This is a genomic window from Arthrobacter sp. CG_A4, from assembly GCF_035985125.1.
In the GTDB taxonomy this organism is placed as follows: domain Bacteria; phylum Actinomycetota; class Actinomycetes; order Actinomycetales; family Micrococcaceae; genus Arthrobacter.
Genome location: NZ_JAXCID010000004.1, coordinates 57,672 through 114,952, shown reverse-complemented (window position 1 = coordinate 114,952; position 57,281 = coordinate 57,672). Strand labels below are relative to the sequence as shown.

At 67.8% G+C, this 57,281-nt stretch carries 49 protein-coding genes and 1 pseudogene (2 of these 50 cut by a window edge); 33 read left to right on the top strand and 17 right to left on the bottom strand.

Features of this window, described 5'->3' with window-relative positions; translation table 11 throughout:
• Together paaZ and RCH07_RS03225 are read left to right on the top strand one after the other, a co-directional pair.
• Nucleotides 1–1,978: the 3' portion of a phenylacetic acid degradation bifunctional protein PaaZ gene (gene paaZ / locus RCH07_RS03230; RefSeq protein ID WP_326966026.1), read on the top strand. Its footprint begins 134 nt before the window's first position; only the last 1,978 of its 2,112 coding nucleotides appear in the window; its start codon lies beyond the left edge, outside the window; it ends in the stop codon at nt 1,976–1,978.
• Nucleotides 1,979–2,120: 142 nt separating this feature from the next.
• Nucleotides 2,121–2,528: a VOC family protein gene (locus RCH07_RS03225; RefSeq protein ID WP_326966025.1), complete on the top strand. Its 408-nt coding sequence runs from the start codon at nt 2,121–2,123 to the stop codon at nt 2,526–2,528.
• A gap of 71 nt (nt 2,529–2,599) precedes the next feature.
• Here RCH07_RS03225 and RCH07_RS03220 read toward each other — a convergent pair whose 3' ends face one another.
• The 4 genes from RCH07_RS03220 to RCH07_RS03205 all read right to left on the bottom strand — a co-directional run bounded on the left by RCH07_RS03220 (nt 2,600) and on the right by RCH07_RS03205 (nt 6,140).
• Complete coding sequence (locus RCH07_RS03220; RefSeq protein WP_326966024.1) at nt 2,600–3,445, bottom strand: DUF427 domain-containing protein; 846 nt, start codon at nt 3,443–3,445, stop codon at nt 2,600–2,602.
• Nucleotides 3,446–3,509: 64 nt separating this feature from the next.
• Nucleotides 3,510–4,115 (bottom strand): TetR/AcrR family transcriptional regulator, encoded by a 606-nt coding sequence (locus RCH07_RS03215; RefSeq protein WP_326966023.1) that lies wholly within the window; start codon nt 4,113–4,115, stop codon nt 3,510–3,512.
• 101 nt (nt 4,116–4,216) lie between these two features.
• On the bottom strand, nt 4,217–5,557 hold the full coding sequence (paaK, locus tag RCH07_RS03210; protein ID WP_326966022.1) for a phenylacetate--CoA ligase PaaK: 1,341 nt from the start codon (nt 5,555–5,557) through the stop codon (nt 4,217–4,219).
• 16 nt (nt 5,558–5,573) lie between these two features.
• A complete protein-coding gene (locus RCH07_RS03205) occupies nt 5,574–6,140 on the bottom strand; it encodes a hotdog fold thioesterase (RefSeq protein WP_326966021.1) in 567 nt (188 codons plus the stop codon).
• A gap of 220 nt (nt 6,141–6,360) precedes the next feature.
• Between RCH07_RS03205 and pta the strand changes: the two genes are divergently transcribed.
• Complete coding sequence (pta, locus tag RCH07_RS03200) at nt 6,361–8,490, top strand: phosphate acetyltransferase (protein WP_326966020.1); 2,130 nt, start codon at nt 6,361–6,363, stop codon at nt 8,488–8,490.
• A gap of 51 nt (nt 8,491–8,541) precedes the next feature.
• On the opposite strand, the gene RCH07_RS03195 is transcribed toward pta, so the two are convergent.
• Nucleotides 8,542–8,790, bottom strand: coding sequence for a hypothetical protein (locus RCH07_RS03195; RefSeq protein WP_326966019.1), 249 nt, complete (start codon nt 8,788–8,790; stop codon nt 8,542–8,544).
• A gap of 194 nt (nt 8,791–8,984) precedes the next feature.
• On the opposite strand from RCH07_RS03195, the gene RCH07_RS03190 reads away from it, so the two are divergent.
• Both RCH07_RS03190 and RCH07_RS03185 read left to right on the top strand, forming a co-directional pair.
• The gene (locus RCH07_RS03190) at nt 8,985–10,157 is read left to right on the top strand and encodes an acetate kinase (protein ID WP_326966018.1); all 1,173 of its coding nucleotides are present in this window, start codon (nt 8,985–8,987) and stop codon (nt 10,155–10,157) included.
• Nucleotides 10,158–10,217: 60 nt separating this feature from the next.
• Nucleotides 10,218–10,790, top strand: coding sequence for a GNAT family N-acetyltransferase (locus RCH07_RS03185; protein ID WP_326966017.1), 573 nt, complete (start codon nt 10,218–10,220; stop codon nt 10,788–10,790).
• A 769-nt stretch (nt 10,791–11,559) separates the two neighbouring features.
• On the opposite strand, the gene RCH07_RS03180 is transcribed toward RCH07_RS03185, so the two are convergent.
• The 5 genes from RCH07_RS03180 to RCH07_RS03160 all read right to left on the bottom strand — a co-directional run bounded on the left by RCH07_RS03180 (nt 11,560) and on the right by RCH07_RS03160 (nt 17,452).
• Nucleotides 11,560–11,775 carry a helix-turn-helix domain-containing protein gene (locus RCH07_RS03180; protein WP_326966052.1) on the bottom strand — a complete coding sequence of 72 codons (216 nt, stop codon included), beginning with the start codon at nt 11,773–11,775 and terminating at the stop codon, nt 11,560–11,562.
• Nucleotides 11,776–12,193: 418 nt separating this feature from the next.
• The gene (locus tag RCH07_RS03175; RefSeq protein ID WP_326966016.1) at nt 12,194–14,458 is read right to left on the bottom strand and encodes a S9 family peptidase; all 2,265 of its coding nucleotides are present in this window, start codon (nt 14,456–14,458) and stop codon (nt 12,194–12,196) included.
• A 137-nt stretch (nt 14,459–14,595) separates the two neighbouring features.
• The gene (locus RCH07_RS03170; RefSeq protein ID WP_326966015.1) at nt 14,596–15,678 is read right to left on the bottom strand and encodes an LCP family protein; all 1,083 of its coding nucleotides are present in this window, start codon (nt 15,676–15,678) and stop codon (nt 14,596–14,598) included.
• A 52-nt stretch (nt 15,679–15,730) separates the two neighbouring features.
• Nucleotides 15,731–16,324, bottom strand: a complete 594-nt coding sequence (locus RCH07_RS03165; RefSeq protein WP_326966014.1) for an arsenate reductase/protein-tyrosine-phosphatase family protein — start codon at nt 16,322–16,324, stop codon at nt 15,731–15,733.
• Nucleotides 16,325–16,330: 6 nt separating this feature from the next.
• The gene (locus RCH07_RS03160) at nt 16,331–17,452 is read right to left on the bottom strand and encodes an LCP family protein (protein ID WP_326966013.1); all 1,122 of its coding nucleotides are present in this window, start codon (nt 17,450–17,452) and stop codon (nt 16,331–16,333) included.
• Nucleotides 17,453–17,669: 217 nt separating this feature from the next.
• On the opposite strand from RCH07_RS03160, the gene paaA reads away from it, so the two are divergent.
• The 7 genes from paaA to galU all read left to right on the top strand — a co-directional run bounded on the left by paaA (nt 17,670) and on the right by galU (nt 23,720).
• Nucleotides 17,670–18,701 carry a 1,2-phenylacetyl-CoA epoxidase subunit PaaA gene (gene paaA, locus RCH07_RS03155; protein WP_326966012.1) on the top strand — a complete coding sequence of 344 codons (1,032 nt, stop codon included), beginning with the start codon at nt 17,670–17,672 and terminating at the stop codon, nt 18,699–18,701.
• Complete coding sequence (gene paaB / locus RCH07_RS03150) at nt 18,698–19,183, top strand: 1,2-phenylacetyl-CoA epoxidase subunit PaaB (RefSeq protein WP_442784764.1); 486 nt, start codon at nt 18,698–18,700, stop codon at nt 19,181–19,183. Before paaA ends, paaB begins: the two co-directional genes overlap by 4 nt.
• Nucleotides 19,180–20,115, top strand: coding sequence for a 1,2-phenylacetyl-CoA epoxidase subunit PaaC (paaC, locus tag RCH07_RS03145; RefSeq protein ID WP_326966010.1), 936 nt, complete (start codon nt 19,180–19,182; stop codon nt 20,113–20,115). The genes paaB and paaC overlap by 4 nt, the downstream gene beginning before the upstream one ends.
• Before the next feature lie 2 nt (nt 20,116–20,117).
• On the top strand, nt 20,118–20,672 hold the full coding sequence (gene paaD, locus RCH07_RS03140) for a 1,2-phenylacetyl-CoA epoxidase subunit PaaD (RefSeq protein WP_326966009.1): 555 nt from the start codon (nt 20,118–20,120) through the stop codon (nt 20,670–20,672).
• Between the two features lie 10 nt (nt 20,673–20,682).
• Complete coding sequence (paaE, locus tag RCH07_RS03135; protein WP_326966008.1) at nt 20,683–21,915, top strand: 1,2-phenylacetyl-CoA epoxidase subunit PaaE; 1,233 nt, start codon at nt 20,683–20,685, stop codon at nt 21,913–21,915.
• A gap of 37 nt (nt 21,916–21,952) precedes the next feature.
• The gene (locus RCH07_RS03130; RefSeq protein ID WP_326966007.1) at nt 21,953–22,732 is read left to right on the top strand and encodes an enoyl-CoA hydratase/isomerase family protein; all 780 of its coding nucleotides are present in this window, start codon (nt 21,953–21,955) and stop codon (nt 22,730–22,732) included.
• 97 nt (nt 22,733–22,829) lie between these two features.
• Nucleotides 22,830–23,720, top strand: a complete 891-nt coding sequence (galU, locus tag RCH07_RS03125) for a UTP--glucose-1-phosphate uridylyltransferase GalU (RefSeq protein WP_326966006.1) — start codon at nt 22,830–22,832, stop codon at nt 23,718–23,720.
• A gap of 63 nt (nt 23,721–23,783) precedes the next feature.
• Here galU and RCH07_RS03120 read toward each other — a convergent pair whose 3' ends face one another.
• Nucleotides 23,784–24,248, bottom strand: a complete 465-nt coding sequence (locus tag RCH07_RS03120) for an Lrp/AsnC family transcriptional regulator (protein ID WP_326966005.1) — start codon at nt 24,246–24,248, stop codon at nt 23,784–23,786.
• A 159-nt stretch (nt 24,249–24,407) separates the two neighbouring features.
• On the opposite strand from RCH07_RS03120, the gene RCH07_RS03115 reads away from it, so the two are divergent.
• From RCH07_RS03115 to RCH07_RS03090, 6 genes are all read left to right on the top strand, one after another.
• On the top strand, nt 24,408–25,643 hold the full coding sequence (locus tag RCH07_RS03115) for a thiamine pyrophosphate-dependent dehydrogenase E1 component subunit alpha (protein ID WP_326966004.1): 1,236 nt from the start codon (nt 24,408–24,410) through the stop codon (nt 25,641–25,643).
• Nucleotides 25,640–26,752, top strand: coding sequence for an alpha-ketoacid dehydrogenase subunit beta (locus tag RCH07_RS03110; protein ID WP_326966003.1), 1,113 nt, complete (start codon nt 25,640–25,642; stop codon nt 26,750–26,752). Before RCH07_RS03115 ends, RCH07_RS03110 begins: the two co-directional genes overlap by 4 nt.
• 2 nt (nt 26,753–26,754) lie before the next feature.
• Nucleotides 26,755–28,227, top strand: coding sequence for a dihydrolipoamide acetyltransferase family protein (locus tag RCH07_RS03105; RefSeq protein WP_326966002.1), 1,473 nt, complete (start codon nt 26,755–26,757; stop codon nt 28,225–28,227).
• Between the two features lie 137 nt (nt 28,228–28,364).
• A complete protein-coding gene (locus RCH07_RS03100) occupies nt 28,365–29,180 on the top strand; it encodes an MBL fold metallo-hydrolase (protein ID WP_326966001.1) in 816 nt (271 codons plus the stop codon).
• Nucleotides 29,181–29,310: 130 nt separating this feature from the next.
• Nucleotides 29,311–29,478: a hypothetical protein gene (locus tag RCH07_RS03095; RefSeq protein WP_326966000.1), complete on the top strand. Its 168-nt coding sequence runs from the start codon at nt 29,311–29,313 to the stop codon at nt 29,476–29,478.
• Nucleotides 29,475–29,834, top strand: a complete 360-nt coding sequence (locus RCH07_RS03090) for a ribbon-helix-helix protein, CopG family (protein WP_326965999.1) — start codon at nt 29,475–29,477, stop codon at nt 29,832–29,834. The genes RCH07_RS03095 and RCH07_RS03090 overlap by 4 nt, the downstream gene beginning before the upstream one ends.
• Before the next feature lie 111 nt (nt 29,835–29,945).
• Here the strand turns inward: RCH07_RS03090 and RCH07_RS03085 are convergent, their stop codons facing one another.
• Nucleotides 29,946–31,400: an APC family permease gene (locus RCH07_RS03085; RefSeq protein ID WP_326965998.1), complete on the bottom strand. Its 1,455-nt coding sequence runs from the start codon at nt 31,398–31,400 to the stop codon at nt 29,946–29,948.
• A 165-nt stretch (nt 31,401–31,565) separates the two neighbouring features.
• Between RCH07_RS03085 and RCH07_RS03080 the strand changes: the two genes are divergently transcribed.
• The 4 genes from RCH07_RS03080 to RCH07_RS03065 all read left to right on the top strand — a co-directional run bounded on the left by RCH07_RS03080 (nt 31,566) and on the right by RCH07_RS03065 (nt 36,860).
• Nucleotides 31,566–33,272: an alkaline phosphatase D family protein gene (locus tag RCH07_RS03080; protein WP_326965997.1), complete on the top strand. Its 1,707-nt coding sequence runs from the start codon at nt 31,566–31,568 to the stop codon at nt 33,270–33,272.
• A gap of 193 nt (nt 33,273–33,465) precedes the next feature.
• Entirely contained in the window at nt 33,466–34,806 is a 1,341-nt protein-coding gene (locus RCH07_RS03075; protein WP_326965996.1) for a MinD/ParA family ATP-binding protein, read from the top strand.
• Between the two features lie 66 nt (nt 34,807–34,872).
• Nucleotides 34,873–35,610, top strand: a complete 738-nt coding sequence (locus RCH07_RS03070; RefSeq protein ID WP_326965995.1) for a GAF and ANTAR domain-containing protein — start codon at nt 34,873–34,875, stop codon at nt 35,608–35,610.
• Between the two features lie 35 nt (nt 35,611–35,645).
• Entirely contained in the window at nt 35,646–36,860 is a 1,215-nt protein-coding gene (locus RCH07_RS03065; protein ID WP_326965994.1) for an MFS transporter, read from the top strand.
• Between the two features lie 64 nt (nt 36,861–36,924).
• On the opposite strand, the gene RCH07_RS03060 is transcribed toward RCH07_RS03065, so the two are convergent.
• The gene (locus tag RCH07_RS03060; RefSeq protein WP_326965993.1) at nt 36,925–37,923 is read right to left on the bottom strand and encodes a phosphatase PAP2 family protein; all 999 of its coding nucleotides are present in this window, start codon (nt 37,921–37,923) and stop codon (nt 36,925–36,927) included.
• Nucleotides 37,924–38,474: 551 nt separating this feature from the next.
• On the opposite strand from RCH07_RS03060, the gene RCH07_RS03055 reads away from it, so the two are divergent.
• The 9 genes from RCH07_RS03055 (at nt 38,475) to RCH07_RS03020 (ending at nt 51,122) form a co-directional block, all read left to right on the top strand.
• Nucleotides 38,475–39,488 carry an o-succinylbenzoate synthase gene (locus tag RCH07_RS03055; RefSeq protein ID WP_326966051.1) on the top strand — a complete coding sequence of 338 codons (1,014 nt, stop codon included), beginning with the start codon at nt 38,475–38,477 and terminating at the stop codon, nt 39,486–39,488.
• Nucleotides 39,489–39,519: 31 nt separating this feature from the next.
• Complete coding sequence (locus tag RCH07_RS19245) at nt 39,520–40,128, top strand: DUF6993 domain-containing protein (protein ID WP_442784763.1); 609 nt, start codon at nt 39,520–39,522, stop codon at nt 40,126–40,128.
• Nucleotides 40,129–40,162: 34 nt separating this feature from the next.
• Nucleotides 40,163–40,933, top strand: coding sequence for a class E sortase (locus RCH07_RS03050; RefSeq protein WP_326966050.1), 771 nt, complete (start codon nt 40,163–40,165; stop codon nt 40,931–40,933).
• The gene (locus tag RCH07_RS03045) at nt 40,934–41,089 is read left to right on the top strand and encodes a hypothetical protein (protein WP_326965992.1); all 156 of its coding nucleotides are present in this window, start codon (nt 40,934–40,936) and stop codon (nt 41,087–41,089) included.
• 171 nt (nt 41,090–41,260) lie between these two features.
• Nucleotides 41,261–43,357: a PhoX family protein gene (locus RCH07_RS03040; RefSeq protein ID WP_326965991.1), complete on the top strand. Its 2,097-nt coding sequence runs from the start codon at nt 41,261–41,263 to the stop codon at nt 43,355–43,357.
• 408 nt (nt 43,358–43,765) lie between these two features.
• On the top strand, nt 43,766–46,108 hold the full coding sequence (locus RCH07_RS03035; RefSeq protein ID WP_326965990.1) for a heavy metal translocating P-type ATPase: 2,343 nt from the start codon (nt 43,766–43,768) through the stop codon (nt 46,106–46,108).
• Nucleotides 46,109–46,332: 224 nt separating this feature from the next.
• Nucleotides 46,333–48,225, top strand: a complete 1,893-nt coding sequence (argS, locus tag RCH07_RS03030; RefSeq protein ID WP_326965989.1) for an arginine--tRNA ligase — start codon at nt 46,333–46,335, stop codon at nt 48,223–48,225.
• Nucleotides 48,222–49,940 carry a 2-succinyl-5-enolpyruvyl-6-hydroxy-3-cyclohexene-1-carboxylic-acid synthase gene (gene menD, locus RCH07_RS03025; RefSeq protein ID WP_326965988.1) on the top strand — a complete coding sequence of 573 codons (1,719 nt, stop codon included), beginning with the start codon at nt 48,222–48,224 and terminating at the stop codon, nt 49,938–49,940. Before argS ends, menD begins: the two co-directional genes overlap by 4 nt.
• A 228-nt stretch (nt 49,941–50,168) precedes the next feature.
• Complete coding sequence (locus RCH07_RS03020; protein ID WP_326965987.1) at nt 50,169–51,122, top strand: hypothetical protein; 954 nt, start codon at nt 50,169–50,171, stop codon at nt 51,120–51,122.
• Nucleotides 51,123–51,260: 138 nt separating this feature from the next.
• Here RCH07_RS03020 and RCH07_RS03015 read toward each other — a convergent pair whose 3' ends face one another.
• The 4 genes from RCH07_RS03015 to RCH07_RS03000 all read right to left on the bottom strand — a co-directional run bounded on the left by RCH07_RS03015 (nt 51,261) and on the right by RCH07_RS03000 (nt 55,658).
• The gene (locus RCH07_RS03015; RefSeq protein ID WP_326965986.1) at nt 51,261–52,037 is read right to left on the bottom strand and encodes an amino acid ABC transporter ATP-binding protein; all 777 of its coding nucleotides are present in this window, start codon (nt 52,035–52,037) and stop codon (nt 51,261–51,263) included.
• Nucleotides 52,034–53,005, bottom strand: a complete 972-nt coding sequence (locus tag RCH07_RS03010) for an amino acid ABC transporter permease (RefSeq protein WP_326965985.1) — start codon at nt 53,003–53,005, stop codon at nt 52,034–52,036. Before RCH07_RS03010 ends, RCH07_RS03015 begins: the two co-directional genes overlap by 4 nt.
• A gap of 35 nt (nt 53,006–53,040) precedes the next feature.
• Nucleotides 53,041–53,994 carry an ABC transporter substrate-binding protein gene (locus tag RCH07_RS03005; protein ID WP_326965984.1) on the bottom strand — a complete coding sequence of 318 codons (954 nt, stop codon included), beginning with the start codon at nt 53,992–53,994 and terminating at the stop codon, nt 53,041–53,043.
• 221 nt (nt 53,995–54,215) lie between these two features.
• Nucleotides 54,216–55,658, bottom strand: coding sequence for an isochorismate synthase (locus RCH07_RS03000; RefSeq protein ID WP_326965983.1), 1,443 nt, complete (start codon nt 55,656–55,658; stop codon nt 54,216–54,218).
• A gap of 108 nt (nt 55,659–55,766) precedes the next feature.
• Between RCH07_RS03000 and RCH07_RS02995 the strand changes: the two genes are divergently transcribed.
• Together RCH07_RS02995 and RCH07_RS02990 are read left to right on the top strand one after the other, a co-directional pair.
• Entirely contained in the window at nt 55,767–56,561 is a 795-nt protein-coding gene (locus tag RCH07_RS02995) for a demethylmenaquinone methyltransferase (protein WP_326965982.1), read from the top strand.
• A gap of 12 nt (nt 56,562–56,573) precedes the next feature.
• Nucleotides 56,574–57,281, top strand: a pseudogene (locus RCH07_RS02990) (geranylgeranyl reductase family protein) (its annotated part continues 648 nt past the right edge of the window); the annotation flags it as partial.

The following is a 57,281-nucleotide window of genomic DNA, read 5'->3' as shown; positions in this document are numbered from 1 at the left end:
CGGCGAGCTCCTTGCCAGGGTGAGCACCGCGGGACTGGACCTTGCCTCCGTCGTGGACTACGGACGCAGCACCGGCCAGGCGGAACTCGGCAAGCTGACGTTCCACCAGCGCGCGCTCAAGCTCAAGGAGCTGGCGCAGTACCTCAATGGCCGGCGCGACGAGTTCTACGCACTCTCGGCCCAGACCGGTGCCACCAGGATCGATTCGATGGTGGACATCGACGGCGGGATCGGCGTGCTCTTCACCTTCGGCTCCAAGGGCCGGCGCGAACTCCCCAACGCCCAGGTGATCGTGGACGGCCCCATGGAGGTGCTGTCCAAGGACGGTTCGTTCGCCGGCGAGCATATCTACACCCGCATTCCCGGCGTCGCCGTGCAGATCAACGCCTTCAACTTCCCGGTCTGGGGCATGCTGGAGAAACTGGCCCCCGCGTTCATCGCCGGTGTGCCCACCATCGTCAAACCCGCCACCCCCACCGGCTACGTCGCCGCGGCCGTGGTCAAGGCCATTATCGAATCCGGCATCCTGCCCAAGGGCTCGCTGCAGCTGATCTCCGGTTCCGTCCGCACCATGCTGGACCACCTCGACTACCGCGACATCGTGGCGTTCACCGGTTCCGCCTCCACCGCCAACACGCTCAAGTCCCACGTCAACGTGGTCAGGGGCGGGGTCCGCTTCACCTCGGAAACCGACTCCCTCAATGCCTCGATCCTGGGCCCGGACGCCGTCAAAGGCACCCCGGAGTTCGACGCCTTCATCAAGTCCCTCGTCACCGAAATGACCGCCAAGGCCGGCCAGAAGTGCACCTCGATCCGCCGGGCCATCGTGCCGCAGGAGCTGGTGCCGGACGTCATTGCCGCCGTCGGGGACCGGATCCGGGAACGCGTTGTCCTGGGTGACCCGCGCGCCGACGGCGTCACTATGGGCGCCCTCGCCTCCCTGGAGCAGCTCGCCGATGTGCGCGCGGCCGTCCAGTCAATGCTCGACGCCGGCGGCGAACTCGCGTACGGAACGCTCGATTCGCCGAAGGTCACCAGCGCGGACGGGACAGCCGGCGTCGTCGAAGGCGGCGCCTTTATGTCCCCGGTACTGCTCAGCTGGGCGGACCCGGAAGCCGACGAGGTCCACTCGCTGGAGGCCTTCGGGCCGGTGTCCTCGGTGATCGGTTACACGGACCTGCCCGACGCCGTCCGTCTCGCCGCCCGCGGCGGCGGCTCGCTGGTCGCCTCGGTCTGCACCAACGACCCCTCGGTGGCCCGCGAACTCGTCACCGGCATCGCGGCCCACCACGGCCGCGTGCACATGCTCAACCGTGAGGACGCCCGCAGCTCCACCGGCCACGGCTCCCCGGTCCCGCACCTGGTCCACGGCGGACCGGGCCGCGCCGGCGGCGGCGAGGAGCTCGGTGGCATCCGCTCGGTCCTGCACCACATGCAGCGCACCGCCATCCAGGGATCTCCCAACATGCTGACCGCCGTCACCGGCGTCTGGCACACGGGCGCAGACCGGAACTTCACGCTGGAGACCGAATCCCGGCACCCGTTCCGGAAGTCCCTGGCTACCCTGCACATCGGTGACGCCATCCGCTCCGGGCTGCGCGAAGTGACCCTGGACGAGATCACCAAGTTCGCCAACTCCACCGGCGACACCTTCTACGCCCACACCAACCAGGAGGCCGCCGCGGCCAACCCGTTCTTCCCGGGCATCGTGGCGCACGGCTACCTGCTGCTGGCCTGGGGCGCCGGGCTGTTCGTGGAGCCCGCCCCGGGTCCCGTCCTGGCGAACTACGGCCTGGAAAACCTGCGCTTCGTCACCCCGGTGGCCGCGGGCGACTCCATCCGCGTCACCCTCACCGCCAAGAAGATCACCCCGCGCGAGACCGACGGGTACGGCGAGGTGGCCTGGGATGCCGTCCTGACCAACCAGGACGACGACATCGTGGCGACCTACGACGTCCTCACCCTCGTGGAGAAGTAACCCGCCCCTTCCCTCCTGTTGCTCTATCACTTGTGGCTGCCAAAAGGCCGAAATGGCAACCACAAGTGATAGGGCAACCGTGGATAGGTAGGCTCTTTCTGGTTGGTTCCGGCGTAAAATCGTCATCGTAGGAGGTGGCGAAATGACCCTAGTACTCAACAAAGCCACAACGGTCCTGCCAGTCGATGATGCGGAGCGTGCCCGGCATTTTTATGCCGACACCTTGGGGCTCCCGCACCGTGGAGTGACGGAAGATGGAAGTGAACTATTCGGCAGCGACGGCGGCCCTCTGCTGCAGCTGATGCCTGTCAGGGATGGAAAGCATTCCGAGCACACCACCCTGAGTTTTGAAGTCAGCGAGATCGAGCGCACGGTCAGGGAGATGGAAGCCCGGGGCGTCATGTTCCAGGACTACGATCTCCCGGATCTCAAGACCGAGAACCACATCTGCACAACGGATTCGGAGAGGTGCGCCTGGTTCATGGACTCGGAGCACAATATCCTCTGCGTCCACGAGAACATCGCCGCGCCGGCGGACTACCAGCTTTAACCGGCAGTTAACGGCACCCTGCCCGAGCAACAGCGTCCCGGCCAGCCGGGGCGCTGTTCTGTGCTGAACGGTCACCCAGCCGGGCGGGACCACGGCGACACGGGGCGCGGCTGGAGGACACCGCCCACCGTCAGGTCCACCCGTTCGTTGAAGAAACATATCAGGCCATGGATCTGGGCGGCGTCCACGAAGCGCCTGTCGTAGCTCCAGGCGACGTCTAGGCCGCCCTCAGAGCCGGGATAGGTCCAGTAGCCGGCCTGGCCCTTGTATGGGCAGACACTCCGCTTCGGGCTCTCCTTCATAAGATCCAGCCGCACGTCCGCCGGCGGCAGGTAGTAGCGGACCGGGAGCATCGTCTCGTACAGGAGCTGTGCGCCGTTCGTGCGGGCCAGCGTGACGCCGTCGAGCGCCACCTCCACCTCCACGGAAGAGGCCCGGATATCGACGCGGTGGAAAGGGTCGCGGGGGTGGCCGATGATCTCCTCGTCATCCTCAAGCCAGCCGAAGGCGCCAAAATCCAGGACCACATAGCCGGCAAGGTCCGGGTCTTCGGGGCGGAAGGCGGCCCGTGACGCGGTAGCCCCAGCCATTACGACGTCGAGCTCCTCGCCGGCGGTGGTGTGCTTTCCAAAGCCGGTGCCGGGGTCGAACGACGTCGGCGCGGCGCCCTGCCGCACGGCGAAGGGATGCGCCTCGACGGGCGCCGCCGGGCGTTCCGGAACGGCGAGGTGCGCCTGCAGTTCCTGCTCCGGCACGGCGAAGATCGGGGTGATCCGGTGCGGTTCCCAGATGAGGTAGGCGTGCAGGGTGTCGACGACGGTGTTCCCGCCGAGGCTCGCACGGATTCGCTTGGCGGTGGGTTCGTAGCGGAGTCGGGGAAAAGTCCCGAGGATTACCTCGGATAGTCTCGTAGCCATGTTCCAAGAGTGGACGCGGGCCCGAGCGACGTCAATGCGGGCCCGCGGGACGTGGGGGAGCGCGTCAGCCGGGGACGTGGAGGCCGTTGAACGCCATCGTGATGATGTCGTCCGCCAGCTTCTCCGGAGACAGTGAGCCGCCGGGCTTGTACCACTCGACGATCGAGTTGATGGTGCCGAAGAGAAGCCGGGTAACGGTGCGGGGGTCGATGTCCTGGCGGAGTGAGCCCTCGTCGCGGGCGGCGGAAATCAGGGCAGCGACCTTGTGGTCGAAGGTCCGCCGGCGGGCCATCGCGTCCCGCTCGATCTCGGTGTTGCCGCGCAGGCGCAGCAGCAGCGTGACGAAAGGGAGCCGATCCACGAGGACCGAAATGGTCTCCCGGAGGACGAACTCCAGCCGGGCCTCGGCGGTGCAGGACAGTGCGCGGGGCTGATCCAGGATGGCCTCGAGGCCGCCCAGGGCATGGTCCAGTGCGAGCTTCAGGAGATCGCCCTTGGACGGCACATGGTGGTAGATCGCGGACTTGGAGATGCCCAGGTTCTCGGCAAGGATGCCCATGGACGTGGCGTCGTAACCGTGGCGGTTGAAAACGTCGACGGCGATCAGCAGTACCGACTGCTGGTCATAGCCGGGACGGCCGCGCTTGGTGGTGGTTGCTGGGGTGGGCATACTCGCTAGTTTCTCACGATCAGGAGGTTGGCCGGCCCCGGACAGCCGGCCCCGGGGGGAGAACGGCCCGGCCCCGGCCGGCCGGCCCGGACGAAACGCGGCTAGGCCCTGGGCCGCAGGTCGTAGATCCTGCGGAGCTTGCCGTTGGAGCGCTCCAGGGTGCCGGGCTCCACAACATCCACGGCGCAGGACGACCCCACCTGGATCTTGATCTGCTGCTGCAGCACCTTCGCAGCCGCCGTGGCGCCGTCGATGGTGACGGACTCCCGGCGTTCGATCTTCACGGTGAGCTGGTCCATGCGCTGGCCCTCGGGGCGGGTGAGTTCCAGCTGGAAGTGCGGGCTCAGTTCCGGGATCCGCAAGGCAATTTCCTCGATCTGCGACGGAAACAGGTTCACCCCGCGCAGGATGATCATGTCGTCGCTGCGGCCGGTGATGCGGCCCATGCGGCGGTGCGCCGGGCGGGCGGTGCCGGGCAGCAGGCGGGTGAGGTCCTTGGTGCGGTACCGGATGATCGGCAGCGCTTCCTTGGTGAGCGAGGTGAAGACCAGTTCGCCGGGTTCGCCGTCGCGCAGGACTGAGTCCACGCCGATGGCGGGGTTGAAGGCATCGATGATTTCCGGCCGGAAGTGGTCCTCCCAGATGTGGCTGCCGTCCTGCGTCTCTACGGCTTCGCCGGCAACGCCGGGGCCCATGACCTCGGACAGGCCGTAGATGTCGCAGGCCTTGATGTTCATCATGACCTCGAGCTCGTGGCGCATTTCCTCGGTCCACGGCTCGGCGCCCAGGACGGCGTACTTGAGCGAGGTGGAGGCCGGGTCGATGCCCTGCTTGACCATAGCGTCGGCGATGGTCAGGAGGTAGGTGGGGGTGGCCAGGATGGCGTCCGGCTTGAAGTCCTGGATGAGGGTGATCTGGCGTTCGGTCTGGCCGCCGGAGATCGGGATGACGGTGCAGCCCAGCGCCTCGGCGCCGGCGTGGGCGCCCATGCCGCCGGTGAACAGGCCGTAGCCGTAGGCGTTGTGGACCTTCATTCCCGGGCGGACACCGGAGGCGCGCAGCGAGCGGGCCACGAGCTTGGCCCAATCGGCGAGGTCCTTCTTGGTGTAGCCCACCACTGTGGCGCGGCCTGTGGTGCCGGAGCTGGCGTGGATCCGGGCGACCTCGTTCTGCGGCACCGCGAACATGCCGAAGGGGTATTCCAGCCGGAGGTCTTCCTTGGTGGTGAAGGGAAACCTGGCCAGGTCGGAGAGCTCGCGGAGGTCCGTGGGGTGGACGCCGGCGTCGTCGAATTTGCGCTTGTACAGGGGAACACGGTCATAGGCGTAGGCGACGGTGTGCTGCAGGCGGCTGAGCTGCAGCACCTCGAGCTCGTCGCGGGAGATGGTTTCTTCGCGGTCCAGGACGGCATCACTGGTGGCTGCGACGGTTTCTTGGGTCATCTGGGGTTCCCTGTTTCTATTTCTTGGAGATGGTGCGGCTGCGGCCGCGGAACTCGGCGATGAGTTCGCCCGGGAGGGTGTCGGCGGGGAGTTCGCCCGGGAGGGTGTCGGCGGGGAGTTCACCCGGGAGGGTGGTTGGGGGAGTCGCGGCTGCTGTCGCCTTGCCGACGCCGGACGACGCCGGGGCGGACGGGGTGCCGGGATCGGCGGCATAGATCTGAACGTCGTACAGGCCGCTTCGCCCGGAGCTGGCGCGGCGGTTGGCGACGGCGGTGAGGACCTGGCCCCGGAACGCCGGCCCGATGAAGTTGATATCCACGCCGGATGCGACGGTGATGGTGCCTGTGGTGAACCCGGGTTCTGGGGTGGCAGGGTTGCAGGCCAGCGCGAAGGCGGTGTCGCCGAAGGCGAAGATCATTCCGCCGTGCGCCATGCCGAAGCCGTTGAGCATTTCCTGCCGGAGCGCCATGCGGATGGTGGCGTGTCCGTCGTCGAGCGCCACTACTTCGATACCCATCCACTCCGAGGCGTAGTCGCCTTTGAGGATGGGGTGGGTGTCACCGGAAACCGTCAGTTCAGCCATGCGTCATTGCCTCCAGCTTTATTTACCGAATGTTCATTAGGTAATCCCATTTGGGTGCCTTCTGTCAAGGGCCGGTGGGCTGATGAAGCTGCGCCCGGACCCGGGGAAGCCGCCGGAAAACAGCCGAAAAGCGGGCGAAAACCACGCCGGAAGCGGGCTGCTCCGGAAGAGAAAGTAGGCTGGGAGTGAAGCAGCACCACTTCACAGCAAAGGGCGGGTCATGGCCAAAGGAATCTACGTCAGCGCGACTACACCGGGCTCCGGCAAGTCACTCATAGCCCTGGGCCTGGCGGACACCCTGCACCGGCATGCGGACCGGATCGGCTTCTTCAAACCGGTGGTCAACGGCCATGACGTCTCCTCGGATCCGATGGTGGCGCTGATGAAGGCCCGCTTCGACCTGGACGATGACCGCTGCCGCGGCGGCCTGACCTTCGCCGAAGTCCGCAGCCTGCTTGCTGAGGGAAAACGCGGGGAGGTCGACTCCCGCTGTGTGGAGATCTTCGCGGAGATGGCCCGGCACTGCGACGTGGTGATCGTGGAGGGGACCGATCTGACCGGCCAGGATGCCGCCGTCGAATTCGATCTCAATGCCCGGCTGGCGAACAACCTTGCCGCCCCGGTGGTCGCCGTCGTCGGCGCGAAGGGCCGCACCGTCGCGGAGACCGCCGACGCCGTCGAGGTGGCCCGCAAGGAACTGCTCGCCGAGCGCTGCACGCTGCTGGCCATCATGGTCAACCGCGTTGATCCGGACGATCTGGCGGCGATCGCTGCGGCGGTCCGGCCCGGCGCCTCCGGCCGCCCCGTGTACGTTCTGCCGGAGCTGGAGGCGATCGCCCGGCCCACCACCGGCGAAGTGGCCGCCGCCCTGGGCATCGGCCAGGTGGCCGGGCTGCCGGACCTGGAGCGCGATGTGCACTCGGTCAAGGTGGCTGCCATGAATGTGGCCAACTTCCTGCATGTGCTCGACGACGGCGCCCTGGTGATCGTTCCGGGCGACCGGGCCGACGTGCTGGTGGCGTGCCTCGCCTCGTCGTTCTCGCCTGAATTCCCGGTTCCGTCCGCGCTGATCCTGACCGGCGGCCTGGCCCCGGATCCCACCATCTATTCCCTGCTGGCACAGGCGCCGTTCCCGATCTTCGCCGCCCCGGAGGACACCTACATCACCGCCAAGCGGGTCTCCGAGGTTCGCAGCGAGATCTGGTCCGGGCACCGCCGGAAGGTGGCTTCCGCCCTGGGCCTGTGGGCCAAGCGGGTGGACGAGGCGGAGCTGCTGGAACGCCTGCATCTGCCGCTGCCGGAGCGGATGACGCCGCTGCGTTTCCTGCACGAGCTGATCGAGCGGGCCAGGTCCGACCGCCGGCACATCGTCCTGCCGGAGGGCACGGACGTGCGGATCCTGCGCGCCGCCGAGATCCTGCACCGCCGGGACGTCTGCGAACTCACCGTGCTGGGCCGCGAGGCCGATGTCCGCGAACTCGCAGCCACGCAGGGCATCGACCTCAACGGCATCAGGATCGTGGACCCGGCCACCTCGGAGCTGCGGCAGGGCTTTGCCCAAAAGTACGCGGAGCTACGGGCACACAAGGGCGTGGACCTGGCCAAGGCTCTCGAGGTCATGCAGGACGAGAGCTACTTCGGCACCATGATGGTCCAGCTGGGGGTGGTGGACGGCATGGTCTCCGGCGCCGCGCACACCACGGCCCACACCATCCGGCCGGCGCTGGAATTCGTCAAGACCCGCGAGGGCGCCAAGATCGTCTCCTCGGTGTTCCTGATGCTCATGCCGGACCGGGTGCTGGTCTACGGCGACTGCGCGGTGAATCCTGAGCCCAATGTGGAGCAGCTCGCGGACATTGCGCTGGCCTCGGCGGAAACCGCCGCCCAGTTCGGCGTCGAGCCGCGGGTCGCGATGCTCTCCTACTCCACCGGCGGCTCAGGCGCCGGGCAGGCCGTGGACGCGGTCCGCCAGGCAACCGAGCTGGTGCGGCACCGGCGCCCGGACCTGGCGGTGGAAGGCCCCATCCAGTACGACGCCGCCGTCGACGCCGCGATCGCCGAGTCCAAGATGCCGGGCTCCTCCGTGGCCGGGCAGGCGACGGTGTTCATCTTCCCGGACCTGAACACCGGCAACAACACCTACAAGGCGGTCCAGCAGTCCTCCGGTGCGGTGGCCGTCGGGCCCGTGCTGCAAGGGCTGCGCAAACCGGTGAACGACCTCTCCCGCGGCTGCACCGTGGAGGACATCGTGAACACCGTGGCCATCACCGCGATCCAGGCCCAGTCCACCGAGCCCGCCGCCGAGCCGGCGCCTGGCACCGAGCCGGCGCCTGCGGCGGCCCATGCATAGTCAGCCGCCGCCCAGTCCGCGGCTGCCCATGCCTAGTCAGCCGTTTTCCGGTCAGCTGTTTTCCGGCTTCGCCGGGCTCTCGGGATCTTCCTGCTGGGCGGGCTCATCGGCTAGGCCCTCCGGTGTGAGATCCAGGTCCTCCAGATTCGCGGGGGCCTCGGCGGCCTCTCCGGTCTCGGCAGCCTTGAGGTCCCCGGTGTCGTCCAAGGCCGGGTTGGCGCCCTCGACGCCGGTGGGATCCGGCTTCCCGGACCCGCTGGCCGGCTCGGTGCCCTCTGGCTGCGTTGCGTTGTCTGTCATGGAAATCCCTATGTGAGTTGTCCAGCTGGTCCGCTGACTCTATGCGCCCGCCGCGGCTTTCGCAACGGATTAGCGGCCTTGTCGGCCCGACTATTTATAGTGGTTCCCAGGGAGCGCTCCGCCAGGCTCCGGCGTGATTCCAGTCCCGACGCACCCTCAGGGGTCAGCGCAGAAGCCAAGGCGTAGGAGGCCCCATGCTCGTGCTCGTTATCAACTCAGGCTCGTCCTCGCTCAAGTACCAGGTCCGCGACGTCGAGGCCGGCAGCGTGCTCGCCGAAGGGCTGGTCGAGAAGATCGGGACGGGAAGCGGCGGCGGCGGCCGCGACGGTGAAATCGAGGGCCCGCGGGACCATGCGGAGGCATTGGAACAGATCGACGAAGCCATCCACGCGGCGCTGGGAGGGCGCGCCCTCGACGCCGTCGGGCATCGTGTGGTGCACGGCGGGGAGCGCTTCGCCGAGCCGGTGCTGGTCAACAACGAGATCATCCGCGCGATCGAGCGGCTGAACCCGCTGGCGCCGCTGCACAACCCGGCCGCCGTGCTGGGCCTGCGCGCGATCGCGAAGAAGTGGCCGGAACTGCCGCAAGTGGCCGTCTTCGACACCGCCTTCCACCGCACGCTGCCCGAGTATGCCTGGCGCTACGCGATCCCGGACGAGCTCTACGCCAACCACGGGATCCGCCGCTACGGCTTCCACGGCACCTCGCACGAGTACGTCGCACACCGGGCCGCGGCCCTGCTGGATATTCCGTTGGCGGAGTTCGACGCCGTCATCGCCCACCTGGGCAACGGTGCCTCCGTCACGGCAATCCGCGGTGGGGAATCCGTGGACACCTCGATGGGCTTCACCCCGCTGGAGGGCCTGGTCATGGGCACCCGCTCGGGCGATCTGGACCCGTCCATCCTCGTCTTCCTCGGCCGGGCAGGCTGGTCACCGGAGGACCTTGATTCGATGCTCAACCGCCGGTCCGGACTCAAGGGCCTCGCCGGGAACAACGACATGCGCTCGGTGGTGGAGGCCGCGGAGGCCGGCGACGCCAAGGCGGGCATGGCCCTGGCCGTGGCCTCCTACCGGCTCGCGAAGTACATCGGCGGCTACCACGTGGCTGTCGGCGGGGCGAAGGCACTCGTGTTCACCGCCGGGATCGGCGAGAACTCGCACCAGTTCCGCACCCTCGTGGCGGAGCGGCTGGGCGCCCTGGGCGTGCAGCTCGACGCCGGGCTGAACCGTGAGCGGTCCAAGGAACCCCGGGTGGTGTCCGGCCCGTCGTCGGCCATCCCCGTGCTCGTGGTGCCCACTGACGAGGAACGCGCGATCGCCGAGGCGACGGCCGCCGTCGTGAATCACCCGTCGATTGCTCCGTAACCGCCCTTTTGACGGCTCAAAAGGGCGTCTACGGAGCAGTCGATGGGTAGCGTTGGGGCCATGACGGAATCCAAGCCCTTCCCGCCGCTCCCCCTTCGCACCGAGCGGCTGGTCCTGCGCCGTTTCGAGGCCGCGGACCTGGACACTTTCCACGCCTACCATTCGCTGCCGGAGACCGCCCGCTTCCTGCCGGGAGAGGCGAAGAGCTACACCAAGTCCATGGAGTCCGTGGGCAAGTACGCCAACTTCGTCTTCGAGAAGGAGGGTGACTGGGTCTGCCTGGCCATCGAGGCCGCGGATGCCCCTGGGCTGCTCGGCGAGGTGGTGCTTAAATGGCTGCCCGGCCCCGGACAGGGCGAGATCGGCTGGAGTCTTGCCCCGGCAGCGCGCGGGCGGGGCATCGGCACCGAAGCGGCCGGGGCCCTGCTGAAGCTTGGGTTCGAGGAGCTGGGCTTCCACCGGATCAACGCCAAGCTCGACGCGCTGAATACCGCCTCCGCGGCTCTGTGCGAACGCCTCGGCATGCGGCAAGAGTCCAACCAGGTGGACAAGTGGCATTACAAGGGCCGGTGGGCCACCGAAGTGGTCTACGCACTCCTCGCGGGGGAATGGAGGTCCCGGCAGCCTGATTAGCGGCCCGGCAGCCCAGCGGTTCGGCAAAGATGGCCGGATCGGGGGGCATTCCGGCCATCTTTGGCGAACGGGCGTGCTCACCCGGCGACCAGCCCAGCGGCGGCGGCTACCTGTTCCTGGGGTTGGCCATCCCCTGGGCTCCGGCATGACGCTCCCGCCCACTTGTTCCCGCACGCACCGCACCGGCCCGGCCCATCGGTTGCTCCGTAGCGGCCCTTTTGAGCCCTCACAAGGTCCGTTACGGAGCAGTCGATCGCCCAGCCCGGTTCGGGCACCGAATAACTGGGCAGGGGCGTCGTCACCCGGGGAGCAGGGACGCTCGCAGCGACCCCGCCGCCACTGAGCATGCTCAGTGGCGGGGCTTTGTGGAGGCGGGCAGCGGGAGTCGTCCACATCATCCGCAAGGACGGATGGGCGTCCCGGCAGCCCTCATTGGACTCAACGATTCGCCAAAGATGGCCGCTATGGGAGGTGCCATGGCGGCCATTTTGGGCGAATGAGCGCACGCAGACGGCACCAGGCCAGCTCTCCCCGGACGATTAGCCACGGGATGCGTCCGGAACAGGACCAAGTGCGACCAGTGACGGGTGGGCGCCGCCGACGCCGGCGGCTTTACCGTCCAGCAGGTTGCGGGTGCCATGGCCAAAGTACCGGGCCACCCGCTCTCCGACGGCGGCTGCCGTCGTCGGAGGATTGGAAGGCGACGGTGGTCGGGCCGGCCCGGATCATGCGGCCGATGACCGTTCCGTAGAGGTAAACATCCTGGGCCTCAGGCACGGTCCTTGCCTTCCCGGAAGCCGAGCTCGATGCCGAGCTTCTCCATGACGCCGAAGAACTGGTCGTTGAGGACCTTGGGCTTGCCGGTCTCAAGTTCAGAGAGGTAGCGCTGGCTAACGCCGAGCCGGCTGGCCAGTTCGCGTTGGGACAGCCCAATGCGGTGGCGGATGCCGTAGACCATCAGGCCCAGATCGGACATAGAGTTCATCACGCCGTGCAAAAGACCCTCCTGATGAGCTATTCGTAATAGCCGCGGTCTGACTACCCTTTCGTAATCTTACCAGCGTGATTACGAATACGTAATGGCGCATTTGGTTGCCGCGGAACCCGCCCGCCCGCCCGCCCGCCACGGAGCATGCTCAGCGGTGGGGTTGATGGTTGGGCATGGACAGATCCTTCGGGCCATGGAGACCGGTGATGCGGCCACGATGTCAATGATTCGCCAAGAATGGCCGCCATGGAGCGCTCATAGCGGCCATCTGCGGCGAACGGGTGAACCGGCGATCCACCCGTTCCCGGGCGCGGGGCGAACCAGCGGGGACCATCGATTGCTCCGTATCGGCCCTAATGAGGGTCCAAAAGGGCGGTTGTGGAGCAATCGATCGAGGAGGCGCCCTACTTGCGCCCTACTTGACCCCGGCCCCCGGCAGCAGCTCCGTCGCGCCCAGGGAGTCGGCGACGAAGGCGTAGTCCCAGGCCCGTTCCTTCCACTGCACGTACCGGCCGGAGGCGCCGCCGTGGCCGCCTTCCATCTCGATTTTCATCACTATTGGCTCGCTGCCGGTATTCAGTTCGCGCAGCTGCTGCACCCATTTGGCGGGCTCCACGTAGAGGACCCGCGTGTCATTCAACGAGGTCACCGCGGCAATCCTGGGGTAGGCCACCTCGCGAACGTTTTCGTACGGGGTGTAGGACTTCATGTATGCGTAGACCTCCGGGTCGGTGATGGGGTTGCCCCATTCCTCCCACTCCAGCGCAGAGAGCGGCAGCTCGGGATCCAGGATGGTGGTCAGGGCATCCACGAACGGGACGGCCGCGACAATCGCCGCGTACTTCTCGGGCGCGAGGTTGGCGACGACGCCCATCAGCAGGCCGCCGGCGGAACCGCCCATCGCCGCGATCCGCGCCGGGTCCACCCAGCCGGACTGCGCCAGCCAGTCGGTGGCCGCGATGAAGTCCGTGAAGGTGTTCTTCTTGTGCAGCTTCTTTCCGGTGTCATACCAGTGCCGGCCGAGCTCGCCGCCGCCGCGGATATGGGCGATCACGAACACGATGCCCCGGTCCAGCAGGGACAGCCGGGGGATACCGAAGCCCGGATCCATGCTGAGCTCGTAGGAGCCGTAGCCGTATACCAGGCCCGCCGACGCCGAGTCGCGCACCACCGAGGCATGCCGCAGCACGGACAGCGGGATCCGGGTCCCGTCCGCGGCCACGGCCCATTCGCGGGTGGCCACGTAGTCCGACGGCGAGTAGCCGCCCAGCACGGGGCTTTCCTTGCGCAGCAGCAGTTCGCCGGCAGGCTGCTCCGCCGTCGGCAGCACAAAGTCGTACACCCGCGACGGCGTGAAGTAGGAGGTGTAGCCCATCCGGATCACGGGGGCCCCGTAGTCGGATCCGGCGACGCCCGCGGTGTAGAGCTCCTCGTCGAACGCCGGTTCCACGGCGGCGGCCTGCAAAGAGGTGCCGAGTCCGGCCAGCGGCAGGAACTGGACGCGTTCGATCGTGTCCTTGCGCACAGAGACCACCAGATGCGTGGACGTGACGCCGGCGCCGTTGACCCGCACCTCGTCGGAGTGCTCGACGACGGTGGTCCAGTGCTGCTCGGCCAGCGGCCTGGTGAGCTCGGCCGGGTCCACCAGCGAGACCATGGAGTTGATGGCGTCCTTGTTGTGGCTTAGCAGGATGCGTTCTTTGGGGGTTCCGGAGCCGTCATCAAGCAGGAACGGCTCGGCCTCGTAGAGGATGCGTTCCGCCCGGGAGATCACAGTGCTCAGCCCGGCGTCGGGCGCGTCGAAACGCAGCAGTCGGGTCTCGCTGAACTCCGAGCAGCCGATGCCCAGGACCAGGTGGCGCCGGTCGGCGGAGAGCTCGAAGCCTAGCCACATGGCGACGTCGTCCTCCTGATAGATGACCTCGTCCGCGCTGACCGGGGTGCCCAGCACGTGGGATTTCACCTGGTACGGGCGCCAGGAATCGTCCACCACGGTGTAGAAGATCCGGCTGCCGTCGGGGGAGAAGGAGATGCCGTAGAAGACGTTCTCGATCACGTCCGGCAGCAGTTCGCCTGTGCGCGTATCCTTGATACGCAGCGTGAACCGCTCGTCTCCGGCGTTGTCCACGGCGTAGGCGTAGAGCGTCCCGTCGATGGTCACGGCGCCGCCGCCGATGGCGAAGAATGGCTTGCCCGCTGCCTCGACGTTCCCGTCCAGCAGGATTTCCTCACCCGGAATTGCGACGCCGGAGTCGACGCCGGTGTCGACGGCGGGGGGCGTCCAGTCCGCCACGCGGTCCCCGGTGTCCCGGGCGCGGAGGCGGCACTGGATGCCGTATTCCTGGCCCTCCACCGAGCGGGTGTAGTACCACCAGCCGTCCTTGCGGTTGGGGACGGAGAGGTCCGTCTCCTGGGTGCGGCCCTTGATTTCCTGGAAGATGGCCTCGCGCAGCGGCTCCTGATGGGCGGTCACCGCCTCCTGGTAGGCGTTTTCGGCCGTGAGCAGGTCCACCACTTCCGCCGATTCCTTGTTGCGCAGCCACTCGTAGTTGTCCTCGAACGAGTCGCCGTGGTGCGCGCGGATGGTGGGAATCTTTTTGGCCACGGGCGGCTGTACGGGCGGCTGGGCGGGAGGCTGCGCGGAAGAGTGCAGGGAAGGCTGCGCGGGAATCTGGGTCATGGACCCAATCTACCGGCAGGCGCGCGGGCGCACGGTTCCCGTTCCGCGGCAGGCGCGCCGGCGCGGGGTTCCGCGGCAGGCCCGCGGCCGGGACCGCCGACCGCCGCGCCCCGTTCCGCGGCTGGGACCGCCGGGCCTCAGTTCCCGTTCTGCAGGTTGTTGGCCGCCACATAGTCGCCAAGTGTGCCCGAGGCGAGCGCGGCGGCCACCGCGGCGGTGGCGCCCGGGTCCTGCAGGACGATCGACTGGCCGTCGCGGCTGGTGCCGGTGCCGGCCGTGGGAAGCGTGAAGAACACGCCGCTGCCGGGAGCGGTGGTGCGCAGGCTGAAGGCGAGCCGCTCCAGGGTTTCCAGGGTAAGCCCGGGATCCACGGTGACGTGCGGCAGGACCGTCGTGACCAGTTGCCGGGCCGTGGTGCGGTCCGCCAGTACGCCCTCGGAGGCGACCTTGGCCAGCACGGACTTCAGGAAGATCTGCTGGTTCCGGACGCGCTGGTAGTCGCCGTCGGCAAAGGCTTTGCGCTCGCGGACGAAGTCCAGGGCCAGGGCGCCGTTGAGCCGGTTCACACCCGGCGGGAAGTAGTGCAGGGACTCAATGGTGCCCGTGAACGGCCGCGTCACATCGACGTCGATTCCGCCGACGGCGTCCGTCAGGGCGGCAAAGCCCTCGAAATCGACCACGACGGTGTGGTCGATCCGGGTGCCGAACAGGGCCTCCACCGCCCGGGTCTGCAGCGGGACCCCGCCCTCCTCGAGTCCGGCGTTGACCTTGGCCGGGCCGCGCCCCGGGACGTCCACCCACAGGTCCCGCATGATGGAGATGCCGTAGAGGCTCTGCCGGTCCGCCGGGAGATGGATGAGGACCAGCGCGTCGCCGCGTTGGTCAGAGACATTGCCGGCGGCCGCGTCCGCCCGCGCGTTCACGCGGCTGTCGCTGCCCACCAGCAGGATGTTGAGAGCGACGGCGGGGGGATCCGGCGTCGGCGTCGGCGTGGGGGGCGGTGCGGCCGGCGTCGTGGCCGGTGCGGGGACGGACGTCTCGACCGGAGCTGCGGTCTCGGCCTTCGGACGGGACGCGATGTATGCTGCGGCCGCGACGGCGATCAGCAGCAAAGCAGCCACCACCGCCGCGATCACGGTACGACGGCGGCGCTCGCCAACCGGCCCGCCGGGCCGCGGGGCTGGTGAATGTGGTCCTGCTGAATCCGGCGTCGTTCCCATGGGCGGACGCTATCACCCCACAGCGCGGACGGCGGGTAGGCGCAAAGTGGGATCAGCTGTGGCGGCGGGCGAAGCGCAGGATGGTGAGGATGGCGGGCGCCAGCTCATCCTCCATCCGGTGGTATATTTCCTCGCCGCGGCGGTAGGGATCCACCACGTCGTTGTCGGCCGCGTCCTGCGCCAGTGCTAGGTGCCGGACGGAGGCCGCCCGGGCCGGGAGGGCCCGCCAGAAAGCGGGGACGTCGGGCGCGGCTGGACTGTCGCCGTCCCGCTGTTCAAGGGCTTCGATCATCCGGGCAAACTCGCGGATGGTGAAGGTCCGCTTCAGCAAGGAGGCATCCATCTGCATGACTTCCCCGCGGTGCGTAGCGGCCATGGTCAGGACCAGATCGGCCTCGCGCAGGATCTTCGGGGTCAGCTGGCGCGCGGCAAAACCGTCGGAGCTTCCGCCGTAGGTCCTGATGATGTCTGCCGAGATAGGTTGGGCCGGGTCGCCCACCATGGCCCGGGTGCCGGCGCTCCGCACCTGGAAAACGTCCGGCCTGATCTGGTCCAGCCCGGCCTGAAGGAGACGTTCGGCCACCGGCGAGCGGCAAATGTTTCCGGTGCAGACGGTCAGAATACGAATGGTTGACGACGAGTCCAAAAGCCCCTAATTTCCTCTGCCGAGTTTCCTGGCGGCCACGTAGCCTCCGAGTCTATCCTCGGTGAGCGCTGCCTTGATCTCCTCGATGGCGCCCACGTCCGGCAGGACGATTGACTGTCCGTCCGCGGACCTTCCGACGCCGGCGGTGGGCAGGGTGAAGAAGATGGTATCGCGGCTGCGGAGGTCCCGGAGGCTGAAGGCCAGGCGGCCCACCTCGATGGAGTCCAGGCCCGGGGCAACGCTGAGGAACGGGGAGACGGCGCGGAGTACCCTGGCGAGCGTTACCGGGTTTCCCAGGGTGCCGCCGTCGAAAGTCTTGGCCATGATCGCCCGAAGGTAGCTCTGCTGGTTGCGGACCCGCTGATAGTCGCCGTCGGGGAACGCATAGCGTTCACGCACAAACGCGAGCCCCTGGGCGCCGTTCAGCGTGTTCAGCCCCTTGTTGAAGACGTACGTTTTGTCGCCGCGGACCGAGCTGAAAGGGACCTTGACGTCCACCTCCACCCCGCCCAGGGCATCGGTGAGTCCCTTGAAACCGGCGAAGTCCAGGCTGACCACATGGTCGATCCGCTGCTGGAGCAGGGATTCCACCGTCTGGACCATCAGCGGGACGCCGCCGAACGCGAGGGCGGCGTTGATCTTGGCCTCGCCCCGGCCCGGAATGTCCACCCACAGGTCCCGCATCAGCGAAATGCTGTAGATATGGTCGCGGTCCGACGGGATGTGGAGCAGCATCAGGGTATCGGCCCGCTGGTCCGACGACGCTCCGGCCGCGGCCTTGGCGGACGCCTTACGCTCGGCCTTGTCGCGGCTGTCGCTGCCCATTACCAGGATGTTCATCGGCTTCGGTACACCGGCGGGCGTTGCAGGGGATTGGACCCGGGCTGCCTCCGGGGGGAAGGCTTCCTCGATTTTGGTGGTCTGGGTATCGTAAATGGTGGCCAGGGAGAACAGGTACGCCCCCATGGAGCCGGGCACCAGCAGGACCATGATCAGCACGGCAACCAGCAGGACCCGCCTGGACCGCGTCCTGCGGCGCGGCTCGGCCCCAGTGTCCAGCTGCGCGGGCGCCTGTGCGGTCCCGTGCTCCGGTGCAGGTTCGCGGTCTACTTCGAAACGATTCGACATGCGGATCCTTGGGGTCGGTGCAGCTCCCGGCGCCGAACAGCGGAAATGGGAGCTCACTGCCGTGGGTGGCGTGATCCAGACGATACCACCCTGGACCCCGGCATAACTGGAATTTTGCTGTGACCGTTGGCGGCGCCGTGCTTGACGCATCTCCCGGCTTCCGCATATCCTGAACGAACGGTCGGTAATTACTTGTTGGATATGCATAGGAGCAACCATGGCAGCGCAGACCCTGCAGTCAGTGCCCCCGGAGTCGACGCCGGCACGGCACCAGATGAGCCTCGAAGATGCGGCCCGGCATGACGCTGAGGGCCAGGCATACTTTGACAAAGTCATGGCGGATGACTCGCGGATCGAGCCCCGCGACTGGATGCCGCCAGCCTACCGCAAGACCCTCCTGCGCCAGGTCTCGCAGCACGCGCACTCGGAGATCATCGGCATGCAGCCGGAGGCGAACTGGATTTCCCGCGCCCCGAGCCTGAAGCGCAAGGCCATCCTGATGGCGAAGGTCCAGGACGAGGCCGGCCACGGCCTGTACCTGTACTCCGCTGCCGAGACCCTGGGCCAGCCGCGCGATGAGATGATGCAGGCCCTGATGGACGGCAAGGCCAAGTACTCCTCCATCTTCAACTATCCGGCCCGGACCTGGGCGGACATGGGCGCCATCGGCTGGATGGTCGACGGCGCCGCTATCGCCAACCAGGTGCCGCTGTGCCGCGCCTCCTTCGGCCCCTACGGCCGTGCCATGGTCCGCGTCTGCAAGGAAGAATCCTTCCACCAGCGCCAGGGCTTCGAGATCCTGCTGGAACTCTCGCACGGCACCCCGGAGCAGAAGCAGATGGCCCAGGACGCGGTCAACCGCTGGTACGCCCCTTCCCTGATGATGTTCGGCCCGCCGGATGACGATTCACCCAACTCCAAGCAGTCCATGGCCTGGAACATCAAGCGTTTCAGCAACGACGAACTGCGCAACCGCTTCGTCGGCATGATGATGGAGCAGGTCAAGGTCCTGGAGCTCACGCTGCCGGACAAGGACATCCGTTTCAACGAGGAAACCAAAAAATGGGAGCACGGCCCCCTGGACTGGGATGAATTCCACGAAGTCCTCGCCGGCCGCGGACCCTGCAACGCCCAGCGCCTGGAACGGCGCCGCGAAGCCCACGCCGACGGCGCCTGGGTGCGCGAAGCGGCCGCCGCGTACGCGGCAAAGCAGAGCCGCGAGCAAGCAGCAAAGGAATCCGCAGCATGATCCTCAACGACTCCCCAACCTCGCAAGTCCCCAGCCGCCCCTTAGACTCGCAAGCTCGCCCAGGGAACCCTGCGGCCGTGGGCCCCCGGCCGGGGACCCCTGTCGTCGTGGCCCCAGCCAACGACTCCCCAACCTCGCACGCCCGGCCGGGGACCCCTGTCGTCGTGGCCCCACCCAACGACTCCCCAACCTCGCACGCAGGTAACGTCTGGCCCATCTGGGAAGTGTTCGTCCGCTCCAGCCGTGGCCTGTCGCACGTCCACGCCGGATCCCTGCACGCGCCGGACGCCGCCATGGCCCTGCGCAACGCCCGCGATCTGTACACCCGCCGCAACGAGGGCGTATCCATCTGGGTTGTCCCGGCGGACGCGATTGCCGCCAGCGATCCCGACGCCAAGGGCTCCTTCTTCGAGTCGCCCCAGGGCAAGGACTACCGGCACGCCACGTATTACACCAAGAGCGAAGGCGTGAAGCACCTGTGAGCACCACACCTGAGACTGCGGTGACGGCAGAAGAAGCGGAAACCGGCGGGCACGGGGACATCTCCGTCGGCGCCAGCGGTGCAGGCAACATTGGCGAGGCCACCGCCAGCGCCACCCGCATCACGCCCGGCAACGCCCTCCGCCCCGAGGACATCGCCCTGGCCGTCAGCCGCGGCACCGCGAAGCCGAGCGAAGACGCCGCCGAGTTTGCCCTGCGCCTGGGCGATGACGCCCTGATCCTGGCGCAGCGCCTGGGTCACTGGATCTCCCGCGCCCCGGAGCTGGAAGAAGACATCGCCCTCGGCAACATCGCTCTGGACCAACTGGGCCACGCCCGGTCCTTCCTGAGCTACGCCGGAGGCCTCGACGGCCGGAGCGAGGATGAGCTCGCCTACTTCCGCCGCGAACCCGAGTTCCGCTCGGTCGAGATCTTCGAAATCCCGAACGGCGACTTTGCCGTCACCATCGCCCGCCAGTTCGTGGTGAGCTACTACCAGTTTGAGCTCTACCGCCGGCTGGCCGCCTCCACCGACGCCACCCTGGCCGGGATCGCCGCCAAGGCCGTCAAGGAAGTGGACTACCACCGAGACCACAGCGCCCAGTGGGTGCTGCGCCTGGCCCAGGGCACGGACGAGTCCCGCGGGAAGATGATCCACGCCTTCAAAATCATCTGGCCCTACGTGGATGAACTGTTCCGCGATGACGGGCTCACCGCCCGCCTCAGCGTGTCCGGTGCCGCCGTCGAACCTTCCAGCCTGCGGGCGGACTTCGACCGCCTCACCGGAGAGGTTCTCGCCGCGGCGGAACTGGACGTTCCCAACGTCCAGCCCGCCCCCGGCGGCGGACGCAGGGGGCAGCACTCCGAACACCTCGGCTACATCCTGGCCGAAATGCAGGTGCTCGCCCGCGAGTACCCCGGAGCCAGCTGGTAGCCATGCCGGATACCGAGGTAAGTCAGGACACGGCCCGCACCACGGCCGAGCTGAAGGCCTGGGACATCGCGGCCACGGTCTGCGATCCGGAAATCCCCGTCCTCACCATTGCGGATCTGGGAATCCTCCGGAACGTCCAGCTGTTCGACGACGGCGGGCAGGTACCCGCCGTCCAGGTCACCATCACGCCCACCTACTCCGGCTGCCCCGCGATGGACGCCATCCGGGACGACCTCACGACGGCGTTCGGGCGCGAAGGGTACCCGCACGTGCGGGTGGAGCTGGTCCTCTCCCCGGCGTGGACCACGGACTGGATGACCGAATCCGGCAAGGCCAAGCTGCAGGAATACGGGATCGCCCCGCCCAGCGGCCTCGCCGCCGCGGGCAGCACAACAGCGCGTCATGCCGGACCGGTCAGGCTGTCCCTCGCGGTCAAATGCCCGCAGTGTTCATCGTTGAACACCAAGGAACTCACCCGCTTCGGTTCCACCTCCTGCAAGGCGCTCTACGTCTGCCAGGACTGCAGGGAACCGTTCGACTACTTCAAAGTTCTGTAAGGAAGCACCCATGCCTGTTGTCAGACAGACCGCCGCCGAAACGGCCGCCGCCACCGGGCGCCGTCGTGCGTCCTTCCACACCCTGACGGTGGATGAGGTCCGCCGGCTCACCGACGATGCGATCGAGGTGACCTTCGGCGTACCGAACGGGCTCACCGGACAGTTCGACTACCTCCCGGGCCAGTACGTCGCCCTGCGCACCACGCTGCCGGATGAGAACGGCGAGCCCAAGGAGATCCGGCGCAGCTACTCGATCTGCGCCGAACCGCGAAGCTTCGCGGACGGCAGCAGCGAGATCCGCGTCGCCATCAAGAAGGACCTCGGCGGGCTGTTCTCCACCTGGGCCAACGCCGGGCTCAAGGCCGGGGACGTGATGGACGTGATGAGCCCGATGGGCGCGTTCGTGTCCAAGCACGGCCGCGACGGCAAAGACCAGAACCTGATGAACTCGATGAACCATCCGCAGGAGATGGCCGGCGAGCTGGCGGGCGAGCCGGGCTCCTTCGTCGCGATCGCCGCCGGCTCCGGCATCACGCCGGTAATCGCCATTGCCCGCACCCTGCTGGCCGCCCACCCCGAAACGCGCTTCGACCTGGTCTACGCCAACAAGGCCGCGATGGACGTGATGTTCCTCGAGGAACTCGCGGACCTCAAGGACAAGTACCCCGCGCGGCTGGCGCTGCACCATGTGCTCTCCCGCGAACAGCGGATCGCCCCGCTGCTCAGCGGCCGGATCGACGCCGAAAAGCTCCAGGCCCTGCTGGGCACCGCCATCCACGCCGATGACATCGACGAATGGTTCCTCTGCGGTCCGTTCGAGCTTGTGCAGCTGTGCCGCGACACGCTGGCCGCCCGCGGCGTCAAGCCGGAGCATGTCCGCTTTGAGTTGTTCACCTCGGGCAAGCCGGACCGCCCTGAGGGCAATTCCGGGCGTCCCGTGATTGTCGATGAGTCCCAGGCGACGTACAAGATCACCTTCAAGCTGGACGGGCTCCAGGGCGAGGTTGCCAGCCCCACCCACGCCCGCGAATCGATCCTCAATGCGGCCCTGCGGGTCCGCCCCGACGTGCCCTTCGCCTGTGCCGGCGGAGTCTGCGGAACCTGCCGCGCCAAGGTGGTTACCGGCGCCGTCACGATGGACGAGAACTACGCGCTGGAACAGGATGAACTGGACAAAGGCTACGTGCTGACGTGCCAGTCCCACCCCACCACGCCGGAAGTCACGGTCGACTTCGACGTCTAGCCCGTGCCCCGAACCGCCCCGAACCAGTAGGAGCCCCATGATTTCCCTTTCCATCGCCGGCGGCATCGCCGAGGTCGTTCTCGACGCACCCCACAAGCTGAACTCCTTCGACGCGCAGGCCCTCAAGGATTTAGCACAGGCGTACGACGACGCCGCTGACGCCGCCGCACGCGGGGAGGTGCGGGCGCTGCTGCTCCGCGGTGAGGGCCGCGCCTTCTGCGCGGGCCGGGACATCGCCGGTGTCACCCCGGAGACCGATGACGTCCAGGCCTACCTGGGCGGGCTGCTGCAGCCGCTGCTGAAGAAAATGAGTGCCTTTCCGGCGCCCACCTTCGCCGCGGCACAGGGGGCCTGCCTCGGGGTGGGGCTGGGACTCCTGCTGGCCACCGACGTGGTATATGTGGCGGACAACGCGAAGTTCGGTTCCCCGTTCGCGAACCTCGGCGCCACCCTCGATTCCGGCGGGCACTGGTACTTCACCGAACGCCTCGGCATGCACCGGACCCTGGACCTGATCTACACTGCCGAGCTCATGAGCGGCGCCGACGCCGTGGCGCAGGGACTCTTCAGCAGGGCTATGCCCGCGGCTGAACTCCTGGCTAACACCCGCGCCATCGTGGCGAAGGCTGCCACAGGGGCCACCGGCGCGTTCACCTCCAGCAAGGAACTCGTGGCGCACATCCGGGACCAGCGGCTGGGCCTCTGGGACGCCATGGCAGAGGAGAACGCCGAGCAGGCCCGGCTCTGCAAGACGGGGGATTACGCGGAGGGGTTCCGCGCCTTCCAAGAAAAGCGGAAACCGGTTTTTAAGGGCTAAGCGCCATATTGGCGGACCAATAGAGACCACCCTGTCTCGGTACTTGTCTTTTGTTGATGCCATTCTCATTTCTAATGCGTGCTTGTAAGGTTCGGTTATGACTTCGGGGAAATCAGTAACTAAGGCAGTCATTCCCGCCGCAGGGCTGGGAACTCGCTTCCTGCCGGCCACCAAAGCGATGCCCAAGGAAATGCTGCCGGTGGTGGACCAGCCGGCCATTCAATATGTGGTGGAAGAAGCAGTCCGGGCCGGGCTGACGGATCTGCTGATGATCACCGGCCGGCAGAAACGCGCACTTGAGGACCACTTTGACCGCGAGCCCAGCCTGGAACGCGCCCTAGAGCTCAAGGGCGACCTGGACCGCCTGGAAGCCGTCCGGCACGCCTCCAGCCTGGGGCCGCTCTATTACGTCCGTCAGGGCGATCCCAAAGGTCTCGGCCACGCTGTCCTCTGCGCCCGGCAGCACATTGGCGATGAGCCCTTTGCGGTCCTGTTGGGCGATGACCTGATTGACGAACGCGACGAACTCCTCAGCACCATGATCGAGGTACAGTCCCGGACCGGCGGCTCGGTCATCGCCCTCATCGAGGTGGACCCCGCCGAGATCAGCGCCTACGGCTGTGCCGACGTTTCTATGGTGACTGGCGAGGACCACGTGCGGGTCAACTGCCTGGTGGAGAAGCCGGCCGTTACCGATGCGCCCTCGAACCTGGCCGTCATCGGCCGGTATGTGCTCCACCCGGCGGTGTTCGACGTGCTGGAGGAAACCCTGCCCGGCCGCGGCGGGGAAATCCAGCTCACGGACGCGCTGCAGACCCTGGCCACCTCCGAGTCCGAGGGCGGCGGTGTCTACGGGGTGGTGTTCAAGGGCCGCCGCTATGACACCGGCGACAAGCTGAGCTACCTCAAGGCGGTCATCTCGATCGCCTCGGAACGGGTGGAGTTCGGCGAGGAACTCAGGGCCTGGATGAAGGCCTTCGTCAGCTGAACAGGCGTTCCTGGCTTTCGGTCAGAGCACGGAATTCGGCCAAGGACCTTCGTCCCCACCATCTCAGCGCGTGTCCACGTCCTCAAAAACAAGGAAGGTCTGCGTATCCAGCACGCCCGGCATGGACTGGAGCTGATCGAAGATCACCCGCCGCAGATCGATGTTGTCCACGGCGCGCACCAGCAGTATGACATCGAAGTCCCCGCCCACCAGCGCGATGTGGTGCACCTCCGGGATGGCGCGCAGAAGCTCTCGCAGTTCCCGCCACGAGTGCTGCCGCACCTTGAGCGTCACATACGCGGATGACTTCAAGCCCGCCTTGATGGGGTCAACGAGGGCCGTGAACTTGGTGAGGACACCCTCGCCGGTCAGCCGGGAAATGCGGGTATAGGCGTGGGCACGGGAGATGTGCACGTTTTCCGCCACCTGGGTCACGGACATCCGGCCGTCCCGGGTCAGCTCCGCGATGATGTCCCGGTCCACATCATCCAGCGGCACCGCCGACTGGTCCGCCTCGGCCTCTGCCATTTGTCCACAACCCCCGCCGGTAATCCAGCTCACACTTACGATTTGTCTTCCAGAATAGGCCAGATTTCTGGACTTCTCCACGATTCTGCCCAGAGGTGGATACGAAACATCGTCCGGCACCATACTGGGAGCGAATAGTGGCTACAGAAAGACGGACCAATGACGATCTCCGCAGACCACACTGCGCAGCACCCGGCAGCTAACGACCCGGCGTTCGGGGCGGCAGTGCCGGGCCAATCGCCGGATGACGCCGCCAGCGAGGCCGTGCGGAAGTTCGGCATCACGGTCGAGGATTACATGCTGCCCGCCCGCCACCAGATCCAGATGGTGGGCCCCGACGGCAGCCTAACCCCGCACACCGAGCAGGGCACACAGCCCGGCCACGAGTACAGCCTCCCGGGCGACGAGGACCTGATGGCCGCCTACGAGCAGCTTGTCATCGGGCGCCGCGTCAATGACCAGAACTCCGCGTTGGTCCGGCAGGGCCGGATGGCTGTCTACCCGTCCAGCCACGGTCAGGAGGCCTGTCAGGTCGCCGCCGCCCTCTGCCTGTCCGAGGGCGACTGGATGTTCCCCACCTACCGCGACTCCGTGGCCGTGATGGCCCGCGGCGTGGATCCTGTCCAGACCATGACGCTCTTCCGCGGAGACTGGCACGGCGGCTACGACCCCACCAAGCACAAGGTGGGCACCCAGTGCACCCCGCTGACCACCCAGCTGCTGCACGGCGTCGGCGTGGCCCATGCCGCGAAGCTGCGCGGCGAGGACACCGTTGTCCTGGCCATGTGCGGCGACGGAGCCACCAGCGAAGGCGACTTTCACGAGGCCCTGAACTTCGCGGCCGTCTTCCACCTGCCCGTGGTCTTCTTCGTCCAGAACAACCAGTACGCGATCTCGGTGCCCCTCGCGCACCAGTCCGTCGCGCCGTCGCTTGCCCACAAGGCAGTGGGCTACGGCATGGCCGGCGAACGGGTCGACGGCAACGATATCGTCGCCCTCCTCGCCGTGCTGGGCCGCGCCGTCCGGCTGGCCCGCGAAGGCTCGGGACCGCTGCTGGTGGAGGCCCACACCTACCGCATGCAGGCCCATACCAACGCCGACGACGCCACGCGCTACCGCCAGGACAGTGAAGTGGCCGAATGGGTGGCCAAGGACCCGCTGAGCCGGATGAAGACCTACCTGACGGACCGCGGTCTGCTCGACGACGGCCGCTCCGTGGTGATCGCCGGCAAGGCCGAAGCCGTCGCCACCCAGCTGCGCGAAGGCCTCAGCGAGGACGTCCCCGTCGATCCGCAGGATCTCTTCAAATACGTCTTCTCCACCCCCACCCCGCAGCTGAAGGAACAGTCCGCCATGCTCGCCGACGAACTCGCCCGGGAAGAGGCCGCGAAATGAGCCCCACCATCACCACCTCGTCTGAGGCCAACGGCAACGTCAGCGCCGCCACCGCCCGCGCGGCCGCCACCGCCGCAGCTAGGTCCGAGCAGACCGGCCCACAGACCATCACCCTGGCCAAGGCCCTGAACACCGCCATGGCCGATGCCATGCACGCGGACCCCTCGGTACTGGTTTTCGGCGAGGACGTCGGCATGCTCGGCGGCGTTTTCCGGATCACCGACGGCCTGACCAAGACCTTTGGGATGAGCCGCTGCTTCGACACTCCGCTCGCGGAGTCCGGCATCGTCGGTATGGCCGTCGGCATGGCCATGAACGGCATGCGGCCGGTCATCGAGATGCAGTTCGACGCCTTCGCCTACCCGGCCTTCGAGCAGATCGTCAGCCACGTGGCCAAGATGCACAACCGCACCAAGGGCGCCGTGAAGCTGCCGATGGTCATCCGTGTCCCGTACGCCGGCGGCATCGGGGGAGTGGAGCACCATTGTGACTCCTCCGAGGCCTACTACGCCCACACCGCCGGCCTGAAGGTCTTCACCCCGGCCACCGTGGCGGATGGCTACCGGATGCTCCGCGAAGCCATCGACTCCGACGATCCCGTGATGTTCATGGAGCCCAAGAAGCTCTACTGGTCCAAGGACCAGGTGGACCTGGACGCGCTCCGCGCCGAACACACCGCGAACACCGAACGCGGCACCTCTTCCGAGGGCCGGGCCACCGTCGCCCGCCCTGGCACCGACGCCACGCTGATCGCCTACGGACCCTCCGTCCCGACGGCGCTCGCCGCCGCCGCCGCGGCCGCCGAGGAAGGCCGCTCGCTCGAAGTGATCGACGTCCGTTCGATCGTGCCGTTCGACGACGAAACCGTCTGCGCCTCGGTCCGCAAGACCGGCCGCGCCGTCGTCATCGCCGAGGCGCACGGCTTCGCATCCGTCTCCTCCGAGATCGTGGCCCGGGTCCAGGAACGCTGCTTCCACCACCTCGCCGCCCCGATCCGCCGCGTCACGGGGTTCGATGTCCCATACCCGGCGCCGAAGCTCGAGCACTACTACCTGCCCGGCGTGGACCGCATCCTCGACGCCGTTGACGACCTCCAATGGGAGAACTGACCATGAGCGAACCGAAAGTCTTCCTCCTCCCGGACCTTGGCGAAGGACTGACCGAAGCCGAACTCGTACACTGGCTCGTCGCCGTGGGAGACGAGATTAGCGTTGACCAGCCGATCGCCGAGGTGGAGACCGCCAAGTCCATGGTGGAGGTGCCCTCCCCATACGCCGGCACCGTCGCTGTGCTGCACGGCGAGCCCGGCCAGACGCTCGACGTCGGCAAGCCGCTGCTCTCGGTGACGCCGGTTGGGGTCGCCGCTTCACCGACGGCCGCCGGTGGTGATGCTCCGGGTGACGTAGCTGACTCGCTGGCCGCTGTTGCTGCCGAGACCTACCGGGAGGAGGAGAAGGCCGGGTCCGGGAATGTCCTGATCGGGTACGGAACTCCCGGCGGGCATGGCGTTGCGCGGCGGACGCGGGCTCCTAAGCGCGCGGTTGCCGAGCCGGTTGCCGAGGTATCAGCCGCGGAGAAAGCTGCCGATGACCTCGTGCTGCTGCGGACCCGGGTGCCGGGGAGGCTGGGCGCTGTTATTTCTCCGCTAGTCCGCCGGATGGCGCGCGATCATGGAGTTGATTTGGGGGAACTCCAGGGATCGGGGGCCAGCGGGCTCATCATGCGCCGCGACGTCGAGGCGTTCATCAAGCCGGCTCCGGGGGTTGAGCGTGCGGCGGCTGCGCCTGTTGTAAATCTGGCGGTTCCGACCGCAGTGATTGGAACGTCCCCCGGAACCAGCGTCGACACCGATGCCCGCACCGGGCTGGGGATTTCCGGACGCACGGTCTTCCGCGGTGTGCGGAAGGCTGTTGCCGCGAACATGACGCGCAGCCGGTCCGAGATCCCCGAAGCCACAGTGTGGGTGGACGTCGATGCCACGGCCCTCGTGGAGATGCGCGCCGCGCTGAAACAAGCGGACCCGAACAACGTCCCGGGGCTCCTCGCCTTCATTGCACGCTTCGTCACTGCCGGGTTGAAGAAGTTCCCGGAGCTGAACACCCGGATCGTCACCACAGAGGACGCGGCCGGCGGGGCGACGCAGGAGATTGTGGACTTTGACGGCGTCAACCTCGGCTTCGCGGCCCAGACCGACCGCGGGCTCATGGTGCCGTCGGTGCGCAACGCGGACAAGCTCAGCGCCCGCCAGCTGGACGCCGAGATCCGCCGGCTCACCGCCGTCGTGCGCGAGGGCAAGGCCAGCCCGGCGGAACTGGGCAGCGGCACCTTTACGCTGAACAATTACGGTGTTTTCGGCGTCGACGGCTCCGCCGCGATCATCAACCACCCCGAAGTGGGCATCCTGGGCGTCGGCCGCATCATCGACAGGCCTTGGGTGGTCAACGGCGAGTTGGCTGTCCGCAAGGTCACCGAGCTGACGCTCACCTTCGACCACCGCGTGTGCGACGGCGGGACCGCGGGCGGGTTCCTTCGCTTCGTGGCCGACGCGATCGAGAACCCGGGATCCGTGCTGGCTGACTTGTGAACCTGGCACGGAATGGGCGGGCGGACAGACCGCCCGCCCAGTGCCGACGCCCAGCTTCCGGCCAGCTCCGGTGGGTACAATCGTGGGCAGAACATCGCACCAACGGCGCCGGAACAGTGCCGGAATACGGAGATTAAATGTCACGATGGCACGAGGTTGGCCCGGACAACTATGTCCTGACCACCCAGGGATTTCTGCTCAACACCGGGCTGGTGGTCGGTACCGAACGTGCCATGGTGATCGACACCGGCGGCGGGCCCCGGCAGGGACGGGAAATCCTGGACGCTGTGCGTGAAAAGACTGACTTGCCGATCGTCGTCGTCAACACCCACGCCCACTACGACCACTTTTTCGGCAACGCCGTGTTCGCCGACGACGGCGTCACCGAATTCTGGGCGCATGAGAACTGCGCGGAAGAAATCGAGGAAAACGGTGACAGCCAGCGCCGCTTCGTGGCCGCGGCGGAACCGGAGATGGCTGCCGGCGAGGGTGCCGGCGTCGAACTGGTGGTCCCGAACGTGATCGTGAAGGACCAGCCGGTCCTGGTGGACCTCGGCGGGCAGAGCGCCACGCTGTTCTATCTGGGCCATGGTCACACCGACGGCGACCTCCTCGTGGGGACGGCCAGCACCCTCTTCGCCGGCGACCTGGTGGAACAGGGCTCGCATCCGTCCTTCGAGGACTCGTATCCCGAGGACTGGGCCAACGCCCTCCGGCACCTCTCGGCGCTGCGGCACCGCTACGAGTTCCTGATTCCGGGACACGGGGAACCCTGCAGCGATCAGTTCGTCAAGACCATGGCCAACACCATGACCACGGCCGTGCGGCAGGCCACGCAGGCCACCCGGGAGACCCCGGACGACGCCACGAAGGCCATCCCCATCCTGCCGTACGGCCCGGAGCAATCCCGCTGGTTCATCACGCGGCTGCAGGAGACCCGCACGCACCACTGAGGCCCGCGGGAACCCTGCGCAAGAGCGGCGCCGGGCAGAGAGCGCAGACAAGCACGGCATTGACCGTGAGGATGCACTGAATGCGATTCTGAATCTGATCTACCATGTCCGGCAATTCGATGAACCCCGTATGGATTCGAGCATCCGCCCGGACCTGTTTATCGGCCCCAGCCGGGACCGGCGCTCAATCCTTGAAGTCATGGCCGTCATCACACCCCCGAACGACATCCTGGTCTTCCACGTGATGGAAGCCCGGCGGAAAATTCTGGACATCGCAGAGAGGGAAACAGACAAATGAATGCAATGAAGAAGGCCAAGGGCGGCCACGGGCTCGATGCCGAGGAACAGGCCCGCTACGCGGAACTCGCCAGCTGGGCAGAGACCGCCGATATCGGGCCGGAAGCCCGCATCACTAAAGCCCAGGGCCCCGGGGCCGGTCGAGCTCTGCTGGAAGCTGCCCTGGGTTCTCCGGAAGCAGTCAGGCGCGCCGTCGGAAAACCCTCACTCAGCGCCAAGGGAACATCACCGTCACGTTCCCTGAGACTGCCCGAGGACATGGATGCCCAGCTGGTCGCACGTGCGGAATTGGAACACCGGAAACCCTCCGCCATCCTTCGTGATGCCCTGGCCGAATACCTCGCCAAAGCCTCCTGACCGACCAAGGAGGGGCGGTCCGGTAGGAGTTTGTTGTAACCGCCGAGCCGCAGGAAACAAGCGAGGGCCCAAGAGGACGCTTTGTCCCCGAAAAACTAACAAAAATGACCGCTAGCGCCGCCGGCCAGCGGGCTGATCCGGCCGCGTGTTAGTCCTCCTGTTGATCAACCAGGTGACGAACCACAGCACGACGCCGATTGCCATCAGGCCGCCGGCAATCTGGTACTGGATGATGTTGCGGCCCACCCAGGGACCGGCGAGGAAAGCGCAGAGCAGGGCCGCCACGAGCGGAAGCTGCCCGGGGGAGGTGAAGAACACCTTCCGGTGGGGGTCCCGCTGGCGGCGGAGCACCACGCAGGCCACGTTCACCACGGTGAACACACAAAGCAGCAGAAACGCCGTCGTGCCGGAAAGATTGGCGACGACGTTGCTGTCCGGGTCGCTGGTGACATACAGGATCAGTCCCAGCGCCAGGGCGGTGGAGAACGCGATGCCGGCCCACGGCGTCCGGCGCCCCGGCAGTACCTTCCCCAGCGGCCGCGGCAGGACGTCCTGGCGGGCCATCCCGTAGATCAGCCGGCTGGCCATCAACATGTTGATTAGCGCGGTATTGGCAACGGCGAAGACTGCCAGGAACGGGAAGATCCGGTCGATCGGGAAGTCCGGTGATCCCTTGTGCACCACCTCCAGGAGGGCAGCGCCCTCGGCCTCCCTGATGTTTTCCAGCTCGGTGGGCGTGAGCACGCTGACCACGGAGACGGCCACCAGCATGTAGAGGAGCACTGCGATGCCCAGACCGGTCAACATCGCCCGCGGGAAGATCTTCTCGGGGTTCTGCGTCTCCTCCACCATGTTCACCGAGTCCTCGAAGCCCACCATGGCGAAGAAGGCGATGGACGTCGCCGCGGTGACGGCCAGGAACAGGCCCTTGTCCTGGTAGTCGTTGAAGACGAAGATTTCCCCGGCGTTCCCGGTGCCCTGCGTCATGACGTAGAAGCCGACGCCGATGACGATGCACAGGGCTGTCATCTCCACGAGGGTGAGCACCACGTTGAACTTAACGCTTTCGCCTACCCCGCGCAGGTTGATCGCGGCCAGCAGGAGCATGAACCCCATAGCCACCGCAGTGATCACGCCCTGGGCGGGGACGTCCATCCAGCCGTTGATCTTCAGGCCGCCGAAAAAGTTCTGGGCCAGGACGTTCGCGGACGTGGAGGCGCTGGTAACGCCGGAGCAGACAACGGCAAACGCGACCAGGAAGGTCACAAAGTGAATGCCGAACGCCCTGTGGGTGTAGAGCGCAGCCCCCGCCGCCTGGGGGTATTGAGTAACCAGCTCGAGGTAGGAGAACGCGGTCATCGTCGCGACGATGAAGGCGAGCAGGAACGGTAGCCAGACGATGCCGCCGACCGTTCCCGCCATGGTTCCGGTGACGGCATAGACCCCGGCACCGAGGATGTCCCCGACGATGAACAGCAGCAGGAGCTTTGGCCCAAGCACCCGTTTGAGTTGCGGCTCCCCGCCGTCGGGAGCCCCGTCCAACTCTTCTTCAGAAGTCCTGCTCATGACGACCTCCACAGCGCGCACACCGACCATGAACAACCGTTGCCGGACTCTGGCCACGGCGGACACCTTCACTTTGGCCCTCGCGGTCATTTTTGGCAACGACCGGCCGCATGCTTTTCCGCCCGGCCATGGCCGTACCCGTGCCGGAGCGGGTACAACTAAGTGATGACTATTTCACCCCTAGTGCTCGGTCCCATGATGCGGTACGTCGATGAGACCTCGGCCAGTATCTGGGTGGAGACCCGGGCGCAGGCGCGGGTCTCGGTCCGGGCCGGAGGCCGGGACTGGGTGGGACGGACATTTGCGGTGCACGGGCATCACTACGCGCTGGTGGAGGTAGACGGGTTGGAGCCTGGAACGGTCACGCCCTACACCCTGGCGGTCAACGGATCGCAGGTGTGGCCCGACCCCGCGTCCGGGTTCCCGCCGCCGGTGATCCCCACGCTGAAGCCCGGTAAGCCGCTACGGATGGCTTTCGGCTCCTGCCGCACCAGTGTCCCGCACGATGAAGCGGGCAACCGCACCCACGGCGTCGACGCGCTGCGTGCCTACGCGCTGGAGATGGCCTCAGGCAACGGCCAGGCCTGGCCGGATCTGGTGTCCTTCCTCGGGGACCAGGTGTACGCCGACTTAACCAGCGAGCAGATGCAGCAGTTCATCCGCGCCCGCCGGGACATCAACGAGCCGCCGGGCGAGGAGCTCCAGGACTATGAGGAGTACGCCCACCTCTACTCCCTGGCATGGTCGGACCCCGCGAACAGGTGGCTGCTGTCCACCCTGCCCAGCGCCATGATCTTTGACGACCATGACATCCGCGACGACTGGAACTCCTCGCTGACCTGGAAAAAGGGCATGGAGGCCACCTCCTGGTGGCATGAACGGATCGTCGCGGGACTGGCCTCCTACTGGGTCTACCAGCATCTGGGGAACCTCTCACCGCAGGAACGCGCCGAGGATCCCCTCTGGCAGCGGATTGCCGGGCACACCGGGGAAACGGAGCCGGACCTGACCGCGGAACTGGACAGCTTCGCGGAACGGGCGGACCAGGACCCCACCTCCTACCGGTGGAGCTTCTGCAGGGACTTCGGGGACACCCGGCTGATCGTGGTGGATTCCCGCGCCGCCCGGAACCTGGCGCCGGCAGACCGCGCCCTGCTCGACGACGCGGAGATGGCCTGGCTCGACGGGCGGATGCGCGGCGGTGTCCGTCATCTGCTGGTGGCGACGTCGCTGCCGTTCCTGCTGCCCATGGGCCTGCACCACGTTGAGGCCTGGGATGAGGCAGTGTCCGAAGGCGCCTGGGGGAAACTGCCCGCCAGGGCCGCGGAGAAGCTGCGCCAGGCGCTGGACCTGGAACATTGGGGCGCCTTCCAGCAGAGTTTCCAGAAAGTGGCGGCCATGGCGGCCGACGTCGCCGACGGCAACCGTGGACCGGCGCCGGAAACCGTCACGTTCCTCTCCGGAGACGTCCATTTCTCCTACGTTGCGGAGGTGGAACGCTCCTCGGGCAGCCGGATCGTGCAGGCAGTCTGCTCCCCGATCCGCAACCCGCTGCCACGGATAATGAGGTCTCTGTCGGCCGTCCTGTCCTACGGCCTGGGGGCGGCAGCAGGTGCCCTGGCCGCACGCTCCGCGAAGGTTCCGGATCCGCCGTTCCGTTGGAAAGGCATCCGGGGGCCGTGGTTCGACAATAATCTGGCCTTCCTCGAGGTGGCGCCGGAGGGGCTGAAACTGTGGTGGCAGACGGGCGTGGTGAACAACGGTGACCATTTGAACCCGGGTACGGAACGCGTGGCCTCTGTCACGGTCGCACCCCGGGCCGCAGTCAAGCCCGGCGTGAGCTCCGACGCAGCAGCGCAGAAGGACGAATAGCAGCCGCCTCCGGAGGTTCTTTACTCTGCGCGCCGCGGCCCAGCGGAATCTGCGGCGCTGAATCGGCAGCCGGATCCGCGCGCGTTTGCACGGGCTGGTCGGCCGACGGCGGTGCCTGCGCCTAGAATTGCTGTTTGGACCAATTCAAACGAGCACCGCAGCGGTCTGCGCTGTGAGTCCTAGGGGAACAATCATGCCCGAACCGGCGGACAACAACACAGCCGACGCTGCCGTGGAGGCAGACCAACCGGAACTCCTGAGCCGGCGCGACCGCCGCCGCAGCGAGGACGCCGACGCCCGGACAGGAACCATGCCGATCATCAGTCCCGAGGACATCGACAACCGCACGCCGCCGCGTCCGGTGCGGAGCGGCTCCTGGGCCGAGGCGGCCGCCGCGGCGGATGCCCCCGCGCACGACGACCCCACGGCGCCGGGCCGCACGGCGCCAGGCCGGTCCCCCCTGGCAGTACCTCCCATAGAGTCAATCCCGCCGCTTCCCCCGCGTGCGGCCGTGCCTGCGGCCCCGGATAGTGCGCCCTCCGTGCCGGCGCTGCCCACCCGGTCCACCCGCTCGGCCAGCCGGGCAGCGGCCCTGGCCTCCCCGGCTCCGGACTTCATCAGCTCGCCCGGCCTCTTCGTCCGCGAACAGAAGCCCCGGCCGGTGGGCGGCCTCCGCGGCGCGCTGTTCACAATGACCGGCGGCGGGCTGAACCTCGGCCCGAGCACCCGGCAGCGCGAGGAGGACGAACTCGCCCGGCGCATCTCGCGCCAGCTCCAGGGCAGCTACAACACCGCCGTGCTGAGCCTCAAGGGCGGGATCGGCAAAACGTCCACCACAGTCGGCGTCGGGCTGACGCTGGCTGAGTTCCGCGGGGATCCGCCGTGCGCGATTGACGCCAACCCCGATTCCGGCGACCTCGTGGAGCGCGCCCTCGGCGAGGGAATCTACCAGCAGCAGAGCCCGCGCACCATCACGGATCTGCTCAACAACGTCGAATCCGTCACTTCCCTCACCGCCCTGGCCCGCTACATGCACCACGCCGGCCGGCTCCACCTGATCGCCGGCGAACAGGATCCCGAGGTCTCGGACTCCCTGACGGCCGAGGAGTACCTGCGGATCCGCGAACTCATCTCCGGCTACTATTCGGTGGCGCTCACGGACTGCGGGACCGGGGTCACGCACAACGCCATGAGCGGGATCCTGCAGTCCGCGGACAACCTGATCATCGCGGCGGGCTACGCCGTCAGCGGCGCCAAGCGCGCCCGCAGCACCCTGCACTGGCTGGCCGGCCACGGCTACGAGGACCTGGCGCGCAACGCCGTCGTGGTCATCACCGACAAGGACGAGGTCTCCTCGCGGGTGGACAAGGACGCCATTGAGGACCACCTGGCCGGCATCTGCCGGCAGCTGATCGCCGTCCCGCACGACCGCGGGGTGGCCGACGGCGATCTGGTCACCCTGGACGTGCTCCGCCCGGAAACGCGGCGCGCGTACCGGGAAATCGCGGCCGCGATCGTGGACGGGTACGTCTAGGGCGCTACCCTCGGCGGCTGAATGGCTCCCCAGTGAGCCGCGCCGGGACCCGGCTAACATCTATAGATGACCAGTAACTACGCGGGTGACGAAGCCGCCCTGCAGCTTCAGGACCTCCTCCTGGACACGGAGAACGTCGAGGACTTCCTCGGCCGGCTCTCTGAATTCTCCGCAGCCACGCTCACCCGTTCGGTCGGCACCGAGATCGAGTGCGGCGTGACGCTGCAACGGCGGAAGCGGACCATGACGGTGGCAGGCAGCAGCGCCCGGGCCGTCCTGCTCGACCGCCTCGAGCAGAGCATCGGCCACGGGCCCTGCATCGAGGCGCTGCGCACCAAATCCGTGGTGCTGCTGGCCGACGTCACCACCGATCCGCGCTGGCCGGACTATCAGCTGCAGCTCGCGGCCCAGGGCTGCCGCAGCACCCTCGGCATTCCGCTGGAGATCGGCGAGGAAGCGGTCGCCGCCCTGAACTTCTTCGGCTCGGATACGGGACTCTTCATCAACGAGATCATTGCCGAGGCCGAGGGCTTTGCGGACCTCGCCGGCGGCGCCCTGCGCCTGGCCGTCCGGATCGGGACCGCCCAGTCCCGCGCCGAGGACCTGCTGGCCGCCATGGAGCGCCGCACGTCCATCGACGTGGCGTGCGGCATCGTCATGGCCCAGAACCGCTGCTCCCAGAAGGAAGCCATGACCATCCTCACCAGGGTCTCCAGCAACCGGAACCAGAAACTCCGCGATGTGGCCGCGGAAATCCTGCGGAACCTCCCCGGCGAGGAGGTCCGCACGCACTTCGACGATTGAGCTCCCCGGCGCGCCGCCGCCCTAGGATGAAGGGGATGACCGCCACCAGCCACACTCCGTTCAGTCTCCGCAGCATCGCCGTCCCCGCCTTCGGCCCGGCCCTGTTGTTCAGCATCGGTGAGGGCGCGATCCTCCCGGTGGTGGCCCTGTCCGCCCGGGACCTGGGCGCCTCGGTGGCCGTCGCCGCCCTGGTGGTGACGCTGATCGGGCTCGGCTCCTGGCTCTTCAACCTCCCCGCCTCGCTCATCACCCTGAAGTTCGGCGAACGCTGGGCGATTGTCGGCGCCGCCGCTGCCAGTGCCGTCGCCCTGGCCGCTGCGGCAATATCCCCGCAGGTCCCGGCCGGACTCTGGCTTCTTGCCCTGGCGATGCTGGTGGTGGGGATGGCCGCCAGCGTTTTCAGCCTCGCGCGGCAAAAGTACCTGACCGAGGCCGTCCCGGTGATACTCCGGGCCCGGGCGCTGTCCACCCTCGGCGGCGTCAACCGGATCGGCATCTTCATCGGCCCCTTCATCGGCGCCGCCGTGATGCAGTTCGCCGGCATCACGGGTGCCTACTGGACCGGCGTCGTCGCGATGGCTGCTGCCGCGGCCCTTTCCGTGACCATCCCGGACCTCGTCGCCAAGCCTGTACCGGCGGGCGGCGTTCCGGTGCCGCAGGCGACGCTGCGCAGCGTCGCCGTCTCCCACGCCGGAGTGTTCCTATCGGTCGGGGTGGGGGTGCTGCTGCTCAGTGCGCTGCGCGCCTCCCGCCAGGTGGTGATCCCGCTGTGGGCCGAGCACCTGGGCATGGACGCCACCCAGGCGTCGCTCATCTACGGGCTTTCCGGGGCAATCGACATGCTGGTGTTCTATCCGGCCGGCAAGCTGATGGACCGCAGGGGCAGGCAGTGGGTGGCAGTGCCGTCGACCCTCATCATGGGAACCGCCATGCTGCTCATCCCGCTCAGCACCGGCTTTGTGGGCCTGCTGCTCGGCGCGCTCCTGATCGGCTTCGGCAACGGCATCAGTTCCGGCCTGAACATGACCCTCGGCGCCGACTTCTCGCCCGACAACGGCCGCGGCCAGTTCCTCGGCATCTGGCGGTTTATGGCCGACGCCGGCGCCACCGGCGGTCCCGTGCTGCTCTCCGGCGTGACCGCCGTAGCCTCACTCGGGGCCGGTGTGGGAGCAACCGGCGTGCTGGGCTTCGCTGCCGCCGCCGTCTTTGCCGTCACCATTCCCCGGCTCAAGCACCGCCGGAATTACTGAGGGTTCCTGGGTGCTCCGGCGCCCTCGCCGCGGGTTCCACAGCAGCGGCGCGGGGCGCTCCGGTTTAGCGCCGCGGCGCGCTCCGCCGTCGTGCTGCATGCCCGAACAGCCAGATGCCGGCCACCGTGGCGAGGTAGCCTGCGATGACGATCAGCGAGGTTCCGGCCCAGAAATAGTTGGTGGTGCTGCCCTCCTGTCCCGGGCCGGGCGCGATCTTCAGCAGCGAGAAGCTGGCCACCCCGGCCGAGGCCAGCCCCGCCAGCACCGGAAGCGCAAGCCACAGCCGCGAGGCCGCCCAATGCTCGCCGTAGCCGTCCCAGACGTTCCAGCGCGGTCCCGTGCGGATGATCAGCCAGCCGGCCGGGAGCATAAACGCCGCCACCACGAGGATGGCCGCGACGACGTCGGCGGGCCGGTGCCACTGGTTGATGAGGGTGGACAGCCCGGTGGCGACGGTGAAAGTGCCGCCAAGGAATCCTGCCAGCGGCCGCCATCGCGGCGAGACCATCAGGAACACGGCGGCCGCGGCGGACGCTGCCATCGTGGTGTGCCCGGAGGGTAGGGAATTCAGCTCCAGGGTCTCGATCCCGCGGTCCGGCCGGACGGGGACCAGATCCTTGATGATCTGGGTCGCCAGGTTGGCGCCCACACAGGCCGCGACGGCGATCCCGGCCGCCGCCCAGCGCCGACGCATCACCGTGACGAAGAGGACCACCACGCTGGCGATCAGCACGGACACAGCCGGCAGTAAGTCCAGGAGCCTGTTGGCAGCCTTGCCGGCCGTACCGTGCATTTCGACGGCTTCGACCAGTGCCGATTCGTCGATGAACTGGCCGGTGGTGGTGCGGACGAAGAAGAAATACGTTGCGGCGAGCGCGGCCAGGCAGGCGAGCGTGGCCAGCAGAAACAACAGGCCGGTGCCCTTGCCCGGAGCACTGGCGGTGCCCTTACCCGGAGCGCCGGGCGGGCCTACCGGGGCCGGGCCTACCGGGGCACGGCGTTGCTGCGGCTGCGGGTACCCCGCAGACGCTTGCTTGCTGGTGCTTTCCTGCCCAAAACTCATCGCTATCAGGTTCCCACAGAACCCTGCACACCGCCTGAACGGCGGGGCGGGGTGCGATTATGGACACCGTGGCCAATCGTCCGATCCCGGCGACGGGTACGCGGCGAGGGTTGGCCAGTGAGCGTTGGCCATTGAGGGTTGGCCAGCGAGGGGTAGGCGGCTGTGCAAAAGCAGGTAGCCGGTACTCTTGTCCGCCCGGAGGCAGCTTCCTAGACTCGGGATTGCCGGTTGGGTAATCTGCCGGATGGTGCTCATTGAGCAGGGCCGGCGAAGACGAGTTGCCTGGACCAGGGACTCACCCCCAGTCAACGCCGGCCCGTCAATGCGCCCGATTCCCGCCCAGGTTGCTTGCCCGAGGGTTGCCTGCCCAAGGTCCGGTTTCCGGGCCCGGTCTGCCGCCCGGGTACAGTAAATCCATGCTCAGCAACCCGGTCCCGCCGTCCGCGGACCCGTCCGGAGGCCTTCCCCACCACCCTGCGGCACGTCCTGCGGGGCATCCTGCGGCACACCCTGCCGGGCAGCTCCCGGAGCTGCGGCTCCCGGACCTGCAGATCCCTGACCTGCAGTTCCCTGACCTGGCAGAACTCCTCGCCGTCGCCCACGTGGTGAGCCTGCCGATGCGGGTGAAATTCCGCGGCATTGTCCAGCGCGAGGCCCTGCTGATCCGCGGCCCACTGGGCTGGGGCGAATTCTCCCCCTTCCCCGAGTATGGCGACGCCGAAGCGTCCCGCTGGCTCGCCGCCGGGATCGAGGCCGGCTGGCAGGGGTTCCCCGAGCCGCAGCGGAACAGCATCCCGGTGAACGCCACGGTCCCCGCCATCGCCGCGGACCGGGTGCCGGAAATCCTGGCCCGCTTCGGCCGGGTGGACGCCGTCAAGGTCAAAGTGGCCGAGCGCGGCCAGAGCCTTGACGACGACGCCGCACGGGTGGCCGCGGTCCGCGAAGCCCTCCCGGACGCCGCAATACGGGTGGACGCTAACGGCGGCTGGGACGTGGCAACCGCCGTCGAGGCACTGACCCGGCTCGCCGCCGTCGGACTGGAATACGCCGAACAGCCGGTGCCTGACATCGCCGGCCTCGCCGAGGTGCGCCGCCGGCTGCGGGCCTCCGGCGTCCCGGTGCTGATCGCCGCTGACGAGAGCGTGCGCAAAGAGGAGGACCCGCTCAAGGTGGCCCGCTCCGGCGCCGCGGACCTGATCGTGGTGAAGGTGGCGCCGCTCGGGGGAGTGCGCCGCGCCCTCGCCATCGTGGCGCAGGCCGGACTCCCCGCCGTCGTCAGCTCGGCGCTGGACACCTCCGTGGGGATCCGCGCCGGGCTCGCGCTCGCCGCCGCCCTGCCCGAACTGCCGTACGCCTGCGGGTTGGGGACAGTGTCCCTGCTCGCCGCAGATGTCACCCGGGATTCACTGGTCCCGGACGACGGCGTCATCCGGCTCCGCGAGGTCGCCGCCGACCCGGAACTGCTGGCAGCGCACGCCGCCGCGCCGGAGCGCCGGGACTGGTGGCTGGACCGGCTGCGCCGGGTCCACGCGGTGCTGGCTTCCGGCGGGGGAGGGTCGGCGTAGGCGGGGTCGGCCGGCATGGCAAGATGTTCCGATGACCCATCCCACGCCCGTCCGATTCCGCGTGCGCGTCCGCCGGTGCAGACCTGGCTTGCTGGCGGTGACGCTGACGTTGCTGCTCAGCGCGTCCGGATGTTCTGCTGCACCCGGACCGGCGTCCCCCGACGCTGCGGCGTCCGAGCCGGGGCCCACTGCCGCAGGTGCGCCCTCGGGTGCTGCCGCGGAGTCGCCGTCGAGCGCTGCCGCGGACTCGCCGTCGAGCGCTGCGGCTGGGGCGGCGCCGTCGAGCGCTGCGGCTGGGGCGGCGCCGTCGAGCGCTGCGGCTGGGGCGGCGCCGTCGAGCGTTGCGGCGTCAGATGCTCGACAGAAAGTGCAAGCGGCCCTTGGGCCCGTGGCTGCTTCCGCTCCGGAAGCGAGTCGGGAGCAGATCCGGGCGGCCCTTGCCACAGCCGGGTTCGGGGCGGAGGCCGTTGAGGTCTCAGCTTCGCGGACGCCGACGGGGTTGGCCGTGGAAGCCGTGGAGGCCGGAGTCCTGAGTGGCGAGCATTGCGTGATGGCGCAACTGCGCGGCGGAAGGCTGGAATTGTCCGTGCTGCCGGTCCTCTGGAACGGGAGGTGCTTCGTTGGCAGTACCGACAAGTAGCCGGCTGGACTGCGGAGCCGGGGTTCCCGTCCGTGTGAACCCGGCGCGGCGCAGCCCGGGGCTGCTGCTTTTCCAGGTGGCGGGCGAACTCCTGATGACCGCGGGTGTCATTGCACTGCTCTTCGTCGCGTGGGCACTGTGGTGGACCAATGTGGAGGCCGATGCGGGTCAGGCTGCCGCCGTGAAGCAGTTCATCCAGCAGAATTCCGTTCCTGCACCAGCGGCTCCCGCAGCGGGTAGCCTGCCTGCGCCAACTGGTGGCCCGGAGGCGGCGGGCTCGGCTCCTCCGGTGGGAAAGGCGCCAGGCCGTGGACAGGCGATCGCCGTCGTATATATTCCGAGGTTCGGGGCGGATTACAGCAGACCGATCGTTCAGGGCACCAGCCAGGAGGTCCTGGATACCCTGGGGCTGGGCCACTATGAGGGCACCGCCATGCCGGGCGAGCTGGGGAACTTTGTGGTTGCAGGTCACCGCCAGACGCACGGAGCCGTTCTCGACGAGATCCACACCCTGGTGCCTGGGGACAAGATCTATGTTCAGACAGCCGACGCCTTCTACACCTACGTGTACCGCAACGGGGAGATCGTCCTGCCGGACCGGACGGACGTGTTGTTGCCGGTGCCCGGCGAGCCGAACGCCAAACCGGCAAGCAGGATCATGACCATGACAAGCTGCAATCCGCGATTCGGCTCTGAGGAGCGCATCATCGCGTATTCCGTTTTCGAATCGTGGCAGCCGCTCAGCGCCGGGCCGCCGGCAGCTATTGCAAAACAGCTCGCTGAGCTACAAGGACAGGGCAAATAGATGTATGCATGGCTATTCCGGCAGCTCCCCGGGCCCCTCTGGCTGCGGGCGGCCGTTTCCCTGGTGCTGCTCGCGGCCGTGGTGGTGGCGCTGGTCGAGTTCGTCTTTCCGTGGGTGGCCCACGTGACCCAACTGAACGGAAACACGGTGGGGTAAAGGCGGGGCCGGTTTCGACGGGGTCTGCTTCGTCGGGGGCCGCCGTGCTGGCCGTCTTGGCCACGGGCCAAACCATCGAGTTCACCGGAACTTCACCGGGGAGACGGCTCCGCGTGGTCCGCGGCTGACAGGGTGGGCACGATCGCAGTCCACTCCTTGGAAGGTCTCCCCATGTCTGTTTCTTCCGGACGCACGTTTTCCCTGCTCCCGATGCTCGGCCACACCAAAGGCAAGCGCAGCGCCGTCACCTGCGCGCTGAAATGCGACAACGCCTGCTCCGGCGAGGTCTGCAACACCAGCTCCAACAGCTACTTCCGCGACATCGCCTCCGCCACCATGTCCCGCCGCGCGGCGCTGGGCTTCGGCGCCGCCGGCGCGCTCGCCGTCGCGTTCGGCGGAGCACTGACTTCCGCTGAGTCTGCGGTGGCCGACGGCGGCCCGGGCCTCGCCCCGGCAGCCAAGAACGGCTACGGAAAGTCCAGGCTCAAGTTCACCGCCATCGCGCCGGTTGACGCCGCCGTCGACGCCGTCACTGTTCCGGAAGGCTTCACCTGGCAGCCGGTCATCCGCTGGGGCGACCCGCTGTTCAAGGACACACCGGACTTCGACCTCCAGCGCCAGACCGCCGCGGCCCAGGCCGGACAGTTCGGCTACAACAACGACTACACGGACATCCTCGAACTCCCCGGCAGCCAGGGCCGCCGCGCGGTGCTGTTCGCCAACCACGAATACACCAACGAGAGCATCATGTTCCCGGCCACGATGCCCGCCGAGGAGGTCCGCGCGATCGGCGCCGCCGCCCACGGGCTCTCTGTTGTGGAGCTGGAACGCAAGAACAAGAACAAGCCGTGGGCGTACGTGCGGGGCGCGAAGCTCAACCGCCGCTACCTGAACAACACCGCGTACGAACTGACCGGCCCGGCGGCCGGCTCGCCGCTGGTCCGGACGAAGGCGGATCCGGCCGGCCGCACCATTCTGGGCACCCTCGGCAACTGCGCCGGCGGCACCACCCCGTGGGGCACCATCCTCTCCGGCGAGGAGAACTTCAACGGCTACTTCGTCTCGCCGGGCACTTCCGCCGGTGACAAGCGCTACGGCCTGACCTCGAAGGCGACGGCCCGCAAGTGGGAGTTGGACGATCCGCGGTTCGACACCCGCAACCCGGGGTATGAGAACGAGGCGAACCGCTTCGGCTGGATCGTGGAAGTCGATCCCTTCGATCCCAAGTCCACGCCGAAGAAGCACTCCTCCCTGGGCCGCTTCAAGCACGAGGGCGCCAACGTGATCGTGGCCGAGTCCGGGCACGTGGTGGCATACTCCGGCGACGACGAGCGGTTCGACTACCTCTACAAGTTCGTCTCGGCAGAGAAGTACCGTCCCGGAACAACAGCCGGCGACCGCAAACACAACATGACCCTGCTGTCCGCGGGGGATCTCTACGTCGCCAAGTTCACCGGGAACTCCCCGGCGGCCGAGATCGACGGCAAGGGCACGCTGCCCTCCGACGGCGGGTTTGACGGCTCCGGCGAATGGCTGCCGCTCGTCGTCGGCGGCAAGTCCGCCGTCGCAGGCATGTCCGTCGAAGAAGTACTCGTGTACACCCGGCTGGCCGCGGACAAGGTGGGCCCCACCAAGATGGACCGCTGCGAGGACGTCGAGCCCAGCCTGCACACGGGCAAGGTCTACGTGGCCTGCACCAACAACTCGGACCGCGGCAAGCCCGGCAAGGAAGGCGCCACCGAGGTCAACCCCCGCAACGCCAACCGCGACGGCCACATCGTGGAAATCACCGAGACCGGCGACCAGACCGCCACGGCGTTCCGCTGGAACCTGCTGATGGTCTGCGGCGACCCCGCCCAGGGCGACGTCACCTACTTCTCCGGTTTCCCGGTGGACAAGGTCTCGCCCATCTCCTGCCCGGACAACCTGGCGTTCGACTCGGTGGGCAACCTCTGGATCTCCACCGACGGCGCCCCCTCCGGCATCGGCAAGGCCGACGGCCTGTTCAAGGTCACGCTCGACGGCGCCGAGCGCGGCCGGGTGGAGCAGTTCCTTGCCGTCCCGCGCGACGGCGAAACCTGCGGGCCCATCATCCACGACGAGGAACGCACCGTGTTCGTCTCCGTGCAGCACCCGGGCGAGGATGGCACCTTTGATGCGCAGCTGTCCTTCTTCCCGGACTACGTCGGGGCCGGCACGACGCCGAAGCGGGGCCAGGCGCGCGCTCCGCGTCCGTCCGTGGTGCAGGTCTACCGCGCGGACGACTAACAGCAACGCGGGGTCACATCCGGCCCATGTTGGGGGCCATTATGGGCGCGATGTGACCCCGCGTTGCTTCTCCCGGGGCGTCGCTCCTCCGCATTCCGCATTTCGACGGCGGAATGTGGGGGAGCGTTTGCTGTTCAGGGGCCGGAAATGAGGGAGCGTATGTTGGGGAGTATGTGCGCACAAGTCTGAGCGGACTTGACTGATACCCCCTAGGGGTATAGTTTCAGGAGTACCGGAGAGAGTCGTCACTGCACCCGCTTACTCCGCGTAAATCTCCTACCCGCGTTGAGTAGACCAGCTCGAACCAGGTCACCAGCGGCCTGCCGCCCGGGAAGCGGCCGGCTACCGGCCCGCCGTCGTCCGCTAACCCGGACCACAGGCGGCGCGGCCCCAGACAGAGGACTAATCATGACCGAGGATGCACACCACCACCGCGGGGCCGCAACGGCCGAGCAGGTCAAGGATCCCGTTTGTGGGATGACCGTCGACCCGCACGCCGCCGGACACCACACCGAATACCGGGGACATCCGTACTACTTCTGCTCGCCCGGGTGCCAAGCCAAGTTCGTGGCGGACCCGGACCGGTATCTGCCCGGCAGCGTGGCGTCAGCGGAAATGGCGCCGTCGGAAGGTGGGGAGCTCGAGTACACCTGTCCGATGCACCCAGAAATCCGGCAGGCCAGCCCCGGTTCCTGCCCGATCTGCGGGATGGCGCTGGAACCGGTGGTCATCACTGCCGGCAGCGGACCCAACCCCGAGCTCGGTTACATGAGCCGGCGCTTCTGGGCCGGCCTGGCCCTGACGATCCCGGTCGTCATCCTCGAAATGGGCGGCCACCTTATCCCCGAGCTGCACGAAGTGGTGCCGCCGCGGCTCTCCGCCTGGATCCAGTTCGTTCTGGCCACCCCCGTGGTGCTGTGGGCCGGCTGGCCCTTCTTCGTCCGCGGCTGGGCGTCGCTCCGGACCATGCAACTGAACATGTTCACGCTGATCGCAATCGGCACGGGGGTCGCCTGGCTCTACAGCGTGGCCGCCGTCTTCGTCCCGTCCGCCTTTCCCGAGGCGTTCCGGGCCATGGACGGCAGCGTCGACGTCTACTTCGAGGCTGCCGCGGTCATTGTGGTCCTGGTCCTGCTCGGCCAGGTGCTAGAGCTGCGCGCCCGGGAGCAGACCTCCGGGGCCATCAAGGCCCTGTTGGATCTGACGCCCAAGACCGCGCGGCGGATCGGGGCCGACGGCGTCGAACAGGAAGTGCCGCTCGGCCAGCTGCAGGTCTGTGACCGGGTCCGGGTCCGGCCGGGGGAGAAGGTCCCGGTCGACGGCGACGTGGTGGACGGGCGCTCCACGCTCGACGAATCCCTGGTCACCGGAGAATCGATGCCTGTGACCAAACACGCCGGGGACCACGTCGTCGGCGGCACGCTCAACCAGACCGGGGCGCTGGTCATCAGCGCTCAGAAACTGGGCCGGGACTCCATGCTGGCCCGCATTGTCGCCATGGTCGCCGCCGCCCAGCGGTCCCGTGCCCCGATCCAGGGCCTGGCCGACAAGGTCGCCTCCTGGTTCGTTCCGATCGTCATCGCCATCTCCGTGGCCGCATTCATCATCTGGGCAGTGGCCGGACCCGAACCCCGGATGGCGCACGGACTGATCGTGGCCGTTTCCGTGCTGATCATTGCCTGCCCATGTGCCCTGGGCCTGGCCACACCGATGTCGATCATGGTCGGCGTCGGACGCGGTGCGGGTCTGGGCGTGCTCATCAAGAACGCCGAAGCCCTCGAACGGATGGAACAGATCGACACACTCGTCGTCGACAAGACCGGGACCCTGACCGAGGGACGGCCCTCCGTCACCGGGATTGTGACGGCCGACGGCTTCGCGGAACAGGACGTGCTGCGGCTGGCCGCCGCCGTCGAGCAGGCCTCCGAGCACCCGCTTGGCCTGGCCATCATCGAAGCCGCGCAACGCGCCGGCATCACCATTCCCGCGGTCGAGGACTTCGACTCGCCGCTGGGTAAGGGTGTCTCCGGAACAGTTGAGGGACGGCGCGTGCTGCTGGGCAGTGCGAAATTCCTCGCCTCCGAAGGCGTGCAGACCGATGCCCTCGCCGGCCGTGCCGAGGAACTGCGGGCCGACGGCGCGACCGCCATCTTCGCCGGCATCGACGGACTTCCGGCCGCCGTGCTCGCCATCGCGGACCCGATCAAGGAAAGCACACCCGCCGCGCTGGCCGCCCTGCGGCAGGAAGGCGTCCGCGTTGTCATGCTCACCGGCGACAACCGCACCACGGCCGAAGCGGTCGCCCGGCGGCTGGGGATCACCGAGATCGAGGCGGAGGTGCTGCCCGATCACAAGAGCGCCGTCGTCGAGCGGCTGCGCGCCGAGGGCCGGATCGTCGCCATGGCCGGCGACGGCGTCAACGACGCACCCGCCCTGGCCGCGGCCGACGTCGGCATCGCCATGGGTTCCGGAACCGACGTGGCGATCGAGAGCGCCGGAATTACGCTGCTGAAGGGGGACCTGACCGGAATCGTGCGGGCCAGGAAGCTCTCCGAAGCCACCATGGCTAACATCCGGCAAAACCTTGTTTTCGCGTTCATCTACAATGCTGCCGGAATCCCGCTCGCTGCAGGCATTCTCTACCCAGCCTTCGGCCTGCTGCTCTCACCGATCGTCGCTGCCGCCGCGATGGCGCTGTCCTCCGTCAGCGTGATCACCAACGCGCTGCGTCTGCGGGCAACGAAAATCTGACCGAACCGCCGCGCGGCTCCCTGGCCACGGACCCCTGCCTCGCCGCCCCTGCCTCGGGGCCGCTTCGCTCCGGAGTTCAAGGCTTGTTCACCGCAACGCGGGGTCAGATCCGGCCCATGTTGGGGGCCATTATGGGCGCGATGTGACCCCGCGTTGCTTGTGGGGGCGGGAGGTGAGGGAGCGCCGGGGGTTACGAGGGTTGGGGAACTGATATTTTGAACAGTGTGAATAATCCGGCCGAATTGGTTGTCCCCAGAGTCCAGGCAGCGATTGCCAGCGCGTTCGGCGAAGAGTACCGCGGGACGGATCCGGTGATCAGGCCCTCGCAGTTCGCGGACATCCAGATCAACGCCGCCATGGCCCTGGCCAAGAAGCTCGGCACGCTGCCGAGGGACGCCGCCGCGCGGATTGTCGAAGCCCTCGAACTGGACGGCATCTGCACCGCGGTGGAAATCTCCGGCCCAGGCTTCATCAATCTCACCTTCGACGGCACCTGGATCGAAGAGCTGCTCAACACCGAGTCCCGCAGTGCCGAAGCTCCGGGCGCCCCGGCCGCGCGGCAGGCAGAGGCCCGCCGCGTCGTCGTCGACTATTCCTCGCCGAACGTCGCCAAGGAGATGCACGTGGGGCACCTGCGCACCACGGTGGTGGGCGACAGCATCGTCAGGGTGCTCGAGGCGCTGGGGGACACCGTCATCCGGCAGAACCACATCGGCGACTGGGGTACGCCGTTCGGCATGCTGGTGGAGCACTGGCTGGAGATCGGCGAGGATTCCCCGGCGGCGGCGCTGCTGGTCGATGACCCCAGCGCCTTCTATCAGGCGGCCCGCGCCAAGTTCGACGACTCGGCCGCCGACGACGACGGTTTCGCCACCCGCGCCCGGCTCCGGGTGGTGGCCCTGCAAGGCGGCGACGCCGAGACCTTCGCGGTCTGGCAGCGGCTGGTGGCCCAGTCGAAACGCTACTTCAACGCCATCTACGCCATGCTGGGCATCAGCCTCACCGACGACCACATCGCCGGCGAAAGCTCGTACGACGCCGATTTGGCACGCCTGTGCCAGGAACTCGAGGACAGCGGAGTCGCACGGGTCAGCGACGGCGCTCTCTGCACCTTCCCCGCCGGGTTCACCGGCCGCGACGGCCAGCCGCAGCCGCTCATCATCCGCAAGTCCGACGGCGGCTACGGCTACGGCACCACCGACCTCGCCACCATCCGCTACCGGGTCCGCGAGCTCGAGGCCGACCGTGTCCTCTACGTTGTGGGTGCGCCGCAGAACGTCCACCTGCGCATGGTCATGGCCACGGCCCGCGACGCCGGCTGGCTCCCGGACACCGTCGAGGCCGTACACGTACAGATCGGCAACGTGCTGGGCGAGGACGGGAAGATCCTGAAGTCCCGCTCCGGCGCCCCGGTGAAGCTGATGGCCCTGCTGGAGGAGGCTGTGGACCGCGCCCGCGCCGTCATCGACACCAGCCGGCCCGAGCTCACCGAGGAGGAGCGCGCCGTGACCGCACGCCAGGTGGGGATCGGCGCCGTCAAGTACGCGGACCTCTCCGTGGGCCACGACACCGAATACGTCTTTGACTTCGACCGGATGCTTGCCCTGAGCGGCAACACCGGGCCCTACGTGCAGTACGCCGCCGCGAGGATCCGCTCCATTCTGCGCAAGGCCGGGGTGCTCGAGCATCCCGCCGCCGGAACCGATACCGCCGGAACCGATACCGCCGGAACCGATACCGCCGGAACCGATACCGCCGGAACCGATACCGCCGGAACCGGCTTCGGCGCCGGGACCGAAACTGACGGAACCGACTCCGACGGCGGGATCCCGGCAACGGCGATCGCCGTCGTCGAACCCGCCGAACGCGCACTGGCACTGCACCTGCTCGAATACGGCGCCACGCTGAGCAAGGTGGGCGAGGTGCTCGAGCCGCACCGGCTGTGCGCCTACCTCTTCGAGCTCGCGCAGCTCTTCACCTCCTTCTACGACCAGTGCCCCGTGCTGAAGTCCGAGGATTCGGTCCGCGAATCGCGGCTGGCGCTCTGCGCTCTGGTGCTGCGCAGGCTCTCCGGCGGCCTGGAACTGCTCGGCATCGAGACGCCGGAGAACATGTGAGTCCGGCGGACCCGGGCCCCAACGGATTGAGCGCGCTGGACGCCGCGCGGACCGCCGTCGCCACGCTGCTGGACTCCGGCGTGCGCTACGTGGTGGTGGCGCCCGGCTCGCGCTCCGCCCCGATGGCCTACGCCCTGGCCGAGGCCGACGCCGCCGGCTTGGTGGAGCTGCTGGTCAGGATCGACGAACGCGACGCCGGTTTCACGGCCCTCGGCCTGGCCCTCGCCACAGGGACGCCCGCGGCCGTGCTCACCACCTCCGGGACCGCCGTCGGGAATGTGATGCCGGCCGTCATGGAGGCCAACCACGCCGCGGTGCCCCTCGTGGTCATCTCGGCCGACCGGCCCGAGGAACTCCGCGGCACCGGCGCCAACCAGACCACGGTGCAGCTGGACCTCTTCGGCGACCACGTGCGCTTCGCCGCAGATGTACCCGCCGGCAGCGATCCGCGGCGCGCCGTCGAGACCGCCCTGAGCGCGGCCTCCGGTGCTTTTGAGGACACCCCGCCCGGACCCGTTCACCTCAACCTGGCCTTCCGCGACCCGCTCGTTCCGGGACCCGGCGAGGGACTTCCCGCCGAGTCCGGCCGCCGGATCTACCGTGCAGCCCAAGGGCCGCTGGCCCTCGATTTCCCGCCCGCCTCGGCCGGCCTGCCGGAGCGCCGCACCGTGGTGCTCGCCGGTCACGACGCCGGCCCGGTGGCCGAGGCCTTCGCCCGCGCCCACGGCCTGCCGCTGCTGGCCGAGCCGTCCTCCAACGCCCGGTTCGGGCCGAATGCGGTGGGACCCTACCGGCTGCTGCTGGAGCATTTTGGCCCGGACTCCCCGCAGCCGATCGAGCGGGTGGTGCTGTTTGGCCGACCCACCCTGTCCCGGCCCGTTGGCGCCCTGCTGGCCCGGGCCGACGTTCCCTCGGCCCTGTACCAGCCCGTTCCGGTGGCCTGGTACGAGCCCGGCCGCCGCACCGAGCTTCCGCTCGAGACCCTGGCTGATCTTGCCGACTTTGCCGGCCGCGGCTCCCCGGCCTGGCTTGATGCCTGGCTCCTGGCGGGGGCCGCCGCGCAGCACGCCGTCGACCTCGTCCTCGCTGGAACCGCCGCCACCGGGCCGTCCGTGGGTGCCTTGGTCTGGGCTCACTCGAAGGGGCAGCTGGTCCTCGGCTCCTCGAACGGTATCCGCGACGTGGACCTGGCAGGCTGGCCCGCACCGGAACCGCTCGCCACGGTCTTCGCCAACCGCGGCCTGGCCGGGATCGACGGTACCATCGCCACGGCCACCGGCATCGCCCTGGGCGACCAGCAGGAAACCACGGTGCTGATGGGCGACGTCACCTTCCTGCACGACGCCGGCGGGCTGCTGCTCGGCGCCGGGGAAGCCGAGCCGACGCTCCGGATCGTGGTGCTGAACGACGCCGGCGGGGCCATCTTCGGGCTGCTTGAGCACGGGGCCGTGGAGGCAACCGGGCGCTACGGCGACGCCGTCGAACGGCTCTTCGGGACCCCGCAGTCCGTGGACCTTGCGGCACTCGCGGCGGCGTACGGCGTCGCCCACCGCTCGGTCAGCACGACGTCGGGGCTCGCCGAGGCGCTGGCGGAGCCCTGGGAGGGCCGCCGCATCATCGAGGTGCGAACCGACCGGCGCAGCCTGCGGAAGCTGCACGCTCGGATCAAGTCCGCGGTGGGCGCTGCCGTGACCGGAGTGCTGGCCGCGGAGTAGCCCTGGCGACCCGCCTTCCTCCTGGCGACGCGGCACCCGCCCAGCGACGCGCTTTGTGCCTGGCGACGCGGAAAATACCCTGCGCGGCTTGAATTCCCGCCGCGTCAGGTATTTTGCGTGTCGCAGAACGGGAAGCGCCGCGCAGAATAGGGAGCGCCGCGCGTCGGGTTGTCCACATGGACCCCCTTCGGCATGGTGCGGCCGCCGATAGCCTGCGATCTTCGTTCCATGACCGAACTGCCAAAGTTGATCCTCACCCGCGAGCACATCCAACAAGGGCTGACCCCCAAGGAGCTGGCCAGCCGCTGCCGTTCGGGCGCACTGTTCCGGGTGCGCCAGGGTGTCTACGTCGACGGCGGTGTCTGGCGCGCTTTGCATCCCTGGGACCAGTACCGGGTCCGGGTCAGTGCGGCCGCGGAGACCTTTGTGGCTCCGACCATCTTTGCCCGGCACTCCGCCGCTTCTGTGTGGAGAATTCCGACGATCGGATTCCGGCGCCCCGTGCACGCCCTGACCCTGCAGAACGACGGCGGACGCTCCCGTGCGGGGGTGCTGCGGCACTACGCTCCTCCGGCCGGCTCGACGTGCGTGCGGCGGGACGGGCTCCTGGTGACCGGCAGAGTCCGCACAGTGCTGGATCTTGCCGCCTTCTCACCGTTTATCGAGGCAGTGGTGCCCCTGGACCATGTGCTCAAGCCGGACGTTGCGCAGCGCCTGCCAGCCCTCACAAAGGAAATGCTGTTGGCCGGAATCGAGGGCAATTACACTATGGCTGCCGCGCGGCGGATCCGGAGGGCAGTGGAGTTTGCCGATCCGCGGTCCGGCTCGGCCGGCGAGTCCTACGGCCGGGCCCTCATATGGGCAGCAGGGTTCCCGGTGCCGGAACTCCAGTACGAATTTCGCGATGGTTCAGGACTCGTCGGCTACACGGACTACTACTGGAACGGCGTTCGGGTTGCCGGCGAGTTTGACGGCGTCGAAAAGTACGTCAAGCCCGACTATCTGAACGGCCGGACCGCGTCTCAGGCCGTCGTCGACGAAAAGGACAGGGAGAACCGGATCCGGGCACTGGGAAACGGCATGGTCCGCCTGGTCTGGGCCGATTTGATCGCAGCCGGGCTACTCGAAAGGAAGCTGGCAGCGGCGGGCGTGCCCCGGCGTCGTGCCCGCTCCGCCCGGTGAAGGCGACGCGCAAACCCGTCCGCGATGCGCAAACCCGTCCGCGACGCGCAAACCCGTCCGCGACGCGCATAAGCCCTGGCGCTACCGGAATTCCAGCAGCGCCAGGGCTTTTGCGCGTCGCCCGGGGAAACCTGTGGCCTACAGGACCCGGCTGAGGAATTCCCTGGTGCGGGGATGCTTCGGGTTTGCCAGAATTTCCTGGGGATCACCGGATTCCACCACCACACCGCCATCCATGAACGTCAGGCGGTCGCCCACTTCTCGGGCAAATCCGATCTCGTGGGTCACCACAATCATGGTCATGCCGGACTGGGCGAGGTCCTTCATGACGTTCAGGACGTCGCCAACCAGCTCAGGGTCCAGCGCGGAGGTGGGTTCATCGAAGAGCATAAGCTCCGGATCCATGGCCAGGGCACGGGCGATTGCCACCCGCTGCTGCTGCCCGCCGGAAAGCTGCGACGGGTAGTGGGCGGCGTGGTCCGACAGCCCCACGCGGTCCAGCAGTTCCATGGCCCTCTTCCGTGCGGCATCCCGGGACTGGCCCTTGACCTGGACCGGTGCCTCCATGATGTTGTAGAGGGCTGTCTTGTGCGGGAAAAGGTTGAAGCGCTGGAACACCATCCCGATCTCGCGGCGCTGGGCCGCGATGTCCTTCGTTTTCAGGTCATGGAGCCGGCCGTTGACCTCCCGGTAACCGATCAGCTGGTCGCCCACGGAGACACGCCCCGCGCTGATGGTCTCCAACAGGTTCACGCACCGCAGCATGGTGGACTTGCCGGAACCGGACGGGCCGATCACCACGGACACCTCGCCCCTGTTGACCTCCAGATCGATCCCGCGCAGCACATGGTGGCGGCCGTAGAACTTGTGGAGGCCCTCAATCCGCACCAGCGGTTTCTCAGCGGTGATCGTCATTTTGCCTCCTCCTCGGGGAAGTTCATCTTCGACGCCGGCCCAGCTGCAGCGCTCGGCGCTGCGCCGGCGGCTTTGGCGGCCGCCGGATTGATCGTGGCCGGAGCAAGGTTGTCCACTCCCTTGCCGTAGTAGGCCTCGATGAAGTGTTGGCCCACCATGAGAACGCTGGTGATTACTAGGTACCAGATAGCTGCCACGATCAGCAGCGGTACCGGCAGGTAAGTCCTGTTGGCCAGGGTGTTCGTGGCGAACGTCAGATCCAGCGTGAACGGCACGGCCAGGACAAGGGACGTGGTCTTCAGCATGCCGATGGTTTCATTGCCGGTGGGCGGCACAATCACCCGCATAGCCTGCGGCAGGATGATCCGCCACATGATCTTGGTCTTGCCCATGCCCAGGGCCTCGGCGGCTTCCTCCTGGCCGCGGTCCACTGACTTGAGGCCGGCCCGGAAAATTTCCGCCAGGTAGGCTGACTCGTTCAGGCCCAGGCCCAGGATGGCCGCCGCCGTTGTTGTGATGACGGTGCTCGTATCCACGGCGAACCACTCGGGTCCAAACGGGATGCCGGCGGTGATCTTGGGATACAGGACGGAGATCAGGCCCCAGAAGACCAACTGCGTGTACACCGGAGTGCCGCGGAAGAACCAGACCCAGGCCCAACTGGACCAGCGGAACACCGGGTTCTCCGACTGGCGCATGAACGCCAGGAGGATGGCAAGGACAATGGCCAGCACCATCGCGGCCGCCGTCAGCAGCAGCGTCCAGCCGACGCCCTGCACCACCTTGGTGTCGAGGATGTAGGTCCCCACAATGTCCCAGCGGAAGTTGGGGTTGGTGACCAGGCTCTGCAGGAACAGGGCGAGGACACCAAGGATGATGATGGCGCTGATCCACCGGCCCGGATGCCGAACGGGCACCGGATCGTTCAGCACTACCGGAGCTTCAGGGTTTTCCTGCTGACTGCCCATCTTTGCACCTGATTGGCGGCCGGTTGCTGGAAGACTCAAGATCCGGCCGCCGGGTTGACCTCGGACTTGGTGATGGCGCCCTCGGCGTTGCCCCAGCCTTCCAGGATCTTCTTGTAGGAGCCGTTCTCCATGAGCTTGGCGACGGCCTTCTGGACGACGTCGGCCAGGGCCATGTCCGACTTGGCCACGGCGATCCCCTGCGGAGCGGAATCGTAGACGTCGCCGATCTTTTCGATCTGGCCGTTGGTCTGGGTGATGGCGTAGCCAGTGATGGGCGAATCAGCCGCCATGGCATCGACGCTGCCGTTGACCAGGCGGGTGGTGATGTCCGTCTGGTTCTTGAGCGTCACGATGTTGATGGGCTGCTTGCCGTCCGCGGTGCACTTCTTGTTGCGGTCCGACAGATCCGGATCTTCTTGGACAGTACCGGTCTGCACGCCGACGGACTTGCCGCAGAGGTCATCCAGTGAAACCTTCTTCGGGTTGCCCTTCTGCACGGCCCAGGCGGTGCCGGCGTTGAAGTAGCTGACCATGTTCACCGCGCCGAGTCGCTCCGGATTGATGGTGAACGAGGAGATGCCGAGATCGTACTTCGGGCCGAGGGCCGGAAGAATCCCGGTGAATTCGGACGTCTGCACCTGAACCTTCAGCCCCAGGGTGGCGCCGATCGCCTTGGCGATGTCGACGTCGTAGCCCACGGGGGTCTGGCCGTCGGTGCCGAGGAATTCCGCGGGGGCGTAGCTGGTGTCGGAACCCACCGTCAGCGTGCCCTTCGACTTGATGTCCGCCGGCACCATGGCCGCCAGAGCGTCGTCCGTCTGAACGGTGGTGGGGTCAAAGCTGGATTTGGCGCTGCCGGACGGAGCAGCCGCGCCGGATGTTCCGGTTTCAGAGGCATTGGTGCAGGCGGAGAGCGCCAGGGCGCCGACGGCGAGCACAGTGGCTGCCTTGAGCGTGGAGGTGCTCAGGAGTGAACGGGAGATCTGCATTTTCTTACCTTTTGTTGCAGGAACAGGCGTGACTTAGTCGGCTTATAGTGTATCGCCGAATACGAGATGTGCGTCACAGAAAACTAAGTTTCACTATTGGATAACTAATTGGGGGTCAAATGCAAGGCGTCCGCATGTCCAGGTTTCTGAAATCCCGGATTCACGCACCGGGCCGGACCCAGCGCACCGGCTCGGACCCAGCGCACCGGGCCGCACCCCGCTCAGCTGCTGATGCCGAGGGACTCCAGCATCGGCCGGAACTTGGCCCAGGTCTCGGCGAGCTCGGCTTCGGGCACGGAACCCTCCACGATGCCGCAGCCGGCGTAGAGCCGCACCGTTTCCGGGGATTCGATGACCGCGCCGCGCAGTGCGATGCCCCATTCGCCGTTGCCGGCCGCGTCGAGCCAGCCGACCGGGCCGGCGTAGGGACCGCGGTCGAGGTGTTCGAGCTTGCGGATCAGGGCGCCGGCCACCGTGGTGGGGGTGCCGCACACGGCCGCCGTCGGGTGCAGCGCGTTGATCAGGGCGAGGCAGGTGGGGACATGGCCCTCCACCTCGGTCAGCTCCGCCTTCACGTCCGAGGCCAGGTGCCACACATTGGGCAGTTCCAGGATGAACGGTTCGCTGTGGGCGTTCATCGCCTCCGAGAACGGGGCCAACTGGGTGGTGAGCGACTGGATGGCGATGTGGTGTTCGTGGCGCTGCTTCTCGGAGCCGCCGAGAACCCGCTCGGCGAACTCGAGCGGCGAGCCGGCCATTCCCTCGGCGTCGCGGCGGTCCAGGGTGCCGGCCAGGACGCGGGCCTGCGCCGTGCGGCCCTCCACCTGGATCAGCATCTCCGGGGTGGAACCCACCAGGCCGTCGACGCCGTAGGTCCAGCATTCGCGGTAGCGCGCGGCCAGCTGGCGAAGGATTTCCGCGGCATTCACGCCGTCCGGGACGGTGGCGACGATGTCGCGGGCCAGCACGAGCTTTTCCAGTGCACCGGTGCGGATTTCCGCGACACCGGCACCTACGGCCGCCATCCAGTCCGCTTCACTCAGTGAGCCGGTGGACAGGGTCGCCCCGGCAGCCAACGGGAGGGGGCGTACGACGGCGCCACCCGGCTCCGCTGCCACGGTCCCGGAGGTGCCGTTCCCGGCGGTGCTGGCTGCCGACGTCGGGCTCTCAACACTCGGACTCTCAACTGCGGTGCCGTCCGCACCGGGCACGACGCCGGGCGTCCCCAGCCAGCGGTCCAGCGCGGCGCGCGCCCCCGCTTCGGTGAGGTGGCCGTCGTCGAACGTCAACTGGGTGAGCCAGGCCGTGCCGTCGCGCAGGCCCACCACGATTTCGGGAACGATCAGCCGTGAGGCATGCGCGGAAACTTTGGAAAAGGCGAAGGAGCCGAAGGCGACGGGGCCGGTGCCGGGACAGTCCACCGAATCGGTGATGGCGGCCTCGATGACCAGGTGGCGCCACCAGATGTCAGCTTCGAGGAAACGCTCGGGGCCGGTGGCGGTGAACCGGGCGATCTCGCCGAAGCCCACGAGGCCGGCTTCGCGGCGGGTCCAGCAGAGGAGGTCGTCCCGGACCAGAAACGACGGCAGCCCCCCGGGAAAAGATTCTGCATCGAGGGGGAGTGTCAGAGTCCTGACAATTCGGGTACGGATCGCGCTGGTCATGATGGGACAACATTACTCCCGCCGCGCCCGCGGGCCGGTCCAGATGGTGTTCAACCGCTGATCAGGGCGTGGTTAGTGGGTGCGCCGAACATTTGAGACAATGGCAGGGTGAACCGAGCATCCTTGGATAAGCGTCCGGACGAAGTAGCCACGATGTTTGACGACGTCGCCCCCAAATACGACGTCGTCAACGATGTCCTGTCGATGGGCCAGACGCGCCGTTGGCGCAAGGTTGTGGTCGAAGCCATGGATGTGAAGGCCGGACAGCGGGTGCTCGATCTCGCCGCCGGCACGGGCACCTCCAGCGAACCGTATGCCGACGCCGGCGTCGACGTGATCGCTTGCGACTTCTCGCTGGGCATGCTCAAGGTCGGCAAGCGCCGCCGCCCCGACATCGACTTCATCGCCGGTGACGCCACCCGCCTGCCGTTCGCGGACAACACCTTCGACGCCAGCACCATCTCCTTCGGCCTGCGCAACGTCAACGAGCCGAAGAAGGCCCTGGCCGAGATGCTCCGGGTCACCAAGCCCGGCGGCAAGCTGGTCATCGCCGAGTTCTCCCAGCCCGTGGTCCCACTGTGGCGCACCATGTACACCGAATACCTCATGCGCGCGCTGCCCGCGATCGCCGTCAAGGTCTCCTCCAACCCGGACGCCTACGTCTACCTCGCCGAGTCCATCCGCGCCTGGCCGGACCAGGACCACCTCGCGGCCTGGCTGCAGGAAGCCGGCTGGGACAAGGTCTCCTACCGCAACCTCAGCGGCGGCATCGTCGCCGTGCACCGCGCCCAAAAGCCGCTGGCCGGCCCCGCAAGTGATCCCGCCAAGGCGGCCGCGGCGCTGGCCGCCCACACCGGACCGGTGGCGAAGCTGCGCCGCAACATCACCCGACCCGCGCGATAGAAGACAGCCGCCGTGAATGTACTGATCGTCGGAGCAGGTCCGGCAGGGTCCACTGCTGCGTACTACCTGGCGCAGGCGGGCCTTGACGTCACGGTGCTGGAGAAGACCAGCTTCCCCCGCGAGAAGGTCTGCGGCGACGGCCTCACCCCGCGGGCCGTCCGCGAAATCCAGAAGCTCGGCCTGCCGCACCCTGAAGCGGACGGCTGGCGGCGGAACAAGGGCCTGCGGCTGATCGCCGGCGGCCGCAGCATCGAACTTCCCTGGCCCGAGGTCTCCGATTTTCCGCAGTACGGCCTGATCCGCACCCGGCTGGGATTCGACGAGGAACTGGCCCGGCACGCCCAGTCCGCCGGCGCCGTCGTGCTGGAACGCCACAGCGTCACCGAAGCCCTCCGCTCCGAGGACGGCCGGGTGACCGGAGTCCGCGCCGCCCTGCTGGACGAGTCCGGCCGCAAGACCGGCGAAACCCGCGACTTCGCCGCCGACGTGGTCCTCGCCGCGGACGGCAACTCCAGCCGCACCGCCGTGTCGCTGGGCATCCGGAAGCGCGACGACCGCCCGCTCGGCGTGGCCGTCCGCACCTACTTCACCAGCCCGCGCCACAACGACGAGTGGATGGAAGGCTGGCTGGAGCTCCGTTCACCGGCTTCCCACGGCCGGGGCGCTCGGCGCGGGGCCCGCGCCGGCTCTCTGGGCCGCGACGGGAAGCTGCTGCCCGGC

Coding starts and splice junctions, on each gene's coding strand:
- RCH07_RS03020 (WP_326965987.1), top strand. CDS start 50,169: ATGACCGAACTGCCAAAGTTGATCCTCACCCGCGAGCACATCCAACAA.
- RCH07_RS03220 (WP_326966024.1), bottom strand. CDS start 3,445: ATGGCTACGAGACTATCCGAGGTAATCCTCGGGACTTTTCCCCGACTC.
- RCH07_RS03180 (WP_326966052.1), bottom strand. CDS start 11,775: ATGAACTCTATGTCCGATCTGGGCCTGATGGTCTACGGCATCCGCCAC.
- galU (WP_326966006.1), top strand. CDS start 22,830: ATGACTTCGGGGAAATCAGTAACTAAGGCAGTCATTCCCGCCGCAGGG.
- RCH07_RS03100 (WP_326966001.1), top strand. CDS start 28,365: ATGTCACGATGGCACGAGGTTGGCCCGGACAACTATGTCCTGACCACC.
- RCH07_RS03080 (WP_326965997.1), top strand. CDS start 31,566: ATGACTATTTCACCCCTAGTGCTCGGTCCCATGATGCGGTACGTCGAT.
- RCH07_RS03130 (WP_326966007.1), top strand. CDS start 21,953: ATGATTTCCCTTTCCATCGCCGGCGGCATCGCCGAGGTCGTTCTCGAC.
- RCH07_RS03095 (WP_326966000.1), top strand. CDS start 29,311: ATGGATTCGAGCATCCGCCCGGACCTGTTTATCGGCCCCAGCCGGGAC.
- paaE (WP_326966008.1), top strand. CDS start 20,683: ATGCCTGTTGTCAGACAGACCGCCGCCGAAACGGCCGCCGCCACCGGG.
- RCH07_RS03090 (WP_326965999.1), top strand. CDS start 29,475: ATGAATGCAATGAAGAAGGCCAAGGGCGGCCACGGGCTCGATGCCGAG.
- RCH07_RS03175 (WP_326966016.1), bottom strand. CDS start 14,458: ATGACCCAGATTCCCGCGCAGCCTTCCCTGCACTCTTCCGCGCAGCCT.
- pta (WP_326966020.1), top strand. CDS start 6,361: ATGGCCAAAGGAATCTACGTCAGCGCGACTACACCGGGCTCCGGCAAG.
- RCH07_RS03000 (WP_326965983.1), bottom strand. CDS start 55,658: ATGACCAGCGCGATCCGTACCCGAATTGTCAGGACTCTGACACTCCCC.
- RCH07_RS03060 (WP_326965993.1), bottom strand. CDS start 37,923: ATGAGTTTTGGGCAGGAAAGCACCAGCAAGCAAGCGTCTGCGGGGTAC.
- RCH07_RS03195 (WP_326966019.1), bottom strand. CDS start 8,790: ATGACAGACAACGCAACGCAGCCAGAGGGCACCGAGCCGGCCAGCGGG.
- RCH07_RS19245 (WP_442784763.1), top strand. CDS start 39,520: ATGACCCATCCCACGCCCGTCCGATTCCGCGTGCGCGTCCGCCGGTGC.
- RCH07_RS03035 (WP_326965990.1), top strand. CDS start 43,766: ATGACCGAGGATGCACACCACCACCGCGGGGCCGCAACGGCCGAGCAG.
- RCH07_RS03045 (WP_326965992.1), top strand. CDS start 40,934: ATGTATGCATGGCTATTCCGGCAGCTCCCCGGGCCCCTCTGGCTGCGG.
- paaA (WP_326966012.1), top strand. CDS start 17,670: ATGGCAGCGCAGACCCTGCAGTCAGTGCCCCCGGAGTCGACGCCGGCA.
- RCH07_RS03120 (WP_326966005.1), bottom strand. CDS start 24,248: ATGGCAGAGGCCGAGGCGGACCAGTCGGCGGTGCCGCTGGATGATGTG.
- RCH07_RS03205 (WP_326966021.1), bottom strand. CDS start 6,140: ATGGCTGAACTGACGGTTTCCGGTGACACCCACCCCATCCTCAAAGGC.
- RCH07_RS03015 (WP_326965986.1), bottom strand. CDS start 52,037: ATGACGATCACCGCTGAGAAACCGCTGGTGCGGATTGAGGGCCTCCAC.
- paaK (WP_326966022.1), bottom strand. CDS start 5,557: ATGACCCAAGAAACCGTCGCAGCCACCAGTGATGCCGTCCTGGACCGC.
- RCH07_RS03085 (WP_326965998.1), bottom strand. CDS start 31,400: ATGAGCAGGACTTCTGAAGAAGAGTTGGACGGGGCTCCCGACGGCGGG.
- RCH07_RS03005 (WP_326965984.1), bottom strand. CDS start 53,994: ATGCAGATCTCCCGTTCACTCCTGAGCACCTCCACGCTCAAGGCAGCC.
- RCH07_RS03160 (WP_326966013.1), bottom strand. CDS start 17,452: ATGTCGAATCGTTTCGAAGTAGACCGCGAACCTGCACCGGAGCACGGG.
- RCH07_RS03040 (WP_326965991.1), top strand. CDS start 41,261: ATGTCTGTTTCTTCCGGACGCACGTTTTCCCTGCTCCCGATGCTCGGC.
- RCH07_RS03225 (WP_326966025.1), top strand. CDS start 2,121: ATGACCCTAGTACTCAACAAAGCCACAACGGTCCTGCCAGTCGATGAT.
- RCH07_RS03065 (WP_326965994.1), top strand. CDS start 35,646: ATGACCGCCACCAGCCACACTCCGTTCAGTCTCCGCAGCATCGCCGTC.
- RCH07_RS03215 (WP_326966023.1), bottom strand. CDS start 4,115: ATGCCCACCCCAGCAACCACCACCAAGCGCGGCCGTCCCGGCTATGAC.
- RCH07_RS03190 (WP_326966018.1), top strand. CDS start 8,985: ATGCTCGTGCTCGTTATCAACTCAGGCTCGTCCTCGCTCAAGTACCAG.
- RCH07_RS03070 (WP_326965995.1), top strand. CDS start 34,873: ATGACCAGTAACTACGCGGGTGACGAAGCCGCCCTGCAGCTTCAGGAC.
- RCH07_RS03185 (WP_326966017.1), top strand. CDS start 10,218: ATGACGGAATCCAAGCCCTTCCCGCCGCTCCCCCTTCGCACCGAGCGG.
- paaB (WP_442784764.1), top strand. CDS start 18,698: ATGATCCTCAACGACTCCCCAACCTCGCAAGTCCCCAGCCGCCCCTTA.
- RCH07_RS03110 (WP_326966003.1), top strand. CDS start 25,640: ATGAGCCCCACCATCACCACCTCGTCTGAGGCCAACGGCAACGTCAGC.
- RCH07_RS03075 (WP_326965996.1), top strand. CDS start 33,466: ATGCCCGAACCGGCGGACAACAACACAGCCGACGCTGCCGTGGAGGCA.
- paaD (WP_326966009.1), top strand. CDS start 20,118: ATGCCGGATACCGAGGTAAGTCAGGACACGGCCCGCACCACGGCCGAG.
- RCH07_RS03010 (WP_326965985.1), bottom strand. CDS start 53,005: ATGGGCAGTCAGCAGGAAAACCCTGAAGCTCCGGTAGTGCTGAACGAT.
- RCH07_RS03115 (WP_326966004.1), top strand. CDS start 24,408: ATGACGATCTCCGCAGACCACACTGCGCAGCACCCGGCAGCTAACGAC.
- RCH07_RS03105 (WP_326966002.1), top strand. CDS start 26,755: ATGAGCGAACCGAAAGTCTTCCTCCTCCCGGACCTTGGCGAAGGACTG.
- RCH07_RS03170 (WP_326966015.1), bottom strand. CDS start 15,678: ATGGGAACGACGCCGGATTCAGCAGGACCACATTCACCAGCCCCGCGG.